Origin of the sequence: Acidicapsa dinghuensis (genome assembly GCF_025685685.1) — a bacterium.
Lineage (GTDB): Bacteria > Acidobacteriota > Terriglobia > Terriglobales > Acidobacteriaceae > Acidicapsa > Acidicapsa dinghuensis.
Map to the genome: position 1 here is coordinate 979,166 of NZ_JAGSYH010000002.1, position 57,671 is coordinate 1,036,836.

The following is a 57,671-nucleotide window of genomic DNA, read 5'->3' on the forward strand; positions in this document are numbered from 1 at the left end:
GCTTGGGATCGCCGCGATGCTGAATCTCCACCGCCATCTCATATTCCCGGGTCGCCCGTTCACGATCACCCACAGCTCGATATGCCTGTCCCAACGCATTATGAGTCACATAATTATTAGGGTCCATCGACTCCGCGCGTGCAAGGTAATGCAGCGCCTGCACAGGCTGCCCCAATCTCACCAGCGCCTCGCCCAGCAAAATATAAGGGCCGGTCGAATTCGGCTCCAGCAATACAGCCCTGTCTAAGACCTGGCGCGCTTTTTCATAATCGCCGCTGCGAAAATACGCGTCGCCCAGCCGGTCATATACATCCCCATCCAGCGGATTCAGCTTTCTCTCCATCTCCAGTTGCTTCTCTGCTTCGGCTAGATCGGCCTTGGCCAGCGCAATCTCCCCCAGCAGCTCATGCGCTCGCGGCAGCCCACGATTGATCTCCACCGCCTTCTGCGCAAATTCCTGGGCCTGAGCAGCAAACTCCCTGCGTAAAAACAACCGCGCTGTCACTAGGTACGCCTCCGCCGAATCCGGCGCAAACCCAAACTGCGCCGCAAACGCCCGCCGCGCATCGTCGTAGCGCTTCGCATCCGTATAGCAAAGCCCCAGCACATACTTCGGTTCTGCGTTGGCCGCATTGCTGGCACTCTCCTCCGTCGCCTCCAGCAACGGAATCGCCTCCTCCGGCTTCCCCAGCCGGTATAGCGTGATTCCTCGCATCTCCCTCGCTTCATGGTCGCTGGCATTCTGTACCAGCGCTTTCGCAAAGGCTGCTTCAGCTTCGGTCAACTGATCTCTCTGATAAAAAATGATCCCCCGCAGCCGCTCCACTCCCGCAGGCTCCGGCTGCTGCTTTGCCAACGCATCCAACTCCGCCAAAGCCTGATCCAGCCGTCCTTTTCCTGCCAGAGCACTGGCTTCTTCAAACGTCGGAACTGGTTTTGCCGCAGAATCCTGCACACTCGGCGCCGGGCTCTGCGCCATCGCAGAACTCGCCGCGACAACTAGGCCCATCACTATTTCAAACTTCCGCATCCGTCACCAATACGAGTTTAGTCCCTACAAAAACAAGGGGGAGCCGAAGCTCCCCGCTTGCTGTTCGTTGTAGATTCAGGTTAGAAGGTAGCCTTCAGAGAAAGCTCCAGGTAACGCGGTCCAGGCCCAGGCGCCTCTCCGTTGATAGTGCCTGGAGACTGAATGTTCGTCTGCGGATTTCCTGGGTTGATATGGTTGAACGCGTTGTAGGCATCGGCACGTGCCTTCAGATCCACCCTCTCCCAGACGGCAAAGGTCTTCTGCACCGAAATATCGGTGTTCCAGAAGCTTGGCCCCCAGTAAGTGTTGCGGCCGTTGTTGCCAATGTTATCAACTCCCGGATCGGAGAAAATTCCTCCGCCGATCGTTTGCGCCGGGAAGAAAATTCGCGTCTGCGTGGCTGCATCAAAAGATGTCAAGGACGTCTTCATTCGCGCACCACTCGTATTCGGATAGCACGGCGCTGACCCAGGGATTTCACCGTTGCAGTTGAAGGACAACGTCATCGGCAATCCGCTGGAGATATTCACTGTGCTGGAGACTTCATATCCACCCAGCATCAGATCTTCCGCTTTGTTGGCCCCTCCCATGTATTTCTTGCCGTGGCCAACCGGAACCTGCCAGCTGCCGTAAGCCGTAAACGCGTTTTGCCGCACATTGCTGTCGCGACCATACGCCACGCGCTTGCTCCACGTCGCATACCCCGATGATTCATCGAACGCGCTGGCCCATTGATAGTTGGCCGTCAAATCCAACCCCTTCCAATGCTGCTCCTGCAATACCACCTGCAGTGCATTGAAGTTGGTGTTCTGATCGTCACCATCAAACTGGATTTGCTGCGTCCACAAGCACGGACCACCGCATGCCGCTAACGCGCCGCCGTAATACCGCTGTAGAAGGTTCTGGTTGGATGTGTTGCCGTTTGCGTCGGGCAGGCTGCCGCTCGATGCCGACGGATCATAACGGATCGACTGTCCAGTAATGCTCGATAGCGTCTGACCATAAGCCGTCGTCGATCCAGGCAATACAATTGCAGCTTCGTTCGTGTTGGTGCTGTTGCCATCACCGTCGCTAAGTGTGTTTGTTCCTTTATTGCCCACGTACGTCATTGTCAGCGAAAGGGTCGGAGTCAGCGCACGCTGGAAGCTTACATTCCACGCATCGAGCGTCGGGAAACGAAGTGGGTTCTGACGGCCCTTCGATTCAACCTCTGATCCAGGGTTCGGTAGAAGCCCATTCGAAGGAACCGACGGGAATGAGTACGGAACCGGGCCACCGGTACTTGCAACTGTCGTGGATTTCGAGAAGTTGGCTCCCCCGACACAACCTGGATTGTCCGCATCGGAGCCAAGGCAGAAGGCAACACCGGTATTAGAGTTAGCCGCATTCGAAAGACTCTGGTCGGCAAGAACCGGCAGGTTCTGTGTCGCCGTATGGCCGAAGATCGATCCGAAGACTCCGATATCGAAGCTGCGGCCATATCCTGCACGCACAACGGTTTTTTCATTGAGCTGATAGGCAATACCGACGCGCGGTTCGAACTGGTGCGACATCCGAGCGCTCCAACCCATGTTGGTTCCGATGCCGCCCACACCGGCTACATGGAGATAACCATCGCTCATGTTTAGCAGAGCGCCCTGGTTGGCTCCGTTGACGCTCTCCGGGAAGTAGTACTCCCAGCGAACACCCAGGTTCAGCGTCAGTTTCTGCGTCGCGCGCCAGGTGTCCTGCCCATAGAAGAACGTCCTCTTCTGGAACTCCTTGGCATTGGTCGAGGTCGATACATACCGGTTAAAGGTTGCAACATCGCCCAACGCCATACTCGCGAAGGGAAGGCCATCCGCTCCGTTGTTCGATGTAGGGCCGGCCGTGATGTTGTACTGTCCGGACCGGTTTACATCGGATGGTACGCGCAGGTTACGTCCATACCGAAGGTCGGCGCCAACCTTGATCTCATGGTTGCCGAGCGTCTTCGTCCAGTTGTTAACGATCTGGAACTGATCCTCGCGCTCAATCAGAGGGCAGTTGCAACGGCTGATATTCAATCCATCGCCCCACAGAGGTTGCGTACCTCCGCCAGCCATCGTCGAGATATTGAACGACGGCAGGCCATCTGTTGTCACTACTCCAGTATTTACGCCAGTTAGTCCAAGTGCATTGCCTGATTGCGCATCTTGGTCGTTCTTCGCGTCGGCGATGTTGTAGCGCAAATAGCCAAGGCGAAGATCGGTGATGAGCTTGGGATTAATGATGTAATCCGTGCCCACCGCGACGCTGTCATCCGCGCTGCTCGAATTTCCGCCGTAGCCACCGATGCCAAATCCGCGGCCGCCCATACCTGCGTACATCTGGCCGCCGCTCAGCGTGTTCGTCCAGCGCGTGAACCGGACAAACGCATTCTGTTTCTGACTGATCGTATCGTCGACACGCACAGCCCACATATCGCTGTTGAAGCCGCCGCCGCCGGTGGCCTTGTAGTTCCCATCCAGACCGCCGAGGCTGCCGCCCGATTCTGCGTTGATATATGGCAGCAGCGTCGTCAGGATGTTCTTCCATTCCTGCGAAACCATCGCATCAGGAATAATGTTTCCCGCAAAGGGCTGGGATTCAAGTTTACCGGTTGCAGGGTTGATCTGCTGCGGGGCAAAGTTGTTGTAAATCTGACCCTGCCCAGTCGGTAGATTGGCAAGATACTCACTGAAGTCGCATCCACTGCCGCTGAGACAGCTTGTAGCCACAAGCTTGGAAGGCAGAGTATCGACGTTCGATGTTCCGCCCCTCTGCCTCTGCCCCTCATAGCTGCCAAAGAAGAAGAGCCGGTCCCGGATCACGCGACCACCGATCGATCCGCCAAACTTGTTCTTGATACCCCCAGGAACTGCACTCGGAGAGCCCTGTGAAAATGGTTCACGCGCCAGAAACGCATTCGACGTACGGAAGTCGTAAGCGCTGCCGTGAAGCGTGTTCGAACCCGATTTCGTCTGCACCGCCATAACGGCCGATACAGCTTTGCCCAGTTCGGCGTCGAAGTTCTGCGTGGTGATTTTGGTCTCGGTAATCGAGTCCATCGACGGATTCACGACCACGATACCCAGAATCGGGTCTTGGTTATCCGTGCCGTCCAGTTCGTACGCCACACCGCCAAACGCCTGGCCGTCAATCTGAATCTGCCTTGATGCCTGCGGGTTTTCATCCGCCGCATGCGACCATCCGAGAAGTTGCGCACCCGGAAGCAGAAGCTGCAGGTTTGTAAAGTTCTGATCGCCCACTGGCAGATCGGAAACTTCCTGCTGATCGAATACTGTCGCCACATCGGCGCGGTCGGTTTTCAGTTCGGGAACTGCATCTGCGCTGACTTCGACCGTCTGCCCCGTCGCGCCTGCCACCTTCAGCGGCACATCCACGCGCGGCGAGGTATCCGCCTGTACCGTGATGCCTTTGCTGACGTAGCTATCGAAGCCTTTGGCCTCGACTTTAAGGTCGTATACGTCGGGGATAAGGTGAGAAACCGTGTAGTCGCCGGTCTCATTCGAAACCACCGTGACGACGGTGCCCTTAGTCTCGTCCGTAACCGTAACCGTTGCGCCTGGTACTACCGCCCCAGTCGTATCTGTCACCGTGCCGAAAATCGATCCGTAAACCGATTGCGCGCGCGCGGGTGCAAGTGAGAGCAAACATCCGATGGCGAGGAGTGCCATCCAGGATGCTGCCCGCAAGTGTCTAGTCATGCGGTCTCCTGAAATCTTTCAATCCGTTTGTTGGACAAACCGTTCCTCAGCCCGAAAAACGTTCGTCATTTCCCTCCATCCCCGTGGCTGCTTTCCTTGCAATCATTTGCAAAACAGTCGTCTCCGAGGGGTTACAGGAAACTTCAAAAACACTTGCCGGCCTGAAGAAACGTCTCGGCGGGTCCCACACATGCTGGCCCGCTCTTACTCGCCATTGTTCTCTTCTATTCACAACGGCCAGTCCGAAGCGACCGCTCTGGTCATGGCAGCTCCCCTGCTTTCCAGATACGGACAAAAGAGACACTTCGGAACACCGACGAACTTTAGAGGAAACAACACACGCCTGTCAACGGATCAGCTCAGAATTTTCGAGCCCGCACCACGAAATACGACATAACAAAAGATGAAATCGTTTTCATCGAGCTGTCACCGTCTACGCTCGTTTCGACTCTTTTTATACCCACCTAAATCATTCATTAGCCGCAACTTAATTTGTAAGTAAAACTTTTCACAAACCGCGCGCATCTCCATAGCCGAATTAATCTCTCCCGCGAATAAACATCCAATAGAGTCATGTCCAAATGAATTGTCATATAAATGACATTGCATTTATATGGACAGAGATATCGCACTTTCCTGGCCCGCATTGCTGACTTTTTTCCTTCCAGCTCAATTCCTCTGTCCAGTTGCGGACAACGAAATTCTCCGCAGTAAATGCCTTTACCTGCAGCTCAACAAAAACGTTTAAGTAGCGAAATTCTCTCTTTTCAGATATCGGAAATGAACCAGGGAAAGCCCAAAATCAGACTGGCTCTCGATCCCTTGAGTCGGCAGCGCATCCACCCTTGGTATGACATTTGTCCTAGCCGGGTGTCTTGCGACGACCCACGAAACGCCGGCACGTAACTGTTGAGGATCGTTACCGCGTTCCTGCTCGCGCCTCACAGGTTCCCCGGTCTGACCGTATCTCCCGGTCCAGCTTGTGCGCTGCCGCATCATCGGGAGAAAACACAAAAATACGCGCCAGCGTCGCCAACGCCGCCTCTTTGTCGCCCGTAGCGCATTCCATCACCGCAAGATTATGTCCTGCGCCCAGCTCTACTGGATTCTCCTCAAACGCCTGCCGCCATAGCCGCACCGCATCCGAATAATCCTTCGCCCGCGCCCGAATCAACGCCAGATCTCCCGCCGCCACAGCATCATGCGGATCGGCAGCCAGAGCCATGCCATATTCCTTCTCTGCACGGGCAAGATCGTCGCTCACCTGATCCAGTAGTCCAAGGCTCTCATGCAATGGCGCGTCCGCTTTCTCCGCCAGATCTGCTTCCGAAGCCCGCAACAGCTCCAGCGCACGCTCGCCTGCAGCCCGGTCGCCGCGCAGCGCTCGCTGTGCATACGCCAGGCCAAGATCGCGCTCCGAACTCGCTTGAGCCACGCCAGGCTCGGTCCCAATAGCTTCCAGCGTCTCCTTCGTCGCTACGGCAGACTGCCCACCCTTCTGCGCAATACGCGGAATACTGTGGTCCGTCACCTGTTCATGCGCGATATCCTCCGCCCGCACTCTCGGCATATGGCACGCCGTGCAATCCCGGTTCTCTGCATGATGCGTCGCCGCAAATCCGGTCTTTGCCTCTGCTCCTTCCGCCTTCACTGCCTCAGGATCATGGCACTGCAAACACTTCCGCCGGTAATATTCCGCGCGTTCCTCAGCGCTCATCACCGACACCGACCCATGTGGATCATGGCAGCTTGTACACGTCAGCCTGTCTCCCTCCCCGCGTTTGCATCCGCTCTTCAGCAGAGCTTCCCACTGGCTCGTCGCACGCTCATCTCCTGTCTTCCCACCCTCCACCACAAAGTAGCTGGCATAGTCGAAGATGCTTTCCCCCGGCTTGAACTGCTCCCAACGCTTCCCCTTGTGCTCAATCGCCACATCACCCTCAAGATGACAGTTCAGGCAGATCGAGTCCCGCTCCAGTGGTTTCAGTGTTTTTAAATCCAACATCCGCATCTTGCCACCCGAAGCCACATGCTCCGCGGCATCCCCGTGGCAGGCCGTACAGGTAATCCCGCCATGGAGAAACGGCGCCGCGGCATATTTGTTTCGCGCCTCCGGCAGCGACGACTGTGCCCCCGAACTATGACATCGCAAGCATCCCGGATCCACCGGCATCGTCAACGGCATTTCCGTCGCATGTAAATAGTTCGGAGCCATGTCCCAGATACGCTTCTTCGCATACCAGTTCACCGGAATCTCAAACCAGTACCCATCCTGTTCAAAGAGATACGTGCGCCCGCGCCGCCCTGAGCCGAGAAAATAACGGAGCTCACGCTGTCCTTTCAGCGGCCAATCAGCGGAATTGGCGTTCTCACCTCGCCCCGCATCCACATCCCGCTCAAAACTCAGAAATACGCGGCCATCTGTCTTTTCCAACCTGAACGTCACGCCGGATTCGGCATGCGTAAACTCCCCCGGTAAAAATCCAGCCGCCGCCGGCCCACTAGCATTCGCCATCGGCGTCTTGCGATAGCGCTCATAGATCGCCTGATGACACCGGGCACACTCTGCATTTGGATCAGGCTCATCACTCCCTTGCGTCCATGCAGCCGTACCGGGGCGCGCAAAAACGACCCCAGATCTGGTCGCACCCCCGCACCAGACCAGCAAACCGGCTCCCATACCCAAGGAAACCGCCGCCAACACCCGCCAAAACCGGCTCAGACCCTACACCCCACCAGCTCTCGCTGCCGTTCTTGCCGTACCGTTCAGGCAGACGAAACTTCGTGGGCGTAAGTTGAACCCGCAATCACTTTTCTTTGAATCGCGCCATAACCACGCGGAATGTGTTTACCCAAACCACTGTCGAAAACAGCTACGATTTACCTGCCTGCGCAGCGTAATCGACAGTCTTCAGAACCTTCCCGCCCTCCTGGATCACATACAGCTTGTTCACATCCAGGTTCTTCAGCGTATCCACCGCGCCCGACGGCCAGCGAATCTCCACCTGATCCACCTTCGCCGCCTGGTCCAGCCCAAAGTGCAACCGCAGATCGTTCTGCGAGTAATAACTCCCGCCCGACCGCACTTCATCGATCTGCACCATCGGCTTCGCGGCTTTCGGATCGACCTGCGCAGTCACCATCACCCGCGCGCCAATCCCCGTCCTATTGCTCTTCGTCCCCACCGTCCGGATCTTGATCCAGTTCCGCTTCTTCGTAACATCGTCCGTGCGGTCACAGCGCAGCAACTGCGGCCCGCTGTTGATGCAGTTCACCACCACATCCACATCGCCGTCATTGTCATAATCCCCAAACGCACATCCTCGCGCCGGAGCCGCATCCGTGATTCCCGGTCCGCCCAGCTTCGTAACTTCCTCAAACTGCCCATTTCTTAAGTTGCGATACAGATACTTGTGCTCCGCATACGGCGCATCCACTTGCTTCCCATCCACCTCTGGATACACATGGCCGTTGCAAATCAAAATATCCAGCCATCCATCGTTATCCATATCCAGAAATCCCACGCCCCAGCCCAGAAAGCGCGTATTAACGCCCAATCCGGCTAAGTACGTGTGATCGTCAAACGTCCCATCGCCGAGATTTAGATACAGCGAATCCGTATCTCCGGCAAAGTTGGTCTTCACAATATCCAGCAGTCCGTCGCGATTGAAATCGCCAATCGCCACGCCCATTCCCGCTTGCGGCTTGCCATCCGGAGAGTAAGCAATCCCCGCCTCGATCGCTACATCCTTAAACGTGCCGTCCTTCTGGTTCTGGTAATAAGTCGCCGCCGTCGAGTCATTCGCCACATAGATATCCGGCCAGCCGTCGTTATCCATATCTCCCACAGCGACAGACAACGCATAAGTCCCGATCGTATCCCAGATACCTGCCTTCTGGCTTACATCCGTAAACGTCCCATCGCCGTTATTGCGGTACAGTATGTTCTTCCCACCCAGCAGCCCCGGTGGTCCACACGCAACCGTAATTCCCTTGTAAGCGCAACCGGCATCCTGCGGCAGCGGAGCTGTTTTGATATCGAAATCAATGTAGTTCCCGACAAACAAATCCAGATGCCCGTCCTTGTCATAATCCAGAAACGCGCATCCCGAGTTCCACCGCACTTTCGACTGCAACAGCCCCGCCTCCTTCGTCACCTCAGTAAATGTGCCGTTGCCATTGTTGCGAAACAACGCATTCTGCCCGTAGTAACTGACGAATAAGTCATTCCACCCATCGTTGTTATAGTCGCCTACGCAGCAGCCCTGTCCCCATCCCGACCTTCCCAGCCCCGACTTAGCGGTAACATCCGTAAACGTTCCGTCCCGATTGTTCTTGAATAAGTGACAGATAGACTCCTGGCCCTTCGGAAATCCCTCCAGCCGCCATCCATTCACCAGAAAGATATCCACCCAGTCATCCTGGTCATAGTCGAAGAACGCGACCCCGCAGCCAGTCGTCTCCAGCAGATATTTGTTCGTGTGCTCCCCGCCATAGATCGTCTTTACATTGAGCCCCGACTGTTTCGCCATATCGGTAAACTCAACCCCAAGCGGCGTCCCCGCAATCGGCGAAGTCAGCTTCACCCCACGCGCCTGCACCTCATACGTAGGCCGCGACATCTCACCGGGTTTTGCCGGCTTCTGGCCCTGCCCGTCCTGCCCTAACAAAGGCCGCGCCAGACTGAGCACATCCTCAAGCGAAAGCACCAGCGCCGTCCGCGACAGCGACTTCAACACCCCTCTACGCGTCCACGTCACAACCTGATCCCGTCCCCTGTTCTCTGACCCCTGATCTCTGTCTGCTGGTCCCTACAAAACCTTCGCCGCATCTTTCGCAAAATACGTCACAATAAAGTCCGCCCCAGCCCGCCGAATCCCAATCAGCGGCTCCATCATCGCCCGCTGTGGCTCGAGCCATCCCCGCTGAAACGCGGCCTGCAGCATCGAATACTCGCCCGAAACCTGATACGCCCCCATCGGCACATCAAACCGGTCCCGCGCCGCCCGAATCACGTCCAGATACGGCATCGCCGGCTTCATCAGGATCATGTCCGCACCCTCACCCAGATCCAGCTCAATCTCCCGCATCGCCTCGCGCACATTCGCGCCATCCATCTGATAGCTGCGCCTGTCCCCAAATTGGGGAGCAGAATCCGCCGCCTCGCGAAACGGTCCATAAAACGCCGAGGCAAACTTCGACGCATAGCTCAGAATCGGCACCTGCTCCAGCCCATCCGCATCCAGCTCATCGCGAATCGCCTCCACACGCCCATCCATCATGTCGCTCGGAGCCACCACATCTGCTCCCGCCCGCGCCAGGCTCACCGCCGTCTTCGCCAGCAGTGCAAGTGAAGAGTCGTTCTCGATCTCATATTCCTCACCCGACTTCCGCACTACCCCACAATGCCCATGACTCGTGTACTCGCACAGGCACACATCCGCCATTAGCACCAGCTTCTTCGCCGCAGCCGTCGCCTTCATCGCCCGCAGCGCCTGCTGCATAATCCCGTTCTCGTCCCACGCACCGGTGGCCTCTTCGTCCTTCGACTCCGGCAGCCCAAAAAGCAAAAGGCCGCCCAGACCAAGCTGCGCAGCCTCTTCCGCTTCCTTCAGCGCCTCATCGACACTCAGGTTAAACACCCCCGGCATCGACCCAATCTCTTTCCGAACACCCTCACCCGGACAAATAAATAGCGGATAAATCAACTGCCCCGGCTCCAGCCGCGTCTCCCGCACCAGCGACCGCAGCGGCTCCGTACGCCGCATCCGGCGCATACGAATCAAAGGAAAATCCATATCCTCGATTCTAGTCCCACCTCACCCGCAACCCATACAAGCCCGGTCCTCAGCAGAACAGCAGTCCACTGTTCACCGCCCACTGTCAGCAAAGAAACTGATCTCTGACCCCTGGTCCGTCCGGCAACCGCTGGCTGGTCCCTGGTCCCTATTCCCTGGTCCCTGCCTTTTCACCCCGCCATCGCTTGATACCCCACCGCATTTTCCCCTTTCAGCAGCACCACCAGCGTCCAGATGCCAATCGCCGTTCCCAGCGGCGGATGAATCAACGAAAGACACGCCGCCACAATCGCCGCATATCGGGCCCAGCTATACTTCTGCAGCAGCCCCCACCCCGCAGCAGCCGCCAGGGCCGTTCTGCCAAGAACAGCAAACCAGCCAAACTTCAAAAAGAACAGCGGAAAAAACGGCCCATGCCAGTGATGCGGACCCCACACCTCATGCCCTTCCAGAGCGTGTCGCGCAATCGTCAATCCCACCGCGCCCGTCAGGAGAATCAGCCCCGCATATACCAGCCACGCCACTCCCAGCGCATCTACCCGCCGTTCCACCACAGCCAGCGGAGCCATGGGCGCAACATATATCGGCGCTACCATGCCGCTTGCCCTGCCACATCGCGGACAGTACGCCTGTCCCGCCACCAAAGCCTGGCTACAACCCGTGCAATACATACGCGCCTCCGGCATCCACTTCGAATGCCAAACCGCTCTGCCTCACGGATACGCAACCCGCTGGCGGCATGTTCCTCTCTTTCGACCGAAATCCACCCGGTCCACATCTACGTTGACCCAATCAACCTAGCCGCCAACATGCTATGAAATACGGAACTATCATTGGCGAATCCCTATGAGAGAAACAATCTTCAAGTAAGTGATTACGTTCGACATCGAACACAAAAAGGGCACTTGTACAATTCTCGATAAGTTACTTTCCTATCATTAGTAACTCACTGAACAAAAATGACCTAAATCACTTATTCAGAATGCTACGATCCCCCCATGCGCGCCTCTGCCCTGGTGGCTGGCCTGAGCTGCGCGTCCATCATCTGCAGCACACTTTGCGGGTGCTTCTGGCGAAAACCTTCGTCCGCCGAAGCATCTTCGCTTCCTAACTCTGTTGCGGTGGACCGTGCATTGCGCCTTTGCGCTTTAAGCGAAGGAGATCAGCCATTCCACCTCATCCTCGCCATTTCCCCTCCCGCTGGCGCCACATCTCCAGCGGACGCACCGGCGCGTACCGATCCCATCCAGGCCCGCATGCAGGCCACCATCGAAATCTTCTGGCTCAACGCCATCACCTATCGAACGGAAATCCGATCCCCCGGCTTTCGCCAGACCCGCATCGTCAACGGCAATGTCGTGGAAGAGCACAATTCCGGCGATTACTACCCTCGCTGGATACAGGACTTCCTCGCAGGCATCCTCAATCCTGTCCCCGAAGCCACACGCCTGCGCCGCGTTCCCGGCGAAGTCCCTATCGGCCTCAGTTCCGAGGCCTGTATCTCCACCTCAACCAGCGACGCGTCACCTGACACCGCTCAACTCTGCTTCCGCAACGCCGAGCCCCGCATCGCGGGCATCACCGATATCCACCGCTCCCTCTGGTTCGACGATTACGCCCCCTTCGGCAGTCAGCAGATCCCGCACACCATCGTCGATAACCTCCAGCCCAACCTCCTCGTGCGCGGTCACATCGTTCGGCTTGAACCTCTTGCCCACTCCTTCTACCGGCTCCTCAAAGCCACACGCTTCACCTCGTCTCAGGAGCAGCTCGCGACCTCCACCGTTTCAACAGCAACCGCGCAAACATTGTTGCAACTCCCGACCGCGCTTTATGCACGCCGCTACATCGTCTACATAGGTCGGCCGACCTCGCAGACTCCTTCACCTGACTTAACCGAGGCCGCTTCAGCCGAAACAGCCTCCTCCGAAAATCACCCCACCTTGGAACAAACTCCCATCTATATCCGCACCGACCGCGCCGGACGCGTTCGCGAAGCCTACCGCAGCCCTTCCGACCACTACGGCGCCGAACAAGCCGCACTCGTCCGCGCCTTCACACTCCACTTCAAACCGCTCATCGTCGATGGTGCCCCTCGCCAGATGGAAGCCCTTGTCTATCTGCCTGCAGACAGCGAAATCGACAGCGAGATCAATGCCCGCTGGCCGCAATCCCGCCCGGCACAGCGATGGTCTTCCATCGCTCGAAGCAATCCGGGATCTGCCGATTCCACTCGCCCCAGTCATGCCCACCCGGCTTCACCTGAAACACAAACGCAAACCCCCGCCGCCGCAACCGCCCCGCAAATCGCCGCACCGGATCAAGCAACGGTTCCCGCTCCCCCGCCCCCAGATAAACAAAACCAGTAGCCTCAGGCCGCACCGAATCCACCAGCGCAAACACATCCCGCTCTCGCCGCTGCTCCGACCCCATTGGCCCCAAAATCTCGCGAAAGTTCCACCACTGCCAGAACCGCCGCCAGCTGAACCCGCGTTCCGGCGCATCCACCGGCGGGCTCATCGCCCCTACAAACCCATACTCCTCCGGATGGCTCAGCCCCACCTTAAGAGCCGCATACCCACCCATCGAAACCCCTATCACCGCTCGTCCAGCACGATCCCTTCGCGCCGGAAACCGCTCCGCCACATCCTTCACTAAATCCTTCGTCAGATAATCCTCATACCGGTCCTTCGGCCGCCCCACCGCATTCAGAAAATACGAAGCACCACCCTCTGGCATCACCAGAATCGCCCCGAGTGCTGCATACCGCGCCACATCTGACTCATTCGACCAGTCCCGAAATCCACCGCCATTCCCATGCAGCAAATACACCACCGGCAGCGGCTCAGCATTATGCCCGTCCGCCACGCTCTGCGGCAAAAACACCCGGTACGACATCTCCCTCCCCAGCGCGGCCGAGCGGAACGACACATCTAGCAACTTCACATCAGGCGATAATCTCGGGTGGTCCTGAACCGACAACTCTGCGTGGCGGCATCCGATGCACAAAAGAGAGAAAGCACCCGCAATCAGAATTGAAGTTCCAACCGCAGGACGTCCGAATACCGACGCAGGTCGAGAACAGTCACTGCTTCGAATCATCTGAATTACTCGCCCGCATACGCGCGTTGCGCCGCTTGGTCAGTCCCGAGTACACGAGCCAAACGCCTAGCGCCGCGATGAGGACATAGGAGACTTCCATGCCCATTCGTTGCGTTGCATTGTCTGGCTTCAGATATTCGGGGACATTCGGGTCGGGAAAGAACTGCACCCTCACCACATCGAGAATTAACAACACTCCGACGATCAGCCTCCACCAAATCGGCCCCATCGCAGAACGCTTCTTCAATGCCTCATCGTCACTCATGACCCATCCAGTTCACTTCAGCTTGAGAATCTGCAATAGATCCTATCCTCTCTGTCGCAATTCAAAGTTCTCCAGCATTCACGATCCGTTTGAATTCTGGTTCGGTTGGCATTAGCCACTACCATAGACAAGGAATGTCCACAGATATCCAATCCAACGATGTCCCCACAGGCCTGCTCGATCCCACCCCATCTCCCGTCCCCCACCTCGACGCAGTCTCCTTGGAGTGGCCGCAGCTCCTCGCCCTCATCACAACTTACGCCTCATCCCAGGTCGGCCGCGACGGCATCCTCACCCTCCTGCCCTCCACCGATCCCGCATGGATCGCTCATCAGCATCAGCTGGTCCACGAGCTCCGCACCCTCCTCGACTCCGGCATCACCCTCAGCCTGGGCAGCCTCTTCGACCCCACCGAACTAGCCGACAAGTCCCAAATCCCCGGCGCAGCTCTCGAACTCGAAGAATTCCAATCCATCGCCCGCCTTGCCCACGCCATCGCCTCCTGGCAATCCATCATCCAAAACGGAGCGCCCCAGGTTTCCGGTCAATCAGAAATACGGGTGCCCCCGGTCTCGATACTGAGACCGGGGAGGGATGCTTCGGAAACCACAAAATCCCCAGTTTCCGGACTCCTCGATCTCTCATTACCCCTCCACCAATCCCTAAAGCCCCTCGCCGAATCCATCCAGCGCAAGTTCCTCCCCGACGGCACCCTCGCCGACGACGCCAGCCCCGAGCTAGCCCGCATTCGCCACGCCCAGCAGCGCCAGCAGCAGGCCATCGCCGCCTCACTTCGCGCCGCCCTCCGCCGTCTCTCCTCCGACGGCCAGACACAGGACGAGCTCATCACCATCCGCGGCGACCGTTTCGTCATCCCCGTCAAAGCCGAGCAGAAACGCCGCGTCTCCGGAGTCGTCCACGGAGCCAGCTCCTCCGGCCAGACCGTCTACGTCGAGCCCCTCGAAACCATCGAAGAGAACAACGAACTAGTCCGCCTCCTAGAAGAAGAACAAGCCGAGATCCACCGCATCTTCGTCGCCCTCACCCGCCTGGTCGCCACGCACGCCCCGCAACTCATCGCCGGAGCCCGCATCCTCGCCGTCCTCGACACCCTGCAGGCCCGCGCCCGCTTCGCCCGCGAGTTCAACTGCACCCAGCCAACTTTTCCGGATCAGGCCAAACAAGCCAACGCTGATAGCAATCAGAACATCGCGAACCAAGGTGGCGAGGCCACGGCGGAGGGAGCCGGGGGCTTCAGCCCCCGGAAAACCAGCCCCAGGGCAGAAGGGGCTTTAGCCCCGGGCCTTCCTCAGCCAACCCTCAAGCTCGAATCCGCCCGTCACCCTTTGCTCGAAAAACGCCTCAAAGCCTCCAGCGGTGAAATCATCCCCTTCACCATCGAACTAGGCCATCCAGCGCGCCAGCTCATCATCAGCGGACCCAACGCCGGCGGCAAAACCGTCACCCTCAAAACCGCCGCCCTCTGCGCTGTCATGGCCCAGGCCGGAATCCCCGTCCCCGCCGCCAGCGCGACCCAGCCCATCTTCACCGCATTCTTAGCCGATATCGGCGACGCCCAATCCATCGAACAAGCCCTCTCCACCTTCTCCGCTCACATCGTCAACCTCAACCGCATCTCACACCTCGTCACCCCATCCTCGCTCATCCTCCTCGACGAACTAGGTTCTTCCACCGACCCCGACGAAGGCAGCGCCCTCGCCGTAGCCGTCGCTGACTTCTTTCGCACCGCAGGCGCTTGGTCCCTGATCAGCACCCACCACACCAGCCTCAAGGTCTACGCGGCCAACACTCCCGGCGTATTGAACGCCGCCGCTGGAGTCGACCCCGACACCCTTGCCCCCACCTACCACCTCCAGCTCGGCATCCCCGGAGCCAGCGCCGGCATCGCCACCGCAGCCCGTCTCGGCCTCAACACCGCCATCATCACCGAAGCCCGCCAGCGCCTCAGCACCCAGCAAGCCGACATCGGCCGCTTCCTCGCCAATCTCCACAACCAGCTCACCGAGCTCGAATCCGAACGCAAAGCCGCCCGCGCCGAACAATACGCCCTCAACCAGGAGCGCGCCCGCCTCACCCGCGAAGGCGACATCGAAACCAAACGCCGCACCAAAGAGCTGGAGCAGAAGCTCGGCTCGCTCCTCAAAGACTTCGAATTTCAGATGCGCCAGACCGTCTCCGCCATTGAAGACAAAGGCGCACAGCTCAAGCTCTCCAAAGAGTCCGAGCGCCGCATCGCTCGCCTCCGCCGCGACTTCGAAGAGCAGTTCAACTCCACCGTCGTCGCCCATCGCAGCGGAGCCGGCTCCGGGGCCCCCACGGACAGGTCTTCGTCCGTGGGGTGGAAGGACGACCCCAACGCCCAGCCGCATCTCGTCCGCAACATTGCCGTCGGCGATCAGGTTCGCATCAAGTCCATGAACCGCATCGGCAACATCACCCGCGAGCTCGAAAAAGACCTCTTCGAAGTAGCCCTCGGCACCCTCAAAATGCGCGTCCGCCGCGACGACATCGCCGCCGTCTCGCCCACAGACAAACCAGCCACCAAAGAAACACCACTGGCCGCAGTAGCAAAACAAAAAGGCGTCCGCGTCTCCATCACCAGCAGCGCCAGCGACAACATGAAGACCGAGATCAACCTCATCGGCCACACCGTAGACGAAGCCACCAACGAGCTCGAAAAGTATTTAGACCAGGCATTCTTAGCCGGCCTACCAAGAGTGCGAGTCATCCACGGCACCGGCATGGGCATCCTGCGCCGCGCCCTCCGCGACTACCTGCGCACCCACCCCCACGTAGCCGGCATCACCGAACCCAGCCAACTAGAAGGCGGCGCCGGCGCCACCGTAGTAGACCTCCGCCAATAACGCAAAGATCTTCACGCGAAGCCTTGTCATCCTGAACGCAGTGAAGGATCTGCTTTTGCTCTTGCTTTTCTGGTCTGTCATCCCCGAAGGGGATCTGCTTTTAGTCCACCTCAACCACAAATCGGGAGTGCCCCATTCATTCAGCGTTATTTGCTGAATGAGTGGGTAACGACCACCGCCCGCATCACCAATATCCCATTTTGTAATTGCCTTTATTTCTGTCATCCTCAAAGGAGATCTATTTCTCCTTCAAAATTCTTGAAGAACTACGCACAGAGAATGAAACACTAGCGCATGGACAATCTCCCAACTCCACCGAGCCCAGACCATCGATGGACCGTCCAAGGCCCAAACATTCTTTCATCGGATAATTTGGGGCGCATCCAACAAGCACTCTCCGAAGATTGGATTGTGGGCGCTCACTTCTACTACTGCGCAGGTCGCGGTGGGGAGCCAATTGCGTTTGACAACTTCGACGCAATGAAGTCACTTATAACCGCGTCCAGACCGGGTGATCTCTTCATCCTCTGGTCTATTGCAGAATTGCGTAGAAAGGGCCTTCTCCTGGCCGATTGTCGCCGCCAGCAGTTAGAAACGTCGAACGATTCATTGCTTTCAACGGCCGATCTCGCCCGTATCAGGACATACCTCGTCGAATCAAATCTCAACGAAATTCTCTGCATAGTATCCGGAGAAAACAGCCAGTTAAAGGTGTTTTGGTCTGACTTGGATTCATCGGATTGGGAACCATTCCTCGACGCGTGCAGACACGCGGCAGTCCTTGGCGGTGCTCTCTGCGTGCTGCCATTCACGAAACTGGACAGTCCCGAGTTTTATCTCGTCAACGCCAAGCGTCCCAACGAAAATGGGGAAACGCCCCTAGGCGGAGCCTACTAGTTCGAACCTTGGCAGTTTAGATTTCGAGAAACATCGAGCTGGCTTGATCACCTCTTCTCTCCTTGACAACTAAGGCAATGGAGCCACGCTCTCTCTTTACCCTCGCTGCCTAGGGTAGACATCTCGGGCAAAGCGACGTCACTGCTTCAGATCGGCAGGCGGGCAACCCGCTTCTGGTGGGCCTATAGCAAAACCAGAGCCGACGTATCCCGAAGCCACGACTCGAACTCGACGCGACCTACAGACCGTGGCCAGCAATCACAGGAGCTGGAAAGGACACAATAACTCTGGCTTCACTCTACTTGTGCAGTTCTACAGAGACGATCTGACCGTCGATGGTCTTGTCTGAGCTTTCAGCGTAGGTGACTTTAGCGGTGAATCCGTTTAAGTCGCGACAAGGATTCATCTCTTTCTTCGGCTCGAAACCCAGGGCCGAGAGGTCGAGGTTGAAGTAGTCGCTGGAATAAAGGGAGACCGCCGTGGGCTTGCCTGCGATCTGGACCTGAAGCTCCAGATAGGAAGGCGAGTCGCAATGAACATTGCGGATAGATCCCAGAACGGTGTGCCTCGGTCCTTTCGCTGGTTCGACGGGATGCTTCGGCGGATTTTCTATAGGAATGACCTTGACGCTTGTGCCAGTGTCGGCAACTGTGGGGAGGTTGGACTGGGACACGAAGGTAGCGCCGGAGGCGCGTGCTTTACGCATGGAGGCAATGAGTTTCACGCGGTCCTCGATCATCGCGGCCTGATCGGGAGTCTTGGCCAGAGTCCGGGCAAACTGCAGGGTCTGATCGGCCCGATCGAGTTGGTCGCGCATCATGTACAGGTTGGCGGCATTGAGGCGAAAGTAGAGATTCGTGCGGTCTAGCTGCACAGCCTGTTGGTCGAGGGCCTGGGCCTCATCGAGACGATCGTGTTTTCTGGCGTACCACGCAGCCAGTTCGTCGTAGGCCGGCGCAAACCTGGGGTTGAGCTGGATGCAGGTACGGAGGCTGCTTTCAACCTGCTGGCCGACGGATATATCGGAGCTCGACATCGAGAGAGTGGCGAACTGATAGTAGACCAGAAAGTCCTGCGAGTGGAGTTGGACGGCCTCTGCGTACCACTTGCGCGCGGCTTCGTGGTCTCCGGCAGTCAGCGTCAGGTAACCCATGGTCTCGTGGGGCTCGGGGAGTTTGGGGTCGGCGGCCATGATGGATGTGGCCAGTGCCCGCGCCTCGTCGCCGCGGCCCGCATATGCCAGAACATCGGCGCGGCGGCCATCGAACTCGGCTTGGGTCATGGTGCGGACCTTGTAACTGGCCGAGTCGATAGGCGCGGCAGCGCTGTTCAAAATAAATTCCTTGTATTGGGCTCCGCGAATGTAATACGCAAGCTGTTTTAGCAGCTCGTTTAGGTCGCCGAAGGCTTCCTGGGCTGCGACGACCGGATCTTCATGCTGGCTTACGCGGGTCATGTAGTCGCCGATACGATCCTTGCCGCTCTGATGGCCGGTTACCTCCAGGTAGTGGGTGAGTGCCCAGGATTCCGCGTAGAAGACTGAGCCCTTTTCTTCCTGGTGGTAATAGGGTGAATTGTGATCGACGCGAAAGAGCGTGGCAAGGGGAATCAACGATGCCTCGCGCAGATAAAGGATGTCGGCGGCGCTGGGCTCGCCGAGTAGGACTTGCTTGTCATGGAACTCGGTGTTTTGGAAGAACTCCGCAATACCTTCGTTCAGCCAGAGCGGCATCGAGTCCCCGGCATCGCGGAACTGGAGGTGTGTGTACTCGTGATAAACGGTCGCGTAGGGATGATCTTCAGACTCTGCGTCTAGACGGAGCAGGACATAGTTTCGCTCGTTGGTGTTAAGGAAGTATCCGGCCAGATTGAGCTGGCCCTTGGCAATGTATTCCTTAGGCTCAAAGGTCTGGAACTCTTTCTTGTTGCGCAGGGCAATGATGATGACAGGAGTATCCGGATCGACCTTGGCCCTGGGAAAAAGAGTTTGAAACATCCAGCGCATGCGCTCGAAGTTGTCGAGAAGATGACGGCCCTGCTTCTCGCCTGCGGCGGTGATTAAGGTAAAGTGCGGGCTGGCGACCTCAATCGGTGGTTGATCGGCATGGGCGGGCAGACTGCCGAATAGGACGGCAAGCAGACACAGGAACAAAAATGGCGCACGCATGGCTGTTGCGATGATTGCATTGGTTCGGGGCGCGGTCAATCCAACGAAAGTCACGGGAAGTTTCCTGCACGAGATGGAGATTTCGACACCTCACGAACTCATGGACGCAAATAGTTCTTCCCTTGACAACTAGGGTAAAGAAGCCCTACTCTTTCCCTACCCTCGCCGTCTAGGGTAGACATCTAGAGCAAAGACCAGGCACATGGCAAAAAACGATCTCCAGGGCGCGCTCGATCTCCTGATCCTCAAAACCCTCTCGCAGCTCGGTTCCATGCATGGCTACGGAGTAGCCATGCACATCCGCCAGGTCTCCGGCGACCTGCTCATCGTCGAAGACGGCTCGCTCTACCCCGCCCTGCATCGCATGGAACAAAACAGTTGGGTCCGGGTCACATGGGCCGTCACCGAATACGGACGCAAAGCAAAGTACTACGCGCTAACGGCAGCAGGCAAAAAACAACTAGCCGAGCGTGAAAAGAACTGGCAGGACGTAGCCAAAGGCGTGCAGGCAATCCTGCGCTTCGCCTAGATTTTTATGTTGTCTTTCGCGCTCCCGGCTTTTCATATCTCGTCGAGCGCATCTCCCGTGAGCTCTGAATTGCATGAGGTGAATAGATGGCCTTGTTTCGGAGACTTGCAGGTCTTTTCAGCCGCTCCCGCGTAGAGCGCGAGATCGAGCTCGAACTGCGCGAGCACATGCAGATGCGCATCGACGACAGCGTAGCGCAAGGCATGAGCCGCAAAGAAGCAGAGCGCACTGCGCGTCTCGAATTCGGCAACCCCGCAGCAATGCGTGAGCGAGTCTCCGCTGAAGACGCAGCATTAGGCCTCGACGGCATCCTGCGCGACGTGCGCTACGCACTGCGCGGCTTCGCAAAAAGCCCCGGCTTTGTTTTCGTAGCCATCGCAACACTTGCACTGGGCATTGGCGCCAACACGGCGGTCTTTGAGCTGCTGGATGCAGTGCGATTGCGCAGCTTGCCGATCGCGCGCCCGGATGAACTCGCAGAGCTGCGCATCGTTGGCGGAAACCACGGAATTGGCATCAACGAGGACAATTACTCGACGTTCACGACCCCGATGTGGCAGGAGATCCGGCGGCATCACGATCCCTTTTCAAGCGTCTTTGCCTGGCATACCGAAGAGCCGATGGTCGGCAAACTGAGCGAAACGCGGCACGTGCACGGATTGGAAGTAAGCGGCGAGTTCTTCTCTGTGCTCGGCATCCGGCCGTGGCAGGGGCGCCTGCTCGGGATCCAGGATGAGGGTTCGTGCGAGCTCTCGAAGATCGTTGTCAGTTATCCGTTCTGGAAATCGGAGATGGGCGGCGCACCCATCACGCCTGAAAGCACGCTGATGGTCAACGGCAAGACGGTGCAGGTGCTGGGCGTGACGCCACCCTCGTTCTTCGGCATGATTGTCGGCCAGCAGTTTGCCGTCGCGTATCCGACGTGCACGCCCTCGAATCCGCGGCGGGAGTACTTCAAGTACTCGGTTATGGGACGGCTCAAGCCCGGGTGGAACATTGCGCAGGCCACAGGCTATCTAGCCTCGTTGAGTCCCGGGCTCTTCGCAAGCGTGGCCCCTACGGATTACGACGCCGCGACGATCCAGTTATTCAAGTCATTCAAGCTGGAGGCGGCCCCGGCAGGTGCAGGAATAAGCCCGCTGCGCGAGCACTATGATTCCTCGCTCAATCTGCTGCTGGCTATCACTGGGTTGGTGCTGCTGATTGCATGCGCCAACCTGGCCAATCTGATGCTGGCTAGGGCCAGTGTGCGCCAGCGCGAGGTTGCGGTCCGCATCGCGCTGGGCGCAACGCGAGGAAGACTGGTGCGGCAGATGCTCATCGAAAGTGGGCTTCTGGCATTGATCGGAGCAGGCTCGGGCATCGTGCTGGCACAGCCGTTGAGCCGGTTGCTGGTGCATTCGCTCGGCACCAGCCAGTCGCCGATTCAGCTTAACGTTGCGATGGACTGGCGCGTGCTGTTGTTTGCCGCTGCCGTTGCGGCGATCACCTGCATGGTCTTCGGCACGTTTCCTGCGCTCCGCAGTGCGGGCGTCGATCCCATTACGGCGATTCGTTCCGGAGAGCGCGGCGTCTATGGCAGCCGGGAGCGATTCTCTGTGCAGCGGACGATGGTCGTGGTGCAGATCGCGATCTCTATGGTGCTGTTGGTCGGCGCATTGCTCTTCGTGCGCAGCTACCGCAATTTGATGACGCTCGATCCTGGAATGCGTGTGAAAGGCATCACCATTGCCTATTTCGATTGGGACAGCCTGCACATCAAACCCGAAGACCAGGAGGACTTCAAGCGCCAACTGGTGGCCGAAGTGAAGAGTCTGCCCGGAGTGGAGAATGCGGCGGTGACATCGAATACTCCACTCACAGGACCAACCTGGAGCCACGAAGTGCATGTGGATGGCAACGAAGGTTCGATCAGGTTCACATACGTGAGTCCAAGCTACCTTGCCACCATGAACATTCCGCTGTTGACGGGGCGCAACTTCACTGACCAGGACACCAACCATGCGCCGTTAGCGGTCATCGTGAACCAGATGTTTATTCGCAGATTTCTTAAAGGACAGCCGTTGGGAAAGATGGTGCGCGTAATGCCGGAGCCGCAGTATCCGGAACGCGTGATGCAGGTGATAGGAACAATTCCGGATACGAAGTACAACGACCTACGCATCGCAATGGAGCCAATGGCTTTTGTGCCAGTTGCACAGACTCCAGTCACAGCCGATGGACCATGGGCTGCAGTAATGATCGCAGCAACAAATGGTCCTACTGTAATCAATGAGGTGCGCCAGAGGTTTGCGGCGAAATATCCGCAGATGATTCTGCAGTTCGATAACTATGAGCAGGATGTACAGGACACGCTGGTGGGCGACCGCATGATGGCCATGCTTTCAGGATTCTTCGGAGTGCTGGCAGCGATACTGGTGATCGTCGGCCTTTATGGAGTGCTCTCCTATCTGCTCGCGCAGCGCCGCAACGAAATCGGAATACGCATCGCCCTTGGCGCGCGTCGTGGGCAGGTAATCGGGCTCGTCATGCGCGACACCGCGAAGATGCTTGCGCTCGGTGTAGCCGCCGGCGTCGTGTTCGCCCTGCTCGCAGGCCACGCAGCGAGTGCGATGCTCTTCGGGCTGAAAGCCTGGGATCCACTGACTCTGGGCTTCGCTGTGTTGCTGCTGGCAGCAGTAGCCATCGGCGCAAGCTGGTTCCCGGCCTCACGCGCGTCGAGGCTCGATCCAGCAAAAGCCTTGCGGACGGAGTGACAGATGGGATATTCGGCGGGGAGTGCCCGACGCAACGGATGGCACGATCTTATTTCCGAAATGGGTACACACGAAAGTTCGCCTGGTACGAGGTGAGTGATGGCAATGTTTCGCCGCGTGGCGGCACTTTTCCGGCGTAGCCACATGGATCGCGAGATTGAAAGCGAGCTTCGCGAACACATGCAGATGCGCATCGACGACGACGTAGCGCAAGGCATGAGCCGCAAAGAAGCAGAGCGTGCTGCGCGTCTCGAATTCGGCAATCCCACAGCAATGCGCGAGCGCGTCTCGGCTGAAGACACCACTCTCGGCCTCGACAGCATCGTGCGCGATGTACGCTACGCATTGCGCGGCTTCGCAAAAAGCCCTGGCTTTGTTCTGGTGGCCATCGCAACGCTGGCGCTCGGCATCGGCGCCAACACTGCGGTCTTTGAGCTGCTCGACGCGGTACGGCTGCGCAGTCTGCCGGTCGCTCGGCCAGATGAGCTCGCAGAGCTGCGTATTGTTGGTGGCCCTAGTTTCGGCCTCACCGAACGCTACTACGCAAACTTCACCGTCCCCATGTGGCAGGAGATACAACGGCATCACGATCCGTTCGCCGGAGTCTTTGCCTGGCAGTCCGATGGGTTGACGCTAGGCAAAAACCGCGAGGGCCGGCATGTCTCCAGCCTCGAGGTAAGCGGCGATTTCTTCAACGTATTAGGCATCACTCCCTGGCAGGGAAGGCTCATCGGCCCGCAGGATGAGGCTTCGTGCAAAGCCTGGAAAGCGGTGGTCAGCTACAACTTCTGGCAGTCAGACATGGGCGGAGCGCCGATCACGCCGGAGACTACGCTGGCCGTAGAAGGCGAAACGGTCAGAGTGCTGGGCGTAACACCTCCGGGCTTCTTCGGCATGATTGTTGGAGACAGATTCGACATTGCTTACCCGATGTGTCCCGGCCCGAACCCGCGGCGCGATATGTTTATGTATTCCGTGATGGGACGGCTGAAGCCAGGATGGGACCTTGCGAGGGCTTCCGGATATCTCGCATCGTTAAGCCACGGCCTCTTCGAGAGCACAGCGCCAACGGGTTATAGTGCGAAGCAAACTGAACACTACAAGTCGTTTCGCCTTGAGGCGGTCCCCGCAGGCTCTGGGATCAGTGCTCTCCGCGAACGGTACGATGCGTCGCTCAGGCTGCTGCTGGCCATCACAGGGCTCGTTCTGTTGATCGCATGTGCAAATCTGGCAAACCTGATGCTCGCGCGGGCAAGCGTCCGACAACGGGAGATTGCCATCCGCATGGCGCTGGGCGCATCGCGAGGCCGGCTCGTCAGGCAGATGCTTATCGAGAGCGGACTGCTGGCAGGGATCGGAGCTGGTCTGGGTGTGGCCGTGGCCCAGCCGCTGGCGCGGTTGCTGGTGTTATCGCTGAATACAAGCCAATATGTAATTCAGTTGAATGTCCAACCGGACTGGCGCGTGCTACTGTTTGCTGCGGGCGTGGCAGCGCTAACATGCGTGATCTTTGGAACAGCCCCCGCATTGCGAAGCGCCGGAGCCGATCCCATCGCGGCCATTCGTGCCGGCGAGCGGGGAGTAGTTGGCAATCGCGAGCGGTTCAGCTTGCAGCGACTGATGGTAGTCACTCAAATCGCAGTGTCAATGGTCCTGCTCGTCGGAGCTCTCCTGTTTGTGCGCAGCTATCGCAACCTCGTCACGTTGAACACCGGTGTGCGGGAAACCGGCATGAGCATTGGCTATTTTGGCTTTGAACGCATGAAGATCGCGCCCGAAAACCAGGCAGCGTTCAAGCGGCAGCTCATCGAAGAAATCCGCAATGCTCCCGGTGTGGAGAACGCCGCAGGAACAACACATATCCTCATGCTCGGCGGAAGCTGGACCCATGGAGTGCATACAGACACCGCGGAGGGATCGAGCAAATTCACATACGTGAGTCCCACCTTCTTCAAAACATCCGGCATTCCGCTGCTGACGGGGCGCAGCTTCACTGACATGGACACCAACAACACGCCTTACGTCCTCATCGTGAACCAGACCTTCATCAAGAAATTTCTTGGCCGTGGCCCGGCGATAGGCGTAAATGTACGCGTCATCCCGGAGCCGGACTATCCCGCGCGCACCTATGAGATCGTAGGCACCATCCCGGATACAAAGTATGACGATGATCTGCGCCATGAGACACCTCCCATGGCCTTCGTACCATTGGCGCAGCTGCCCCCGGCAGCAGAGCGATCGTGGGTTGCAGTCATGATCGCAACCAGTGATACCGCAGCCGCAACCAATGTCGTGCGCCAAAGGATTGCAGCAAAGTACCCGGAAATGTCGATGCAATTCGAAGATTTTCAGCAGGACCTGCGCGACAACCTCGTCGGCGACCGCATGATGGCCATGCTTTCGGGATTCTTCGGAGTGCTGGCGGCAATATTGGTGATCGTCGGCCTCTATGGAGTGCTCTCCTATCTGCTTGCGCAGCGCCGCAACGAAATCGGAATTCGCATCGCATTGGGAGCGCGTCGCGGGCAGGTAATCGGGCTCGTCATGCGCGACACCGCGAAGATGCTGGCCCTTGGTGTGGCCATCGGAGCGCTGCTCGCGATCCTCGCCGGACGCGGAGCAAGCGCAATGCTCTTTGGGCTCAAAGCCTGGGACCCGCTGACTCTGGGCTTCGCAGTGTTGCTCCTGACCGCCGTGGCTGTCGGAGCGAGCCTGCTCCCAGCCTCTCGCGCCGCTCGGCTGGACCCGGCAAAAGCATTACGAACCGAGTAAAGCAGTCAACCGAATCTCCGCGCTCCCATCCTCCGGTAGGATGGTTCCAACATGGCTTCTCCCGCGAACCTCAACCTCGCCCAGCTGGTAACCGAATCCCGCAACCCGGCAACCAACCATCTCGATGAGCTCCCCACCCTCGAGATGCTGCAGTTGATCAACAGCGAAGACGCCAAAGTCGCCGAAGCGGTTCGCCTCGAGCTTCCCTCCATCGCCCGGGCCGTCGATGAAATCTCCGCGCGCTTCCGGCAACGTGGCCGCCTCTTCTACATTGGCGCTGGCACCAGCGGCCGCCTCGGCGTCCTCGACGCCAGTGAGTGCCCGCCAACCTTCTCCGTCTCCGCGGACCTCGTGCAGGGCCTCATCGCCGGCGGCGACCGTGCTCTCCGCCTCTCCAGTGAACACTCCGAGGACTCGCCCGAAGATGGCGCCCGCGACCTCGAGCAAGCGGGCTTTGCCCACGGCCAGCGCCACGACATCGTCGTAGGCATCGCCGCCAGTGGACGCACCCCTTACGTCCTCGGCGCCCTCGCCTGGGCAAAGTCACAGAGCTGCCTGACCGTCGGCCTGAGCTGCGTCCCAAACTCCGCGCTGGCCCTCGCCGCCAACATCGCCATCACGCCCGTCACCGGCCCCGAGGTCATCACTGGATCCACCCGCATGAAAGCCGGTACCGCCACCAAGCTGGTGCTGAATATGCTCTCCACCGGAGTCATGGTGCGCACCGGTGCCACCTACGGCAACCTCATGGTCAACGTGCGCCCCACCAACGCCAAGCTCGTGGATCGCGCCCAGCGCATCATCGTCGAAGCCGCTGGCTGCAAGCCAGAGCAAGCAGCCAACCTGCTCCGCGAAAGCGGCAACGACGTAAAGACCGCCATCGTCATGGCCCGCCTCAACCTCTCGCGCACCGATGCTGAGTCTGCCCTCTACCGCGCCAACGGCAGCCTCACCCACGTCCTGAACCCCGAGCGATTTCCGCAGCAGGAGCCATAGCACCAGCGCGCGAATCTTAAAGCCAACCTAAGGCCGATCGCTCTTCGCCCGCACCACGCCACCAGCACAATTGATATACGCCGCAGCCGCAGCCAGCCGCACCGGCAGCTTTGCGTCATCAAACAGCGGCTCAATCCGCTTTCCATCCTGCGCCCGGTGATAGCTCCCCACCACCCTCAACGCAGCGGCCCGCACCCCCGGGTCCTTGTCATCCAGTGCCGAGAGCATCTGATCGCGAACGTCCGCCGTCCGGTCCTCCGCCAGCAGCTCAATCGACTTCACCCGCGCCGAGTCCGACCCATTCTTGCGCGCATACTCAATCGCCGTCACCGAAAAACCAAACGGCCCCAGCACCAGCCCCGCGCCTGTCGTCACGCCCAGCTTCGTCAGCGCCGAAGGGCTATGCAGCGTGCGCGAAATATCGTGCTTCGCTCCCTTTACCAGCGTCGGATTCGCCTTCCTGTCCCCCGCCGCAATATCTTCCAGAAGATCCTCGCCGCTCCTGTCCTTGAACTGCGTCCACAGCGTCGTCGCCGCGGCATACATCACCTGCGGCTCCGCGTCATCCAGCAGCTCCTTCACCGGCTCTACAAGCGTCCGCGACTTCGCCTTCCCCGCCGCCAGCACCGCTGCCGTCCGCACGTCCAGGTTCGTGTCCTTCATCGCCGCGGCAATCAGTCCGTTCGCTTTCGCATTCGCACCTAAGCTGCTCAAGGCATCCAGCGCCTGCGTCTGATTCTCAAAATGCTTCGTGTCCTGCACGTTGTCCGTCAGTATCCGCCAGCTCCACTGCACCATCTCCGCTGGCGACATATCCGCAGCACGAGGCGAGCCTGTCTCCTTCTTCTCATCCTGGCCCTGGCTCCCGGCCGACGACGAAGAAGCGCTGTCCTGCGCCACCGCAATACTGGCCCAAAACGTGATAGCGAGTAGCGGCAAAACACCACAAACCGCAACCCGCCGAACAGAGGAAATCCGAAGCAGTCTCATCTGGGCATTCTATGGCCTGCGCGTCTAACAGCCATCCCAATTCTGAAACCGCATCGCCAGCACCAGTCCGTCTCGTCCGAAAGCTCGGCCCGGCAATGCTCTACCAGACCCCAGGAATCAATGCCTTTGTTCTTTCCTGATATGCCGGATAAACGTCTGGGAAAAGCTCCATCATGTAGCCTTCTTCGCGATGGATGCGCCAGAGGAACATGACGATCACGAAAAGCAATGCCACCATCCACAGTGGCCCATACACCAGTCCCGCGCCGAGCAGCGCTACCAGTAATCCCGTGTAAATTGGGTGGCGAACGATGTTGTACGGCCCGGATGTAATCAGCTCATGCCCAACTTTCATACTCGGCTGCCCGCTCCAGTTGCGGCCCAGATGCACCCGCGCCCAGATGGCAAACCCAAGACCCAGCACCGTGAGCACCACGCCCGCGATCCGTGCTCCGTCGCTATAGAAAAACGGCAATCCATAAGCAAAACGCCAGAACGGTCGAAACACCGGCAGCGTGTACAAGAGATACACAATCAAGATCAGCAACAGACGCGCTCTCGCCCATCGCCCAAAACCGCCTTTTCCCGGCACATTCTGCTTCGCTCCAAACGCCGAAATGGCCCAATACAACAGGAAAGCGATCCAGCAAATCGAAACAATACGTCTAAGCAGGTCAAATGACTGGTGATCCACGCCTCTTCATCCTCGAAGCAATTTTCGTCAACGAGCTATGTAGGAAAAACGAAATCAGCGCCGCGAAAGTTCCCCGGCACTCAGAAGATACAAGCTCTCCGAGCATTGCCGAAAATTAACCTGCCTTCGGGATTTTCTTTTCGCGTTTCTTCGCCCGTCCGATACATCACGCCCCCGGCGCAGGCACCACCCCAAGCTGAATCATCAGCCCCATCGTGTCCATGATGATCCGCGTCTCCTTGATTTTGGCCTGCCCGTCCCGCCCCTCCACCAGCCTGTCAATTACCATGCCCCACACGCGCACAGATCGCCCCGTCGCCGGAATTCCAAGAAACTCGCCCCGATGCGTCCCCGTCCATTCAAACCGGCTCGCAACCTTGTCGCCCTCCGAAATCTGTTCCTCAATGGCAAAGACAAGATCCGGAAAGCCCGTGCGAAACGCGCGCAGAATATCCTTCAATCCCTCCAACCCCGGACCCTGCCCCGGCAACGGCACCTGCTCCACCACATCTTCCCAGGCAAACTCGCCTGCGCGGTCAATCTCTCCCTGAGTAATCACCTCGTCCGCAAAACGGCGCACAATTGCTGCGTTATCCAGCCCCATCCGATTCTCCTTTTTGAATTGCAAACGGAATTATACCGGCCACTTATCTCCACCCCCTCACAGGCCGATGAAACGATCCATTTCCTATCGTCACTTTTTCTTTGTCAGCAAGAGCAGCACACAGCTCTTTGCAAGGAGGGTCCATGCGATTTCCCCTACCCTTCGTCCCCGCCACCAGCTATAAGGGCGGCAATGGATTCGGCGCCAGCCGCGACAGCGTGCGAAAAGGGCTGAAACACGCAGCCAATGATCTCGCCGCCGACCCCGGAACCCCAGTGCTCGCCATGGATGACGGCGTGGTCCTGCAGGATCCTTACCTCTTCTTCTTCAATACCTATGCGCTCGAAGTGCGCCATCCGCAATTCATCGCCCGCTACTGCGAGATTGACCGGAAGGCCGAGGTAAAGGCTGGCGACAAGGTCAGTGCCGGACAAGTCATAGCCTACGTCGGCGATCAGCCCGGTCAGGACATGCTTCATCTCGAGTTCTTTCGCGGAAACAAGGTCGGCGACCTCAGCACTCCCAAGGGAACGCATCCGCCCTTCGATCGCCGCGACGATGTCTTCGATGGAGCAACCATCCTCGACCTGGCCACTCACTCAGACCTCAAGGCTGAAGATGACTGGCTCGTCGTAACTGAACCAGACGGCCGCAAATTCCTCAAGACCATGCAGCTCAAAGATATTTAGGACATCTGAGTTGAGCAGCCTGGAGCGAGGCTGGTCTAAACAGGCCGTCGCCACAGCTTAAGATTTCAGCTCCGCGATCCACCGCCAGACAGCAACGTGAGGGCTTTCCCCTTATGAGCCGCGACATGCTCCGTCTTGTCGCTTTTGATCTCATATTGGGGATCGCTCTGCGACGCATGGTGCACATGCCCCTTATAGTCAAAGTCCCGGGTATGGATGGCAATAATCGTTCCCGACACCCGGCCCGCCTCGGAGTTCCAGCTAACGTGATCGCCAATCCTGAACGCTTTCGCCATCTCGCAATCCTCTCGCCGTTAGAGCAAAGTCACAGCACCAAACCGTTCAGATCGTCTTTAATCGATCTCGACGTTCACAGCTTCCGCAAGCTTCTTCGGCGCCACCATCACATAACTGTGCGCGATCAGCTCCGCAACTTCATCCCAGTCCACTGCGCCAACATCCAGCCGCAGCCCAACCCATCCTCGCGGCCCGACATACGCGGGCATATAGAATCGCGCCTGGTCTGCTGCAATAAGCGCCGCATTATCCCCCGGCAATACTTTGCTCACCAGGCCGACAATGCCATCTCCATGATGATTGTCCAGAAAATACGCGAAGACCTTTTTGCGGACGAGGAAAGAGACATGATGCCCCGAAACCTCGCATGTAGCCTCCGGCAGCCCCAGACAAATCGCGCTGATCTTAGCAAGCCTGTCATCTCCGTTCACTGCCTTCTCATCTCGCTTCATGCAAGCGTCACAGCCGCAACTTCGTAGTCCCTTACTACTGGAATAGTGAAGCGCAAAATCTGTTCGTCTATGTGAAACGGCACTGTTTGTTCCGCCATCAGCAGATCGATGGATTTCACTCGCGCGCCCGCTGGTAGTTGCATCGTCACGTGCTGCGCGCCCAGCGGTGTCACCGATTGCATCCATCCGTGATACGAGTTGGGGTTGTTGTAATTCAGCAGATGCACCGCATACCCAGGCTCCGTCTCCCAACAAAACATCTCTGCCAGCCCATCGCCATCGACCTGTACTTCACTCTCGTCATGCAGCACCCAGTGAATCGCGTTGTGCGCCAGACGCAATAGGTCGCCATGCCCCGTCGCCCAGTAGGTGCGCTCAATGTCACCCGCAAACCACGCTGTGCGGCTCTTGCCCGATTCACGCAAAACCACGGCAGGCTCGGTGGTATGCGACACCGGCGGATACGCCAACTCCGGCGGATAGCGCACAAACCCCGGCACCACCGTAAGCAGGGGATTGTCGATTGCCTTGAGCGGCATGCGGTTCTTCGCACCCGGCAGCCAGTTGGTATCGTGAAAGCCTCTCAGCAAAGCATGCGGATTCGCCGCTGCCGGCGCTTCAATCCGCGCATAGTACGGATTGCCGTTCGTGCCCACGGCATCGGCTGCTTTGCTAATGCCCATCAGCTCCGCAAGTCCAAACTCCGCGCGTGGCTTTAGATTTTCGTCATAGAGGCTCGTCTCAAAGCTCGCCATCAGCGATCCGCCGGCCTTTGCATACGCACTCAGCTGTTCGCACTGTCGGTCGCTCAACATCGCCACATTAGGCAGCAGCAGCGCACGATATTTGCCGATGCGCTCCAATTCAAGCCTGTCCTCGTGAACGAAGTCAAAAGCAAACCGCCCGCGCAGCAAAATGTCGTACAGTCCCTGCGTCGTCTCATACATATATCCGCGCGAACGTTCCGTCGTAGGCCCCGGATATAGCAACTGCGTCGCCTGTCCGAAGAGCACGCCCAGGTTGGCAATCGAGCGCCAAGTCCTGAAATGCGCATCATGCCGCGCGGTCCACTGAAAGTACTCAGCGCCTGTCTTCTGCCATCGGCGGTCCTCGCCAAATCCCGTCTCCGCACCGACGAAATGCAGATACGGCTTCATCCCGCTTGCGACGGTCTGGCTGAGCCACATCCTGATCTCATCGGCATTCTTGCTCAGGTTGCGCCAGCCCGGATTACCCGTTGAATAAGCCGCCGTCACATTGGCAGCAACTTTGCCATCGAGCACCGCGTTGCACACGCGCCCCTGCAGGCTGCATCCCCACACTGCGGGTTCTTCATACGTGCGTCCCTGATTGTCCGCCTGAAACCACGCCAGCGTCTTGCCCAGCCGATCGAGATTCGGTCCGCCACGCACATTCCCACCCGAGTTGGCGAAGAAGAAGCTGTCTGCCTTCTTCTCTTTCGCAATCACGTCGTATCGCTGCCACAGATCCAGCACGCGGTCGGTAAACACACGCCAGTACGCCGGTGTCCCCGAGTCCGGCAATTTGCTGCAGATCGCGCAATGACAATTCGGCAAGCTGCCCAGCGGCGGCCATCCGTTGGCATAGAAACAATCCACATCATAGAGCGAGTTAATCTCGCGCATGATCGCCGGAATATAGTCATCCATGTAGCTTGAGAACATGCAGGTCTTGAAGAGTTGCGGCTCTTCGCCGCTGTGCTGCACCGTACCATCCGCATGCCGCATCGCCCATTCGGGATGGGCCTCCAGCGCGTCGCCCCAGTTGAGATCGGGGCTCATGCGCGCCACCACATGCATGCCTCGCTTCTTGGCCGCAGCCACGCATTCACCAAAGAAATCGCGTCCATGCAGAAACTTGCCATGCTTGTGAAACGGAACTTTCGACGGGTAATAGGCAAGGATGCCCGTAACGCTGATGAAGACGATGTCGGCCTTTGCCTCGCTCCAGTAGTTCGCCCACTCCTCAACGTTCATCACGGCAGGGTCGTGCTCCGTCATGTTGGTCTGCCCGACACGCCGCACACTGTATTGCCACGGTAATGATGAACGGGCCTCTACCGGCATACGCGCCGGCAGAGGCACCGTCATAGTGTCTTCGGTTGAGCGGGCAGCATTCTTCGCGGCATTCGCCTCCGCGGCTCCCTCCCGCTCATGCAGCAGCGGCAGAGCTCCCACTCCTGTTGTAAGTCCTGTCTTGAGAAAATCGCGTCGATTCAGCACACGGATCCCTTCGCACTCGATCTCGCAAGCAGTGTACTCGCCTGCACACACTGCATGAGCGGGAAGCCTGCGCTTTTGACGAAGGACGCTGCATGTGATTCCACATGCAGTAAACAATGACCTAGGCGTTGCGTTTTAACGGACTCTTATCAAATGCCTTTTACCTCGCCGCCATCCATGCGCACCGACGTTCCGGTCATCCACTTCGCCGCGGGAGAAACCATGAAACCCAGAAGCTCAGCTATCTCTTCCGGCTGTCCATAGCGGCTGATGCCGGCCTCCTCCGGAAACTTCGCCATTGCCTCTTCAACACTCATATTGTGCGCCGGAGCCCACTTCTCTAGGAATGAGCGTCGACGGCCGGTCATCACAGCTCCCGGAATGACGCTGTTCACTTGCACGCCATCTTTGATGCCTTGTTCTGCGAATGCCTTTGCCATGGCTATGATCGCGGCGTTGGTCGCCGCAACGGCAGCAAATGCAGGCTTGGGATCCAAAGCTGCACTCCCTGACATGAAGACAACTGAACCCCTGGCTTGCTTAAGCGCATCCCAGGCGCGAATCGTGAGCCGGCGTGCGCCATGGAGCTTCAATTCCATGCCTGTCCGCCACTGTTCATCTGTCATCTCAAACAGGTCGATCTGGGGCACGGCGCCAGCGATATTCAGCAGCGCATCGATCCGGCCAAACCGATCGAGAGCCGCTTTGATCACGGCTTCTGACGCTTCTATCTGGCTTAGATCAACCGCAACGGATAACGGCTCTGCTCCGGCCTGCCTCACCGAGTCTGCAACCTGTTCAAGCGCCTCGCCGTTTCGCGCAGCAAGCACAATGGCGGAGAAGTCGCGAGCCAGACGCAAAGCCGTCGAACGCCCAATGCCCTGGCTCGCTCCCGTAACGATAGCAACTGAAGCCTTCATGATCTTTCTCCTTTCACCGATGTAAGCGCTCAACCTGTCTTGGAAGCGAGCCTATTAGACACCGATAAAAATGTCAACGTAGGTGTTACAGTTTTCTTGCGATATTTTTGTTGGAGAGGAACTATGAGGCCTGCTTCCAAGGAGTCGAATGAATGGGTGGATGGGTTTCTTTTTGTTGGCAATCGATTGATCCTGGATTTCCTGAACACAAAACCTGTACTGGCGGATGGTCCTGCAGAGTTGCTTCCAGATGCGCATGCGCTGGAACGATGGCTGATTGCCGCAGGTCTGCTGGCGTCCCCCAGAGCAAAAAATCTACCTCGAAGCTGGCGCGGCTCGGCTGCTGCGGCCGCTTTTCTCAGAGACCTGACCGCATTCCGGGAGAATCTGAGAGAGGCCGTTCTGTGTATCGAGAGCGGCTCGGTGCCCGCGGATGCTTTCCTCGCCGAAATAAACGCATTGCTGGTTTCTCATCCCCTGCAGACCACATTGCGTAAACGAAGTGGAAGCGTGGTGAGAGAAGTTAATTTCGAACCTCAAAAGCCGTCAGACTTCTGGGCTCCGATCGTCGATGCCGCGGCAGATCTTCTTTCGGAGACGGAAACCTCGCGGATTCGCAAGTGCGAATCCTGTGTGCTGCATTTCTTCGATACCAGCAAGAAGGGTTCACGTCGATGGTGCAGTATGAATATCTGCGGCAATAAGATCAAAGTCGCCGCTTATCAACAGAGAAAACGAGATCAGCAGGCGATTCAAGAACCGTAGTAACGCGTCATACGACGAGAGCCTTGCCGCCCGGCTGTAGAACATGACCGTCACATCTCAGGGCCGCGACAAACCCGGCATTATGGTCTTCAACCGCGAATGAGTTCGTCGCGCTTGTATCTTTACAGCTCCGCTTAAACGATCGGAAGCCGTGCCGCGTCCCAGGCTGCCAGCCCGCCCGCCATCTCCACCAGCTCCTCGACTCCATGCCGCTGCAAAATGCTGCTCGCAATGGAAGATCGGTAGCCGCCCGCACAGTGCACCGCAATACGCCGCCCCTGTGGAATCTCAGCAATCCGCTCTGGCAGGCGATTTAGTGGAATATTTACGCTGCCCGCAATATGTTTCATAGCCCATTCCTGCGCGCTTCTCACATCCAGCAGCACCGGCGCATCCTGGCTTTGCATCTCCTCGGCGATCATCGACGCGCTCGCCTGCTCGGTGCTACGCATCCATTCCGGCTTCGATGCGAGCGCTGTCATGCCTCCGGCGAGATAGCCGCGTACATAGTCAAAGCCGATGCGCCCCAGCCGGAGTGCTGCTTCCTGTTCCCGTCCCGGCTCGGCAATGATCACGATAGGCTTGGCGCGGTCCAGCAGGGTACCGGCCCACGTGGCATATTGGCCACCCAACCCAATGTTGATACTGCCCGCGAGATGCCCTTTTGCAAACTCCGCGGCATCGCGCACATCGAGTATCTGCGCGCCTTCCTTACCGAGCCGCACTACTTCTTCAAGCGCCACCGGTTGCAGCACCTTTTCAAGGTTGCTGTCGAGCGTTACGCGCTCCTGCGTATTCAAAATCGCATCGTAAGTGAAGTACTGCGGAGCATCCGGCTGATCCGCCGTCACCAGCCGAGTAAATTCCTCTTTCGACATCGGCTTCAGCGCATAATTCAGCCGCCGCTGATCGCCCAGCGAAGAGACTGTGTCGGAAGAAAGCTGCTTGCCGCACAACGAGCCGGCTCCATGCGCGGGATAAACCAGCGTCTCATCCGGCAATGGCAAAAGCTTTTCGTGCAAAGAGTCATAAAGGTAAGCGCCGAGATCGTTGGCGCTCCATCCCAGCGAAGCCCGCAGATCCGGCCGCCCCACATCGCCGATAAACAGCGTGTCGCCTGTCAGCACTGCGTACGGATCCGTCGCGCTTTTGCTGAGGTCAAACACCAGAATCGAAATGGACTCAATCGTGTGTCCCGGCGTCTCCAGCACCCGCAGCCGCATCCCCAGAAAATCCAGCACATCGCCATCTGCCATCGGCACAAAAGCATACTCCGCCTTGGCGCGGCTGCCGAGATGAATTGTCGCTCCGCAGCGATCACGCAGCTCCAGATGCCCGGCAATAAAATCCGCGTGAAAGTGCGTCAAAAAAACACGGCGGATCTGGAGCCCCATTCGCTCCGCGTCCGCCATGTACTGTTCGATATCCCGTTGCGGATCGACAATCACCGCAGTCGAGCTTGCCTCATCTCCCAACAGATATGAAGCATGAGCCAGGCATCCCAGATAGTACTGTTTCAGAATCATCGAGCTATCCTTGAACCATCTATCTGATGTTATGCTCTGGTGTCCGGTTATTTCGGCTGAGCTGCCGTTCGCAGATACGGCTTCACTGTCTTGTATCCGGGAAAGAGCTGGTCCGCTTCTTCGTTTGAGATCGCGCCGGTAAGGATGATGTCGTCGCCCTGCTTCCAGTTGGCCGGCGTCGCCACGCGGTGTTTGACCGTCAGTTGTATCGAGTCCAGCACGCGCACAATTTCGTCGAAGTTCCGCCCCGTGGTCATCGGGTAGGTCAGCATCAGCTTGATCTTCTTGTCCGGCCCAATCACGAACACCGAGCGCACCGTGGCATTCGTAGCAGGCGTGCGGCCTTCGCAGGTTCCAGCCTCGTCGGCGGGCAGCATATTGTAGAGCTTTGCCACCGCCAGATCCGTGTCGCCGATCATTGGGTAGTTCACCCGCGCGCCCTGCGTCTCTTCAATATCCACAGCCCACTTGCTGTGGTTTTCCACCGGATCGACAGACAGCCCGATCAGCTTTGCGTTGCGCTTGGTAAACTCCGGCTCGATCTTTGCCATATATCCAAGCTCCGTGGTGCATACCGGAGTGAAGTCCTTGGGATGCGAAAAAAGTACCGCCCACTGATCCCCAATCCACTCGTGAAAGCTGATGGGGCCCTGGGTCGTCTGTGCTGTAAAGTCTGGTGCAGTGTCGTTAATGCGAAGCGACATTCGTTCTCCTCTGTATCGCGCTCGGCGATGAGCTGTGAAATTTATGCTGCGGGGGAAATACCTAAAAATAACCGAAGCCATTATCGGCGACAGGGCTTACGTCCTCTGTGAGAAAAGTTACAGAGGCAGGATGAAAAGTCATCTTGCCTGGTTCGTTCAGCGGGACCGGTTCTATACCTCGACAAATCGCCGCAGCGCCCCCGCATCCAGAATCTCGATCTGTTCTCGTCCCAGCTTCACCCATCCCTGATCGGCAAAGCTCTTGAGCAGGCGGCTGACAATCTCGCGCAAGCTACCCAGTTCGTCTGCCAGTGCCTGATGCGTGGTTCGAATCGGAGTCGACTTGGCAACCAGCGCAGCCGCAAGCCTCTGATCGAGCTTTTGAAAGGCCACGGCCGATACCAGCTCCATCATTTCCGTCAGGCGATGTGAAAATCCCTTTAATATGTGATCGCGGAAGGGTTCAAGGCTTGAGAACATCTGCCGGAAGGCCTGCGGTGAGAGGACGACCAGCTCCACGTCCTCCTGCACCACGCACCGAGCGCGATATGTCGAGTTGTCCAGCAGGCAGCCTGTAGTCAAAATGCATGAGTCGCCAGGCAGCACCTGGTATAGGTGCAGTTCCCGCCCGCTTGGAGAAGCCTTGATGACGCGCACGCTTCCTGCAAGCATGAGCGCAAAGCCGCGGCAAGGCTCATGCTCGTCAAACATGACGGTTCCTGTGGGAAGTTTGAGAAAAGCCGCGCTGGATAGCAAGGTATCCAGTTTGTCGGCTGATAAAGCAGTGAGCATGGGATAGTGCTGCAAAATCCGGCTTCGGATCGCAAAATGACTCATCTCGGAAGTCTTTCTTTGCCGAGCAGCGCTGAAACGAGCAACTTCGGCGGTAACTGGGATACTGACTCTAGTATCGCGCAGTTTCCCGCCGAAACGCTCTTCTCACCACCGAATCACTGCCGACCTCACTTCGGCCCATAGGACAGCTTCGGATACCAGTCCGTCCCGCGCCCTTCCGGCGTCAGATCCAGCATCAGCCACAACGGATCGAGATCCGGCGCGCCGCGCGGATCCTGCCCTGGATCGCACATCTCACCATTCATCTCATTTGTGTAGAAGTGGTAGATCTTCCCAGCGCGCCGTGTGAAAATGCTGATCCCCGCCATATCCGCATCCTGAGCGCTTACGTAGGTCCGCGTGTAGTTGCCCGTGCCATCCGAAACAAACGGCAGATTTGCAAAGCCGCGCTGCTTCTTGTATTCCAGCAGCCGCTCCATCGGGGAGCGCGCCGTTACTACGATGGCAATGCGATCACGCAGATTCAGGCCAACACCGTTCCACGCGCTTAGAAACGAAGTACACACCGGGCACGGCGCCTTGCGCTGTGGCCCAAACATCATGCTGTAAACCATCAGCGTCTGCTTATCCCCAAAGAGACTCGAAAAACGCACAGGACCGCTCTCGCCAGTCAATTCGAAATCTTCAACAATTTCGCCACCCGGCGGCAACGCTCGCCGCTGTTCCGCGACACGCTCAATAAGCCGTCGCAGTTCCAGTTCCTGCACCAGAAGGCGGTTGCGCGCGCTGCGGTAGTCCTCGCTCTCGTTTGGATAATGCGCTCTGTTTCTCGCCGCCAGCTGTTCAGCGGGAACCAGCTTCTGATCACTCATAACCACCTCCGGAGCAAACCATGTTCTTTCAGATGCCAATTTACATGCAGCCGCATGCCCGCTGCAGCTTTGACGGATTCATGCGGTTATGCGATGCGGCGCGTTCGCAGCGCCATCCATCGCACGGCTACGAAGAGCAGGGAAGCAGCAAATACTATTTCCGCGGCCATGCGCAGATGTGCCGCGACGGGCATCGCCACGCTCGCTCCAGCCCACACCGCCAGATACGCTGCGATGCACATCGGACACTTGGGCAGCAACACGAGCAGCACTCCTGAGCTCACACAACTCCCAGCAGAGCGCCACAACCCGCGCGGCGGCTTCAGCTTCGTATCGCAGCAGTGCATCCTTCACCTCCATCTTTTACCTCCATGACGACTCTACTTATCCAGCAGAGTGCCGGGTGCCCCCGGTCTCGATTTTGAGACCGGGGAAGCGCAGCATCCCATCCCCACAAACGCGAACCCGCTTCAGTGCCCGCAACACGAAGCAGCCGGCTTTGCCGTCTCATAGCGGTCGTGGTGTTTCACCCACGCCATCGGCCACGGCAGGCCATCCTCGTTGCGTCCCTTGGGAGCCACGTCAAGCATCGTGTAGACACCAAGCAGCCCTTCGAGCCCGCGCGCGTACGTCGAATACGTGTGGTACACCGTGCCATCCTCGTCTTTGAAAAACGCGCTCATTCCCGGTCCTTCTTCTGACGGATGTCCCTGTGTGCCGAAGTTGTACCAATGGCTCTTGAGGTCGCCTGCTGGCAGAGAAACGGCAAAGTCGGTATTGAACTCCGTGCCGCTGGAAGAAACCCACTCCGCCTTCCACCCCATGCGCTTTTTGAATGCAGCAATCTGATCCATCGGCGCCCGCGAAACCATCGCAAACGCCACATCTCTCGCCGCCAGATGCACCACGTTCGCATCCATCGTGTCCGCCGCCATCGAGCACGAGGGACAACCCTGCTCCCACTCAGGACCGAGCATGAAGTGATAGATCAGGAGCTGGTCTTTGTCGCCAAATAGCTCACCGAGCGTAACCTTCCCATCCGGCCCGTGGAATACATAGTTCTTTTCGACTCGCACCCATGGCAGTTGCAGCCGCTCCTGCGCCAGCGCATCGTGCCGGTGAGTCAGATCCTTCTCCTTGGCCAGCAGCGCAAGCCGCGCATCCAGCCACTCTTGCCGTGAAACTACACTATGTGCCGTCATCCACTCACCCTCTCGTTTCCTGAGTTATGTCCTGTAGTCAACAGGCCTGTTTTTTCTTGTGAGCCTGTTACTTCGTGACCGCCCGCGTGCGAATCCGCTCCAGCATGCTGCCCCATCCCTGCTCAACACCGGGCCACTGCTCGGCGATCTTCGGATCGAAAGAGATATACGCCATCGCGCGATGCATAAACTGCAGCACCGTTAAACCGTTCTCTTCCTTAAGCCGGTACTGCACATTCGAAACCGCAGGGTACGACATGAAAAGTGGTCCATGAATCTCCAGCAGCGTGGGAGCCTTGATTGCCTGGACCGAACCCCACCAATGCCCCATGTTGTTGCCAAGATCGCGATACCATCGTCCACCCGGCCATGGCTCAAGCTTCAGGTTCATGTTGGCTCCTGCCTGACCCGGCAGGCTGGCCATCTCTTCAAGCACCGTCTCAAAAACAATATCGATCGGTGCTGCAATCTCCTCATTCTTCGCAAACTCCAGCGTGTGCACTACCTGCTCTGCAACCGTTACCGCCATCACACTCTCCTCTCTGTTACTTGTCGCCGCGTGTCCCGTTTTCGTCAGATTGGTTTTCACGCGCAATCCTGTCCATGGCCTTTTGCTCAGCACGTTGCTTGATCCGGCTGATCTGGCCTGTCCAGAGCTTCTCGTACGTCTTTGCCCATTCATAAATCGGCTTCAAGCGTTCTGCCTCCAGCCGGTACATTCGCTGCTGGCCGCGCTTCACCACTGTCACTACGCCCACTTCGCGAAGCACCCCAAGGTGCTTCGAGACGGCAGGCTGGGCCAGGTTCACGCGCACCACCACATCGTTCACCGCCCACTCGCGTCCATCGCTCAGCAGGCCAATGATCTCTCTGCGCCGCGGCTCCGCTACCGCATTGAAAACATCCGTTGTCGTTGCCGCTCTTGCCATAAGCAACAATGTATGTCGATATCGGAATATATGTCAAGACGAACTTGGAAATATTTTTGCCGCAGCGGAATGCGCACATTTTCCAGAGCCCCGCCATGATCATCTGTTATCGAAATTGCATTTCGAGAAAACTCACTCGCTTGACTCTTTTCGATGACGGCCGTCATCGTATATCTGTATGCGCTATCCCGCCGAACACAAGGCCGAAACCCACGCCAGTATCGTTGCCGCCGCATCACGCATCTTCCGTGAGCGCGGCGCTGAGGCCAACGGCATCGGCTCCGTCATGAAAGAGCTTGGCCTCACCAAAGGCGGCTTCTACCGCCATTTCAAGAGCCGCGATCAGCTCTACGCCGAGGCAGTCATCCAGGCTTTCGTCCAGATGGGCGACGCCATGGTCGCCGCTGCCGAGGCTGCACCGCCCGGCAGACAGTTGCAAGCCCTCATCGAGCGCTACCTCAGCGTCGAACATCTCAAATCCCCCGGCGCAGGCTGCGTCATCGCTACCCTCGGCTCCGATATCGCGCGCCAGTCTCCGGCCCTGCGCAAACAGATCGCCCGCTCCATGCAGGCCTATCGCGAACGGCTGCTTCCGTACATGCCGGGCAGCACCATGGAAGAAAAAACCGCGGCGTATGCAATTCTTTATCCCTCCATGGTCGGCGTCATGGTCGCGGCTCGCTCCGTAGTCGATAAAGCCTATCAGGAACAGATGCTCGCCCGGGCGCGCGAGCACTTCGTTCGCGCATGGTCCGCACCAGAATAAAATTTTTTGCACCTATTAGATTACGACTATGCTCTCATAGCCAAGGCAGTCCACGGGCCTCCAAAAACTTTACTCAGGAGCTTATCCATGAACATTGCCACCAACAGCCTGCGCAGCCTGCTTCTGGCCATAACACTCACCCTCTCAGGAGTAATCGCCATGACCACCCCAGCATCGGCTCAGACCCAGCCCACCGCACCCACCGTCACCGGCGTCCTCGTCTTCATCACCGCCAAATCCGGCGTCAACCGCGAACAGATCATGGCCGTCCTTCCCGCTGAGATTCGCGCCACCACGCAGCTTTATCTCGATGGCAAAATCCGCGAATGGTACTCACGCGGTGATGGACGCGGCGTCATTATCCTCGTCGATACCAAAGACGTTGCCGAGGCCCACTCCCTCATCGACAGCCTTCCACTCTCCAAAACCGGCTTCATGGATCACGAATACATCCCCGTCGGCCCGCTCATGCCGCTTCGCCTTCTTTTGAATACTCCGTCCGCCACCGACCACGCCCATTAGGGCGCCGCACAGGAGACAACACGTATGTCCACCAACACAGCACTCGCCATCTACGGCGTCATCACCGGCCTGCTGGTGATTTCGGCTACCCTCTGGGCTCTCTGGCTCGGGCTCAAACGCGCCCAGGTCAACGCATCCACCCGCCTCCAGTCGTGGAGCACAACAGCCGCGATTCTTGTCATCTGGTATCTGGCATTTACGATTCTCGGCGCGCGCGGCTTTTTCGCGACGCCCAGCAAGCCCACGATTCCAGTGCTTCCGATCGCAGTCTTGCTGGGCGTTAGCCTCGGCATCTGGTACGCGCTGCGCAACACAACCCGTAAAGCAGTCGCGGCGCTCCCTGCAGCCGCTCTCATTGCGGTGCAGATGTATCGCGTCAACGGCCTGATCTTTCTTCTCTACACCGTGCGCGGCCAGCTTCCCGTTCTCTTCGGCCTCACCGCGGGCATCGGAGATATATCCGTCGGTCTGCTCGCCATCGTCTCCGCACGGCTGCTTGTAACCGGCCATCCGTCCGCGCGGCGAGTCGCGTACCTGTGGAACGCACTCGGCATCCTCGACCTCACCACAGCGCTGACCATCGGATTTCTATCCTCGCCCAGCCCGCTGCAACGCTTCGCCTTCGATCACCCGAATACACTGATCAGCACCTGGCCGCTGGTGATGATTCCAATCTTCGTCGTTCCGCTCTCACTTGTCCTTCACATCCTCAGCCTCTGGCAGCTTCGTCAGCAACATGCCACCACAACCGAACACCTCAGCACACCAGCCCCTGCAGTTTCACATATGCATTGAAACGTTCTTAACAACGCAGCGTGGAACGGCCTCCAGGCCGGCCACGCTGCATCATCGCACTGGAATCTCCACCGAAAAAATGGCCCCGCGCGGCGCGCGCGGCTTCAGCGTGATCGTGCCGCCATGCGCCTCCACGGCCCACTTCGCAATCGCAAGCCCAAGCCCCGCGCCACCCACATCCCGCGTGCGTCCTTCATCGACACGGTAGAAGCGATCAAAGACACGCTCACGTTTATCTTCCGGAATCCCCGGCCCTTCGTCCTCAATCGCAACGGCCACAGACTCGGCAGTGCCTTCCGTATCTTTGTGGTCGCGCAACGTCACGCGAATCGTGCTCTCAGGCGGCGAATACTTCACTGCATTGTCGAGCAGGTTGATGACAGCCATGCGCAGAAATCCGCGATCCGCCGAGATCTCCAGCTCACTCTCACCTGTGACCAAAATATTCTGCTTCTTGTCCTCGGCCAGCACACTCACCACCGTCACCGACTCCTGCACCAGCTCCGCAAACACAAAAGTTGTGCGGTGCAGGTCCACCTCACCCGAGTCTGCCTGCGCAATCGTCAGCAGAGTATCGATCATCCCCGTAAGCCGCGCCACCTCCTCAAGCATGCTGCCGATGATGTCGCGATACCGCTCCGCACTGTGCTCCTCCTGCAATCCCACCTCGCCCACGCTACGTATCGAGGCCAGCGGTGTCCGCAGCTCGTGCGATACATCGGACGTAAAGTGCTGCAGCTTTTCAAAGGATTCACCAAGCCGCGCCAGCAATCCATTCAACACTCGCGCCATGTGCCCGAACTCATCATCGGGATTCTCCACGACTATGCGCTCATTCAACCTGCGCGCAGTGATTTGTTCGGTGCGTCGCGCCATCTCTTCCAGAGGATTGAGCGCCTTGCCTGCCACGCGATATCCCGCAAATGCCGCGGCTATAAGCGCTATCGGCATCGCCAGTATCAGTAGTCCCAAAAACTCCAGAAGCCTCGTCCGTAGCGGCTCGGTGCTGTAGGCCAGGCGAATCAGCAGCGGCTTTCCGTCGAGAATGTGAATATGGCTGATCGCCAGCACCGGCGTGCCATCCTCAAGCCGCCACCGTCGCGGCGCATAGCCGACATTGCCTTCCTGCTGAGCAATCGCGCCTCCCAGGCTCATCGCACCCAATCGCTCATTGCGAAGCAGCACATCTCCTTGCGGGCTCAGCACCTCCATGTAGCGGTCCAGCAGCAACCTTGACTGCGGATGGCTGTGATAATCCTCACGCAGATGAAGCCGGCCATCGGGCGTAAAGTACAACAGCCCTTCTACCGTTTCCAGATCTTCAATCTCCGCGTGATGAAGCTGATCGTTGAGCTGCCAGTACTGCAACCCGCATGCCCCGCAGATATAAATCGCCAGCACAATGCCGAAGATGCCGGCATACCACAGCGTCAGCCGGCCGCGAATATATCTCGGCCTCAACCGCACTCCTTCTCCTCCGCCTTGCGCAGCACAAAACCCAGGCCTCGCACCGTGTGCAGCAGCTTCACCGGAAATGGATCATCGAGCTTCTTGCGAATCCGCGCAATGTGTACGTCGATCACATTATCCAGCGACGTATAACGCACCGTCGTCTTCCATACATCGCGCGCCACCATCTCGCGCGAAACCACCGTTCCGCCATGCAGCAGCAGATATTCCAGCAGATCAAACTCGCGCCCCGTCAGCTCAATCGCTACATTCCCACGCGTCGCCATGCGGCCGCTTACATCCATGCGCAGATCCGCCAATTGCAGCACTGACGCCGTTGTAGGCTTCGCTCTACGCTGCAACGCCCGTATGCGCGCTAGCAGTTCTGGAAACGCAAATGGCTTGATGAGGTAATCATCCGCGCCTGCGTCAAGCCCGCGTACGCGATCATCCACTGATCCACGAGACGTCAGCACCAGCACCGGCATTCGGTATCCGCTGCGTCGCATCTCGCGCATCGTCTCCAACCCACCTTGCTGCGGCAACATAATATCCAGCAGCACCAGGTCAAACGCGGCCTCGCGCATCCGCCGCATGCCCGCTTCCCCCGAGTGCGTCACGATCGCCTCATATCCATTGCCCCGCAACCCTTCCGCGATCGCTTCGGCGAGCTTACGCTCATCCTCAATGATCAGGATCCGCAGTACTTCTTCGGGCCAGTCGTCTGATGCACTCATCCTTCAAACTTTAATCCAGTCTGCGAACCGCTGGCATTCCTGAACCAAGAGATAAGGCAAACTTCAGAATTGCTTAAGGCAGCTCCGTGGTCAGATCAGAAGGTCAGATCACGGAGGAACCATCATGATCAGCAACCGCATCATGGTTAAAGCATTCGCCGCTGGCTTTGGATCGCTGCTCTTCAGCGTGGCTGGCATTCAGTCCCAGGCCGTCGCGGCGTCCGCTGCCGCAATTCCAGCTTCGACAGCAATTCCAGTGCGCTTTGAACATTCGATTGACACGAAACACGCGAAGACGGGCGACGCCATCACAGCAAAAACCATGCAGGAAATCGTTCTTCCCGGCGGTCAAAGCATCGCCAGGGGCAGCCTGTTGACAGGGCACATCGTCTCCTCCGAAGCATTCCGTTTCGATACCACTCCCTACGCACATCAACAGTCCTCGACGCTTTCAATCCATTTCGACAAGCTCGAAACCGGCGGCACAGCCATCCCCGTCAATCTCTCCGTACGCGCCATCGCCAATGCACTCGACTCGAAAGACGCGACCTACGCGCACGGCATCGACGAGACCGATCACCTTGGAACCATCACCCTCATCGGCGGCCTCAGCTATTCACCGCTCGACAAGACCATCCTCTCGGAAGACGGGGACGCCATCGCCTACAACCGCAAACATGGACTCTTCGCGCGGCTCATTCCATCCGGCTCGTGCAGCGGAACCGAGACCGAGCAGTCCGTGAGTATCTTCTCGCCCGATGCCTGCGGTGTTTACGGTTTCGCGGACGACTACATGCCTCAAACCGGCAGCGACGGCAGCGGCACCTTTACGCTGGCCACCCGCGGTCACTCGCTGAAGCTATACGCGGGCAGCACCGCGCTGCTGCAGGTCAACGAGACAAAGTAGCACTACAGCCGAGCCGATTCAGGCTGCTCCATCAAACCGTTATGATTCGGCTCGGAAAGACTGCGTAAAGATCGTCACCAAATCCAAAGCCATAGGCCAGACAGTTCCCATCGTCACCAGCCATCCCAGCCGCGACCACACCGGTCCCATCGCCTCTGCATACACCACCAGACACAGAGCCGCATTTGCCAGATAAGCTGTTTCGATGCCCGCGATGCAGAGCTGCATTGGCGCAATGGAGCGACGCTTGACCCACAGCATCGCCGTGCACACCAGCGCAATGCCCAGCCCCAACCCAAGCACCACCAGCCTCTGCCACTCGCTTGTACCAGCAAGATGTCGCAGAAACGGCAGCTCCACCAGCACCGTTCCCACCAGCGAAAGCCCAATCACCACCCACAACACTCTTCGCCCCACCCGCGTAGGCAATTGCTTTGCAGACAGCGCTCGCAGCCGCAGCCAGAGCATGGGAAACGCCAGAAAGAGCGGCACGCCCACCAGCACATGCCACCAGTTGCCCTGATTCCCCGGCACATGCAGCGTCACCGCATCCAGCGCCGATGTGTCGCGCGCAAACGGCACAAAGACCGTCACTGCAGCCACCAGCCAAACCAACAGCATCAGCGCGTTCCACCACCCAACCCCGCGCCATTCACGCAACTCATCCGCCTTCATATCCGACCCTACGCAGAACCTCCAGCGAAAGTTCAAAGATTAATTTGGCTTCGGACCGGCAACTGCATTTGATTGCTCTTATTGAGACTTCGGCGAGGATGTGGAAACCAGATATGACGATCATCCCGCCACTGAGTCAAAGACAATATCGAATCAGTCGGATGTTACATTGAACCCCATGAAGTCTTTGCCTCATGCTTTGTTCGCATTGGTCTTGGCAGCATGCGGCTGCGGGCAATGGGTTGGCCCTCCACCTCCTGAAGAGTACGCAAAGTCCCAAAAGGCTCTGGCATCGAAGGGCGACACAGAAGCCGCCTGGAATCTCGCCAATTGCTATCTGCACGGCAACGGAGTTCCGCTGGATTTCGCCCTCGCCGAGCATTGGTTTGAGATTGGCGCTAATACACCAGACAAGAAAACTCACGTCGCTCAGATGTATGCAAGCGGCAAGGGCTTCCCGAAGGATATCGAGGCCGCAGCGAAATGGTTCATTGCCGCAGGCCGCCCTTTCGACTTCTTCGAGCTCGCCGAACTTTACAAAGCTGAGGCAGAAGCCGATCACTCGATGGCGGCCAAATACTATTCAAAGGCTACGACCATCTACCTCGACCTTATCCGCAAGCATCAGACCGAAGTAAAACGCTCTGAGATGGAGCTGGGCAACTTCGTCATCGACGGTATCTACAGCGCTGGCGACACGCCCGCCGCTAGGGCTCAGGATCTTGAATGGGCGCGCATGATTGCACAAGAGCTCCTGGGCCAAAAGGAGTACCAGATCTCTGTTGAATATGACATCGGTGAAGAGGATCTCCCTGAAGATCAAACGATGCGGCTGTATTACCTCAAACGCGCTGCCGCCTACGACGTTGATCTTGCCCTGCACTACTACATCGAGGCTCTCAACGAGGGAAAGACCAAAGATTTTTCGGGATACGACTACATTGCCTGGGAGAGAATCGCGCAAGGCGAAGGCGGCGGCGAAAGCCGATTACTAAAGGCTTTCATCGAAAATATGAGTGCGCTTCAGCTCGACAGTGTGCAAACAGCTTACGATAACCTCATTGCTACCCGTGAACAATGCGGCGCGTACTACACTGCCGACGATCCACTTCGCAATGTGACCCCAGCCGTCCTCGCAGCCATGGATCAGGACGATCCCGACGTTAAACTCCGCGAAGCTTTCAATCTTGAGAAAGCCGCTGCAACAAACGAACACACATATCAGCGAGCCCTTGCACTCTATCGCGATGTTCGAAACACTCGCGGCCGTGCCCCGCGATTCATCCTGGACAAGTACGCTCTCTTCGGACGTAACGGCGTTCCTCAGAACCGCATGGTCGCCGAATACTGGCTTCGCGAAGCCATTCGCAGCGGTTCCGAACCTGCGCAGGATCTGCTTAGTTCCATCGGCCGGCGACCATCACACAATCCTTCGTCTGAGTCTCACTGACAGATGTATTTGAGTGGTCGTACGGTCAATAAGTCCCAGCAGACCACTTCACCATTTCAGCCATCTATTCTGAGACTCACACGGAGTGACTTCGCTTATGTCTGAAACCCTCATCCCCATCCAGCCGTCTTTCGCCGAACACCTCGCCAGCGAGTGGATCGACTCCTGGAACACCCACGACCTCGAACGCATCCTCACTCACTACAGTGACGACATCACCCTGATCTCTCCAGTAGCCCTCAAGCTAACCGGCGACAGCGCCGTTCGCGGCAAATCCGCCCTGCGCGCCTATTTCGCGAAAGGCCTGGACGCCTACCCCGATCTTCGCTTCGACCTCATCGAGACTCTCTTCGGTGTCGAAACCATCGTCCTCTTCTACCGCAACAACGTGCGCGGCAACAAAACAGCAGAAGTACTACGCCTTAACGCCGAAGGCAAGATCACCCACGTCTGGGCCAACTACGACAAGTAGACATCTCTCTGCAAAGCGTCGCGACTGCTCTCACACTCACACTTCACACTCGTCGTTCTCAAAACATCCTGAAGTTCACATACACCTGAATCCGCACCGCCACAGGCCTGCCGTTCTTCTTTGCAGGCTTGAACTTATATCGCGCCACGGCATCCAGCGCCTTTTCATCCAGTCCCATGCCCAGATGCCGCAGCACCTGCAGATTGCGCGGATTGCCCTGCGCATCCACAATCAGCCCAACCACGCAGATGCCCTCATACTTGTTGCGCCGCGCTTCGTCTGAGAACTCTGCTTCAGGAGCAACCACCAGTGTCGGCGCGGAGACGTCGCCACCCGGCGAATAAACATCCCCTCCAATACCGCCATCCTTCCCAGGCCCGTAACCTGGACCATCCCCGGGACCATCTCCGCCATAGATGCCAGTACCAATACCCGCGCGCTTGCCCGGACCATTCGAGTCCAGCGTCACATTCACCGAGCGCTGCACGCCCACCGTCATCAGCGCCGGATTCTCCGGCAGCTTCACCTCCGGCGGCGCGGCTATTGCATTCTCAATCGCCAGCAGCGGCTTCGTGATCGACGGAATCACAGGTGGTATCAACGGCGCACGCTCGAATTTCGGCGGATTGCCCTCTCGCGGCGCGATCAGGTCATGCGCTCCGCCACCCCCACCGCCGCTCATCGCGCCCTGTGTCAGCAAAGGCGCATAGATCGCCTGATCCTGTGTCTCTATCGAATCGAGAGAACGCCCATATGGATGAACGAAAGCATGCGGCCTGATCCCGTTCAGCAGCAAAAGCGCAATCAGGCCTCCATTCACCAGCGTCGCGGTGCCAACAGCCCATGGGCTCGTGCGCTTCTCAACGCAAAGATCTTCGAGCGTGCCAAATCCTCGATAGCCCGCACTGCATGCATTGTTGGACGATTGCCGTAGCATAGCGACACCTCTCTTGCAGGGCTCATACATGAGCCTCATTGAACAACTGCATGATTCGTGATCTGACTTATGCTCGAGCGTTGACAACGCATAGACGCGGTGGGGATGCGGCCGTTATCCGCAAATTTACGCAAAAGATGAGCCTATCGTGGTCCCGACTTTTCGCAGCCTTTATATCGCTGACGAACTATGCTTTTCTCGCCGAAATCATGCAATAGGTCATCGGTCCCAGTGGAGCACTGACCAGCGGCAGCAATACCGGAGCCAACACATTATTCCAGCGTGCCCGCGTCATCTTTCTCTCTCCAAAGACCACATCTGTGAGCAGAAACTTCATCGTTACCCACGGCACGTGCGCGACCGACGACGCCACACGCATCTGCAAATGTTCAACGCGGATGTCAGTAAATCCCAATGCTTCCATCCTTTCGGTGAACACATCAAGCTGCGCCAGCTCGCGGATTACCCAGCACTCGCAAAGTCTGCGGTAGATTCTGCGCTGCCATTCATTGGCAAATCGCCTGTGCCCCAAAAACCCATCGGCGACTACCAACCGTCCATTTGGCCGCAGCAGTCGGTGCGCCTCGGCTAACAGCAGATGCTTGTCCGCACCCGTAGCATGACAGCTGCTTTCAAGTGCATAAACGGCGTCATAGCTTTCATCTGGCAATGCACAATCTTCGTAGTTTCCTTGCATCACGCGAATACGATCACCACATCCAGCGAGGGCGTTTAATTCCTCCGCCTGCGTTACCTGCCATGGAACGCGCGTGAGCCCGTGCAATACTGCCTGCGGCAGCCTCCGCGAAAAGCTACGCAGCGTTGCACCAAGTCCACACCCCAGATCGAGGATCTCAGGCGTTGAATTTGCATCCACATCAAGTCGCGCCAACACCTCAACATTCATCTGTTCAAGCATCGCCTCGCGTGCGAACGGATTCATGCCCACACGATAGAACCCAAAGTGCATGTTGAATTCGTTGCTCCACGCCGCGTAATCAGGCCCCGCTTCGCTGTAATACTCTTCCAGGCCAATCTCAGGTTTGACCGGGGCCGGTAGCTCTACGGCGCGTCCGCATACGGCAAGATTGCGAGACTCCTCTACCTGCGTTGCAATCATCGCTCCCCCTTCGCCTTACGCTGCTTTGGAAGCCACTGCGTGATACCTGCTCCTACACTCATCAGGTTGCGCAACGTAGATGTGGGCAGCCCCTTTATTTGCTCGTACCATCCGTGTGTTTCCTTGAGGAACGCGAGCATATCTCCGACGCGCGACGTCATGAGCGTGTCTTTCTCCTTGCGCGCTTCAATAGCCAGCCGGTCCAGTGCAGCGATTGTCGGCTCAATCTCGCGCCCTACACGCTGTTGCACGACCGTCAAAAATAATTCCCATACGTCATGCGACGTCGAAAAGAAATCCCTTCGATCTCCCATCCTCTGCGTGGCCTGCACCAGTTCCCAGTTCTGCAACTCCTTCAGGCTTGTGCTCACATTCGATCGCGCCACCGATAATGCATCTGCAATCTCCTCCGCGGTCATCGGCTCGGCCGCCAGGTACAGCAGCGCATGCACCTGCGCCACGGTGCGGTTTACACCCCACCGGCTCCCCATTTCTCCCCAGTGCAGCACAAATTCACGGCCAACCTTCGACAGCGCCATACCATCCTCCTCTACTTTCTGTAATTTCAGTATAAACAGAAATTACAGAAATAACAGTATAGAATTTCCTGGCAGCACCGCGATCTGACGAAAAATGCTTGCGCGCCTCCCGCAGCGCACTTTATAGTTCGCTTCTGGAAATTTCATTGAATAAAATTTACGTTTCTACTGCTGAAACAGTCGCATAGGAGCAGATCCTTGACCATTCCCAGGCTGAACGATCGCATGCTGGACCGACGCAATTTTCTCAAGCTCGCCGGAGCCACTGGGCTCGCCGCCTCAGTACCCTCCATCGCCCGCGGCTTCGATAGCCAGACCTACCAGCCAATCTGGGAATCAGTCGATAGCCGCCCCGTGCCCGCATGGTTTACGCACGACAAATTCGGCATCTTCATTCACTGGGGCGTCTACTCCGTCCCCGCTTATGCGCCTGTCATTCCGGGCCAGCTCGCCTACGCCGAGTGGTACTGGCACCAGATGACCGAGGGCCGCGACAACCCCAAAGCTGGCGCGCTTGAAAAGGGCACATGGGAGTTTCACAAGAAGTGGTATGGCGCCGATTTTCCCTATCAGGATTTCGCCCCGCACTTTCGCGCCGAGCTCTACGATCCCGATCAGTGGGCCGACATCCTCTCCGCTTCCGGCGCGCGCTACGTAGCGCTGACCTCGAAGCATCATGAAGGCTTCACGCTGTGGCCGAGCAAAGAAGCGACAGCAACGTGGGGACGCCCATGGAACGCAGTCGAGATCGGCCCCAAGCGCGACCTCTTTGGCGAGCTCATGGATGCAGGCCGTAAGAAGAATCTGCGCATGGGCTGCTACTACTCGCTCTACGAGTGGTACAACCCGATGTGGCTCTATGACAAACAGCGCTATGTCCGCGAACACATGTTCCCGCAATTCAAAGAACTCGTCACGCGCTATCAGCCCGCCATCATCTTCAGCGACGGCGAATGGGAAATGCCTTCCTCCGACTGGCACACCGCGGAGCTGATGGCATGGCTGTTCAACGAGTCTCCGGTGAAAGACGAAGTCGTCATCAACGACCGCTGGGGCAAGGAGACTCGTCACAAGCACGGCGGCTACTGGACCACCGAATACACCTCAGGCATGAGCGGCTCGGAGCATCCATGGGAAGAGAATCGCGGCATGGGCGTGAGCTACGGCCTCAATCGCGCTGAAAAGCTCTCCGGCCATCACACCGGCAAAGAGCTCGTCCTGATGCTCTCCGACATCGTGAGCCGCGGCGGCAATCTGCTGCTCGATATCGGGCCCGCTGCGGATGGGACGATCCCATTGCTGATGGAAGAGCGGCTAAGAGAAATCGGAAGCTGGCTGCAAATCAACGGTGACGCCATCTACGGTACAAAGATGTCGAAGACTACGCGGCAGTGGGGCACAGGCCAGGTTCCATCGACGCATTACAACGATGAGTTCAGTGGCACCTACGATGTAGCCAAGCTGGCCTCGCAACCCAAAACTGGCGAAGCTCCGCTCGAAGCGCTCTTCACCGCAAAGGACAACACTCTCTACGCCATCCTGCCCAACTGGCCCGGCTCTTCCTTCCACCTCAAAGACACCCCAGGTATAAAAGCAGCACACCTGCTCGGCTACTCAGAGCCGCTCAAGTTCAAGACCACCGGAGACGGCGCAACCGTAACACTGCCTATACTGCCGGACAACCTGCTTGCGCAGTCCGTGTGGACGCTCCAGTTCACGTTGTAAAACCGCTGCTTGGCAATCGTTTCGATCCCGTCAACCTCGGGATCGAAGCGTCGCAGTACTCGTCTGCAAAAAGATCCTTTTCTCGGAAACGTGCACCGAATGAGCCTCGATCGCTACTACCGCCCAGAGCTGGACGCCTTGCGTTTCCTCGCCTTTCTCAGCGTCTTTACAGTTCACCGCATGGATCACCTGCCTATCGATCCGGCTCAGCACTTCTGGCTCTACAACATCTGCCTGCTTGGTAACTTTGGCGTTCCCGTCTTCTTTCTGCTCAGCGCATTTCTTATCACTGAGTTGCTGATGCGCGAGGAGGATCGCCTCGGAACGATTCATATCCGCTCGTTCTACATGCGCCGCATCCTGAGAATCTGGCCGCTGTACTTCGCCGTCTTCTATGGTCTCGTTCTCCTCATGCATTTCATTCCCCACACTGGTCCTCCTGACCCTCTTTCGTGGCTGGCCTTCACATTGTTCGCGGGCAACTGGTACATCTGCCTTCACGGCTGGATTCCCGCTTTCCCCGTAAACCCGATGTGGAGCATCTCTGTCGAAGAGCAGTTCTATATCGCCATTCCACTGATTGCCCTATACGGTCGCCGCATAGGCCTGAAGATCATCTCATTCACGCTGATGGCTGTTTCCTATGCAATGGTGACCTGGTACGCCTCGAAGGGATTTCACGGCTTCAGCAGTCAGTGGACAAACAGTTTTGTCGAGTTCCAGTTCTTCTCTGCTGGAACGCTGCTCTCGCTGGCCCTCAAAGGCCGCACGCCTCGATGGAGCATCGCCGGTCGCATACTCGGCATTTTCGCAGGCATTACCTGCCTCTTTGTTGCGTCCGTGTATCTCGGCGTGCAGGCCGATACCCCCAGCTCCACGGTGCTACTGGCGCCTTTGGGATGGGCGCTTGTACTCGCCGGAACAATCCTGTTCTTTCTCAGCCTGCTTGGAACGCCCCGCCGTTATCTGCCTGAACCGATTGTTTATCTCGGACGCATCTCCTATGGCCTCTATCTCTTTCATGAGCTGATATACACCCTCACCTTTCATACGTGGAGAGCGCAGCTCCAGCACTTCAGCTCATTTCTCCATCTCTCCGAATGGTACGGAGGAGTAGGAACCTTCATTGCCTTCTGCGCGACTGTACTTTTAGCCCATCTCTCCTACCGGTTCTATGAGCGTCCCTTCCTCCGGCTTAAGCGTCGATTCACCTTCGTTCCGTCGCGAGACTAGGCCACCCGGTCAATCAGCGGTGTTCAATAAGCCGTTGACGTTCTTTTTGCATCGGAGCTATGATGCGGCCCCTATGGAACTGACAGGCACCATCGGCTCTCTGATTGGCAAAAAAGGCGGACAGGTGTGGTCGCTCGATCCAGCAGCATCTGTCTACGACGCCATCACCATGATGGCGGAAAAAGAGGTGGGCGCTCTACCCATCCTCGACGGGCGAAACCTGCTTGGCATCGTTTCCGAAAGGGACTACGCCCGTAAGGTCATCCTCATGGGCAGATCATCGAAAGACACCACTGTCACCGATATCATGAGCTCCCCGGTTGTTAGCGTTAGCCCCTCGCAGACCATCGAGGAATGCATGCGCATCATCACCGAGAAGCGCATTCGTCATTTGCCGGTGATGGAAAGCGGCAGGATCGTCGGCATGGTCTCAATCGGCGATCTCGTGAAATGGGTCATCACCGCGCAGCAGGAGACCATCCGGCACCTGGAAAGCTACATCGCCGGCACTCCTGCATATTAAGTGGGCTATTAAGCCGCTTCGTATTCAGTCACCTGACCACCAACCACCCAGCCTGCGACGGGTGTGAGCTTGTGCTGCGCATCAAATCCCCGCGAACCACGCATATCCAGCCTCGGCCGTAGCCGAGCCCCGTCCTCTGCCGAATTTCTTCATGGAGTCGGTGACAGTAATACTGGTGAGGTACTTCACGCTCTTGTAGCCAAGCTGCCGCGGAATCCGCAACCGCAGCGGGCCGCCAAAGCCCACCGGCAGATCGCCGTCATTCATGCCCCAGGTCAGCAGTGTCTGCGAATGCCATGCGTCGGCCATATCCACACTCTCCCACCAGTTCGGCTGGATGGAGCGATACACCACATACTGCGCCTGCGGCAGCACACCCACCTCCTGCAACACCATCGAGAGTGGCGTGCCGATCCACTCCGCGATATACGACCAGCCCTCTTCGCAGGCCACTTCCGTAATCTGGCTGCGCGTCCCCATCGCCTTTACATCCGCCAGCGACAGCATCATCGGCCGCGCCACCATCCCGTCAATCTTCAGCGTCCAGTCGCGGAAACCAAGAGCCTGATGCGCCAGAAACTCCTTGCCCAGCGGCGCAACCTCATTCATAAACGGTGTCTTCGAAATCATCCCACGCGAGAACTCCATCGCCTGCGAGTGACGCATCAGCAGCCGCTGCGCCGCGTAGGTCAGCGCCTCACCCGGCCCGTAGCGGCCTCGCGCATCAGGAGGAATCAGCCCGTACCGCCGCGCCACCCGGTCCGCAACAGCAAGGCCAGACAAGCCGGCAACCGCCGCTGCACCACCCATCATCAGCTTGCGCCGCGATATCCCGCTCATACTCCCTTTCCCTTGCGGCTGCCAATCGTCATAGCACGCATTCTCCCCCAGAACCCAGACACCGACACCATCACCACATGCACCACAACAAACAGCACCAGCACCCACGTGAGAAAGAAGTGCAGCGTACGCGCCGTCTGCCGTCCGCCAAGCAGAATCACCGTCAACGGAAACGCCCCCGCAAATGACGGCGACATCGCAAGCCCGGTCCAGATCATCAGCGGAAACACGACAAATACAACGCCAAGATAAGCCGTCCGCTGCATTACGTTATACGATCGCGTCTCATTCGCGTCCGGCTTCTCGCGCCGCAGATACTTCGTAATTCCGCCCCAGTATGCGCCCCAGTTGCGGTCTTTCTTCTCCGGCACAAGATCGCGTCTGAAGTGCCCGTCCCATAGGCCTGCGATTGCATATACAAGACCGGTTAGCACCGCCCCCCATGCCGCTTCAAAGTGAAGATACCGGCTCCATCCATTTTGGTCCGGCATCACATAGCCGTAGCCCGTCGGCACCGTATCGCGCGAAGAAGGAATCGGTATCGTGAAGAGTGGCTTCACATTCACATTGCCCTCTTCACCCAGATAAAACCGCGGATGCGACACCACAATTTCAAGCCCAGTAGTCAGCAACGCCACGAACGCCACCACCGTTAGCCAGTGCGTCACCCGCACTACCAGAGTGTGGCGCGGAGCCGTCGTTGTCGTCTCAGTTACTGTTGCTGGCACGAGCGGAGCATAGCACAACCCCTGTTCGAAACGCGGAAAATAGCGCCTCGGGTCGCGTTCGGTGTAATCGGACTCACAGCCAATCCTGACCCGTCAGCGTTTCCACTCCATCAAAGCCCTAATTGATAGACAACATTTACCGTCGTCTCCACTTCCACCGGTGCACCATTCAACATATAGGGCCTGTACTGCCACTGCGACACGGCGATCATCGCCGCGGCAATCAACGACGCAGAGGGCCCATCGATCGGGCTCAAGTCGTGCACGCGCCCATCTTCCCCTATGACCGCACGCAATCTCACTGTTCCCTGCACGCGCGCACTTTTCGCATCCTGCGGATACACTGGCTTGATTTCTCTAACGAGTAACCCTGTGGCTAGTCCGCTGCTCACTGGCACGCGGTTCGGCGTTGTATTCGGCTTAGCGTCCTTGGTTGGAGTCAGCTCTTCCGCTGTGGCGCTGATTGCGTTGACTGAATCCACCGACGCCTTCAGGTAGATCCTCTTGCCCTCATAGATATCGATCTCCTGAGCAAGATACATTCCTTGAATGCGAGCGATCTTGTTATAAGCCACCGATGTCGCGCCGAAAGCAAAATAGGCTCGCAACATCGGATAGGCGGGGTCAAAACAGTATGTCGGAAACAGCCCCATCGGAATAACTTGTGACTGGTCATGTAAAAACGTGTTTCTGATCACCGTCACACAGGGCAGCTTTACCTTACCGAATGCCTCCTCTGTCTTTTGCAATCGAACCTTCTCCGGATCGAGTTCAGCTGTGCTCGGCAGCGGCGATACCAAATCCGACGACAATTTTCGCTCAAACACTGTGATGTGACCTCCTTCGTGGAGGTAATGATACTTACCCGCAACATGCCATTCCGAAAAACTCATATCCCCGCGCTTCCAGGTACTTCTATACGTATCGGGTGAGGCCCACCAGTAGTCGTAACTCCCAGGCGAGATCAGCTTACCTTTGTCATCGTAGAGCTGATAACTTACTTTCACATGCCAGGGCTTTAGCTTCGGCGAATAAAGAAGCCCGGCGGCAGCCATGATCTCTGCAGGATCTTGAGGCAATGTCGACTGATTCGAAGACTGAGCCTGCGCCAGGCAATTTGACGACAGCAAAGTCAGAAGCACTGTTACCAATACTCTATGCATAGTTTCCGTCAGATTAACACGCAACGTGAATCTCCAGGAATTACGCAAGTGCTACAAAAGAGCGTGTGACGTAACAAGCCTGTGCTTCAACTTTGCATTACGGAACGTTCCTGCATTCCACGCAAAGCATTACAATCCCCACAAGCCCTGAGCGATGACGCGACCGGCCGCCAGAGATTCCGCTATTTCGAAGAGCGTGACCATTGCGTTCCTCATCCGATCTCAAAAAACGTTCGCAGTCTGACCGGATACGCCACACCAGCGGACCACTCCCCGAAGGCAGCATCAATGTCTGGAAGAACATCCCACGCTCCACCATCATTGTCTTCCTCGCTGCGGTCTTCTTTGTCTTCACCTGCATCGGGTTCGCCGGCGACATTACCGGCATGGGCCGCGAGCCTATCCCCAGATTCGTCGGCAGCGTGCTGACCTCCGGCATCTTCGCCATCTTCTACGCCATCGCAGGCACAACGCTCCGCCGCA

General features: G+C 57.8%; 51 protein-coding genes (2 of these 51 running past the window's edge). 18 read left to right on the plus strand and 33 right to left on the minus strand.

Translation table 11 applies throughout. The features are described 5' to 3' along the window. The 8 genes from OHL22_RS07735 to OHL22_RS07770 form a co-directional block, all read right to left on the minus strand. Positions 1–1,009 carry the 5' portion of a tetratricopeptide repeat protein gene (locus OHL22_RS07735; RefSeq protein WP_263335068.1) on the minus strand. The gene continues 17 nt to the left of window position 1, outside the view, so the window shows 1,009 of its 1,026 coding nt (coding positions 1–1,009); it begins with the start codon at positions 1,007–1,009; its stop codon lies off the left edge, out of view. Between the two features lie 101 nt (positions 1,010–1,110). After that, complete coding sequence (locus OHL22_RS07740; protein ID WP_263335070.1) at positions 1,111–4,758, minus strand: carboxypeptidase regulatory-like domain-containing protein; 3,648 nt, start codon at positions 4,756–4,758, stop codon at positions 1,111–1,113. A 919-nt stretch (positions 4,759–5,677) separates the two neighbouring features. Further along, entirely contained in the window at positions 5,678–7,459 is a 1,782-nt protein-coding gene (locus OHL22_RS07745; protein ID WP_263335071.1) for a multiheme c-type cytochrome, read from the minus strand. Between the two features lie 172 nt (positions 7,460–7,631). Further along, positions 7,632–9,518 (minus strand): CRTAC1 family protein, encoded by a 1,887-nt coding sequence (locus OHL22_RS07750; RefSeq protein WP_263335072.1) that lies wholly within the window; start codon positions 9,516–9,518, stop codon positions 7,632–7,634. A 51-nt stretch (positions 9,519–9,569) separates the two neighbouring features. Further along, positions 9,570–10,556, minus strand: coding sequence for a porphobilinogen synthase (gene hemB / locus OHL22_RS07755; protein ID WP_263335073.1), 987 nt, complete (start codon positions 10,554–10,556; stop codon positions 9,570–9,572). Between the two features lie 170 nt (positions 10,557–10,726). Further along, entirely contained in the window at positions 10,727–11,152 is a 426-nt protein-coding gene (locus OHL22_RS07760; RefSeq protein ID WP_263335077.1) for a hypothetical protein, read from the minus strand. Positions 11,153–12,707: 1,555 nt separating this feature from the next. Further along, complete coding sequence (locus OHL22_RS07765; protein WP_263335079.1) at positions 12,708–13,502, minus strand: alpha/beta hydrolase; 795 nt, start codon at positions 13,500–13,502, stop codon at positions 12,708–12,710. 139 nt (positions 13,503–13,641) lie between these two features. Then, complete coding sequence (locus OHL22_RS07770) at positions 13,642–13,923, minus strand: hypothetical protein (RefSeq protein ID WP_263335081.1); 282 nt, start codon at positions 13,921–13,923, stop codon at positions 13,642–13,644. A gap of 134 nt (positions 13,924–14,057) precedes the next feature. Between OHL22_RS07770 and OHL22_RS07775 the strand changes: the two genes are divergently transcribed. Both OHL22_RS07775 and OHL22_RS07780 read left to right on the plus strand, forming a co-directional pair. Beyond that, positions 14,058–16,808: an endonuclease MutS2 gene (locus OHL22_RS07775; protein WP_263335082.1), complete on the plus strand. Its 2,751-nt coding sequence runs from the start codon at positions 14,058–14,060 to the stop codon at positions 16,806–16,808. Between the two features lie 294 nt (positions 16,809–17,102). Then, complete coding sequence (locus tag OHL22_RS07780) at positions 17,103–17,705, plus strand: hypothetical protein (RefSeq protein WP_263335084.1); 603 nt, start codon at positions 17,103–17,105, stop codon at positions 17,703–17,705. A gap of 298 nt (positions 17,706–18,003) precedes the next feature. Here OHL22_RS07780 and OHL22_RS07785 read toward each other — a convergent pair whose 3' ends face one another. Continuing rightward, positions 18,004–19,926, minus strand: coding sequence for a DUF1570 domain-containing protein (locus tag OHL22_RS07785; protein ID WP_263335086.1), 1,923 nt, complete (start codon positions 19,924–19,926; stop codon positions 18,004–18,006). Between the two features lie 148 nt (positions 19,927–20,074). Between OHL22_RS07785 and OHL22_RS07790 the strand changes: the two genes are divergently transcribed. From OHL22_RS07790 to murQ, 4 genes are all read left to right on the plus strand, one after another. Next, positions 20,075–20,401, plus strand: a complete 327-nt coding sequence (locus OHL22_RS07790) for a PadR family transcriptional regulator (RefSeq protein ID WP_263335089.1) — start codon at positions 20,075–20,077, stop codon at positions 20,399–20,401. Positions 20,402–20,487: 86 nt separating this feature from the next. Next, positions 20,488–23,157: an ABC transporter permease gene (locus tag OHL22_RS07795; protein WP_263335091.1), complete on the plus strand. Its 2,670-nt coding sequence runs from the start codon at positions 20,488–20,490 to the stop codon at positions 23,155–23,157. A gap of 99 nt (positions 23,158–23,256) precedes the next feature. Next, positions 23,257–25,929 (plus strand): ABC transporter permease, encoded by a 2,673-nt coding sequence (locus OHL22_RS07800; RefSeq protein WP_263335094.1) that lies wholly within the window; start codon positions 23,257–23,259, stop codon positions 25,927–25,929. Between the two features lie 51 nt (positions 25,930–25,980). Further along, positions 25,981–26,925, plus strand: coding sequence for an N-acetylmuramic acid 6-phosphate etherase (murQ, locus tag OHL22_RS07805; protein ID WP_263335096.1), 945 nt, complete (start codon positions 25,981–25,983; stop codon positions 26,923–26,925). A gap of 27 nt (positions 26,926–26,952) precedes the next feature. On the opposite strand, the gene OHL22_RS07810 is transcribed toward murQ, so the two are convergent. The 3 genes from OHL22_RS07810 to OHL22_RS07820 all read right to left on the minus strand — a co-directional run bounded on the left by OHL22_RS07810 (position 26,953) and on the right by OHL22_RS07820 (position 29,213). Further along, positions 26,953–27,915 (minus strand): HEAT repeat domain-containing protein, encoded by a 963-nt coding sequence (locus OHL22_RS07810; RefSeq protein ID WP_263335099.1) that lies wholly within the window; start codon positions 27,913–27,915, stop codon positions 26,953–26,955. A gap of 100 nt (positions 27,916–28,015) precedes the next feature. Continuing rightward, a complete protein-coding gene (locus tag OHL22_RS07815; RefSeq protein ID WP_263335101.1) occupies positions 28,016–28,609 on the minus strand; it encodes a methyltransferase family protein in 594 nt (197 codons plus the stop codon). Between the two features lie 166 nt (positions 28,610–28,775). Further along, positions 28,776–29,213 (minus strand): ester cyclase, encoded by a 438-nt coding sequence (locus OHL22_RS07820; RefSeq protein WP_263335103.1) that lies wholly within the window; start codon positions 29,211–29,213, stop codon positions 28,776–28,778. A 143-nt stretch (positions 29,214–29,356) separates the two neighbouring features. Between OHL22_RS07820 and OHL22_RS07825 the strand changes: the two genes are divergently transcribed. Then, entirely contained in the window at positions 29,357–29,902 is a 546-nt protein-coding gene (locus tag OHL22_RS07825; RefSeq protein ID WP_263335105.1) for a M23 family metallopeptidase, read from the plus strand. 65 nt (positions 29,903–29,967) lie between these two features. On the opposite strand, the gene OHL22_RS07830 is transcribed toward OHL22_RS07825, so the two are convergent. From OHL22_RS07830 to OHL22_RS07845, 4 genes are all read right to left on the minus strand, one after another. Beyond that, positions 29,968–30,198: a hypervirulence associated TUDOR domain-containing protein gene (locus tag OHL22_RS07830; RefSeq protein ID WP_263335107.1), complete on the minus strand. Its 231-nt coding sequence runs from the start codon at positions 30,196–30,198 to the stop codon at positions 29,968–29,970. A gap of 57 nt (positions 30,199–30,255) precedes the next feature. Continuing rightward, the gene (locus tag OHL22_RS07835; RefSeq protein WP_263335111.1) at positions 30,256–30,651 is read right to left on the minus strand and encodes an MmcQ/YjbR family DNA-binding protein; all 396 of its coding nucleotides are present in this window, start codon (positions 30,649–30,651) and stop codon (positions 30,256–30,258) included. Further along, positions 30,648–32,894 carry an alpha-amylase family protein gene (locus OHL22_RS07840; RefSeq protein WP_263335114.1) on the minus strand — a complete coding sequence of 749 codons (2,247 nt, stop codon included), beginning with the start codon at positions 32,892–32,894 and terminating at the stop codon, positions 30,648–30,650. The genes OHL22_RS07835 and OHL22_RS07840 overlap by 4 nt, the downstream gene beginning before the upstream one ends. Positions 32,895–33,043: 149 nt before the next feature. Further along, positions 33,044–33,814: an SDR family oxidoreductase gene (locus tag OHL22_RS07845; protein WP_263335116.1), complete on the minus strand. Its 771-nt coding sequence runs from the start codon at positions 33,812–33,814 to the stop codon at positions 33,044–33,046. A 123-nt stretch (positions 33,815–33,937) separates the two neighbouring features. Between OHL22_RS07845 and OHL22_RS07850 the strand changes: the two genes are divergently transcribed. Beyond that, a complete protein-coding gene (locus OHL22_RS07850; RefSeq protein ID WP_263335118.1) occupies positions 33,938–34,579 on the plus strand; it encodes a CGNR zinc finger domain-containing protein in 642 nt (213 codons plus the stop codon). A 134-nt stretch (positions 34,580–34,713) separates the two neighbouring features. Here the strand turns inward: OHL22_RS07850 and OHL22_RS07855 are convergent, their stop codons facing one another. The 8 genes from OHL22_RS07855 to OHL22_RS07890 all read right to left on the minus strand — a co-directional run bounded on the left by OHL22_RS07855 (position 34,714) and on the right by OHL22_RS07890 (position 40,607). Further along, positions 34,714–36,105, minus strand: coding sequence for an MBL fold metallo-hydrolase (locus OHL22_RS07855; protein ID WP_263335121.1), 1,392 nt, complete (start codon positions 36,103–36,105; stop codon positions 34,714–34,716). 47 nt (positions 36,106–36,152) lie between these two features. Next, the gene (locus OHL22_RS07860) at positions 36,153–36,809 is read right to left on the minus strand and encodes a peroxiredoxin (protein WP_263335124.1); all 657 of its coding nucleotides are present in this window, start codon (positions 36,807–36,809) and stop codon (positions 36,153–36,155) included. Between the two features lie 171 nt (positions 36,810–36,980). After that, complete coding sequence (locus tag OHL22_RS07865) at positions 36,981–37,646, minus strand: Crp/Fnr family transcriptional regulator (protein ID WP_263335127.1); 666 nt, start codon at positions 37,644–37,646, stop codon at positions 36,981–36,983. A 125-nt stretch (positions 37,647–37,771) separates the two neighbouring features. Then, complete coding sequence (locus OHL22_RS07870) at positions 37,772–38,476, minus strand: DUF899 family protein (protein WP_263335130.1); 705 nt, start codon at positions 38,474–38,476, stop codon at positions 37,772–37,774. A gap of 86 nt (positions 38,477–38,562) precedes the next feature. Then, complete coding sequence (locus OHL22_RS07875) at positions 38,563–38,823, minus strand: hypothetical protein (RefSeq protein WP_263335134.1); 261 nt, start codon at positions 38,821–38,823, stop codon at positions 38,563–38,565. Between the two features lie 123 nt (positions 38,824–38,946). Then, on the minus strand, positions 38,947–39,678 hold the full coding sequence (locus tag OHL22_RS07880; RefSeq protein WP_263335136.1) for a DUF899 domain-containing protein: 732 nt from the start codon (positions 39,676–39,678) through the stop codon (positions 38,947–38,949). Between the two features lie 67 nt (positions 39,679–39,745). Then, entirely contained in the window at positions 39,746–40,207 is a 462-nt protein-coding gene (locus OHL22_RS07885) for an SRPBCC family protein (protein ID WP_263335138.1), read from the minus strand. A gap of 16 nt (positions 40,208–40,223) precedes the next feature. After that, positions 40,224–40,607 (minus strand): ArsR/SmtB family transcription factor, encoded by a 384-nt coding sequence (locus OHL22_RS07890; RefSeq protein ID WP_263335141.1) that lies wholly within the window; start codon positions 40,605–40,607, stop codon positions 40,224–40,226. A gap of 178 nt (positions 40,608–40,785) precedes the next feature. Here OHL22_RS07890 and OHL22_RS07895 point away from each other — a divergent pair, with 178 nt between their 5' ends. The 3 genes from OHL22_RS07895 to OHL22_RS07905 all read left to right on the plus strand — a co-directional run bounded on the left by OHL22_RS07895 (position 40,786) and on the right by OHL22_RS07905 (position 42,690). Then, a complete protein-coding gene (locus tag OHL22_RS07895; protein ID WP_263335144.1) occupies positions 40,786–41,373 on the plus strand; it encodes a TetR/AcrR family transcriptional regulator in 588 nt (195 codons plus the stop codon). A gap of 87 nt (positions 41,374–41,460) precedes the next feature. Continuing rightward, positions 41,461–41,895, plus strand: coding sequence for a hypothetical protein (locus OHL22_RS07900; protein ID WP_263335147.1), 435 nt, complete (start codon positions 41,461–41,463; stop codon positions 41,893–41,895). A 24-nt stretch (positions 41,896–41,919) separates the two neighbouring features. After that, on the plus strand, positions 41,920–42,690 hold the full coding sequence (locus OHL22_RS07905; RefSeq protein WP_263335150.1) for a hypothetical protein: 771 nt from the start codon (positions 41,920–41,922) through the stop codon (positions 42,688–42,690). A gap of 51 nt (positions 42,691–42,741) precedes the next feature. Here OHL22_RS07905 and OHL22_RS07910 read toward each other — a convergent pair whose 3' ends face one another. Beyond that, positions 42,742–44,151: a sensor histidine kinase gene (locus OHL22_RS07910; RefSeq protein WP_263335154.1), complete on the minus strand. Its 1,410-nt coding sequence runs from the start codon at positions 44,149–44,151 to the stop codon at positions 42,742–42,744. After that, positions 44,148–44,876 (minus strand): response regulator, encoded by a 729-nt coding sequence (locus OHL22_RS07915; protein ID WP_263335157.1) that lies wholly within the window; start codon positions 44,874–44,876, stop codon positions 44,148–44,150. Before OHL22_RS07915 ends, OHL22_RS07910 begins: the two co-directional genes overlap by 4 nt. A gap of 124 nt (positions 44,877–45,000) precedes the next feature. On the opposite strand from OHL22_RS07915, the gene OHL22_RS07920 reads away from it, so the two are divergent. Continuing rightward, positions 45,001–45,783, plus strand: coding sequence for a hypothetical protein (locus OHL22_RS07920; protein ID WP_263335160.1), 783 nt, complete (start codon positions 45,001–45,003; stop codon positions 45,781–45,783). 39 nt (positions 45,784–45,822) lie between these two features. Here the strand turns inward: OHL22_RS07920 and OHL22_RS07925 are convergent, their stop codons facing one another. Next, the gene (locus OHL22_RS07925) at positions 45,823–46,458 is read right to left on the minus strand and encodes a hypothetical protein (protein WP_263335162.1); all 636 of its coding nucleotides are present in this window, start codon (positions 46,456–46,458) and stop codon (positions 45,823–45,825) included. Positions 46,459–46,636: 178 nt separating this feature from the next. On the opposite strand from OHL22_RS07925, the gene OHL22_RS07930 reads away from it, so the two are divergent. Then, positions 46,637–47,908, plus strand: coding sequence for a tetratricopeptide repeat protein (locus OHL22_RS07930; protein ID WP_263335164.1), 1,272 nt, complete (start codon positions 46,637–46,639; stop codon positions 47,906–47,908). Positions 47,909–48,005: 97 nt separating this feature from the next. Next, positions 48,006–48,380, plus strand: a complete 375-nt coding sequence (locus tag OHL22_RS07935; RefSeq protein ID WP_263335166.1) for a nuclear transport factor 2 family protein — start codon at positions 48,006–48,008, stop codon at positions 48,378–48,380. 58 nt (positions 48,381–48,438) lie between these two features. Here the strand turns inward: OHL22_RS07935 and OHL22_RS07940 are convergent, their stop codons facing one another. From OHL22_RS07940 to OHL22_RS07950, 3 genes are all read right to left on the minus strand, one after another. Next, positions 48,439–49,317, minus strand: a complete 879-nt coding sequence (locus OHL22_RS07940) for an energy transducer TonB (RefSeq protein ID WP_263335169.1) — start codon at positions 49,315–49,317, stop codon at positions 48,439–48,441. Between the two features lie 187 nt (positions 49,318–49,504). Further along, on the minus strand, positions 49,505–50,437 hold the full coding sequence (locus OHL22_RS07945; RefSeq protein ID WP_263335172.1) for a class I SAM-dependent methyltransferase: 933 nt from the start codon (positions 50,435–50,437) through the stop codon (positions 49,505–49,507). Continuing rightward, complete coding sequence (locus OHL22_RS07950) at positions 50,434–50,976, minus strand: GbsR/MarR family transcriptional regulator (RefSeq protein WP_263335175.1); 543 nt, start codon at positions 50,974–50,976, stop codon at positions 50,434–50,436. Before OHL22_RS07950 ends, OHL22_RS07945 begins: the two co-directional genes overlap by 4 nt. A gap of 198 nt (positions 50,977–51,174) precedes the next feature. Here OHL22_RS07950 and OHL22_RS07955 point away from each other — a divergent pair, with 198 nt between their 5' ends. From OHL22_RS07955 to OHL22_RS07965, 3 genes are all read left to right on the plus strand, one after another. Beyond that, positions 51,175–52,701, plus strand: coding sequence for an alpha-L-fucosidase (locus OHL22_RS07955; protein WP_263335177.1), 1,527 nt, complete (start codon positions 51,175–51,177; stop codon positions 52,699–52,701). 99 nt (positions 52,702–52,800) lie between these two features. Then, positions 52,801–53,934 (plus strand): acyltransferase family protein, encoded by a 1,134-nt coding sequence (locus OHL22_RS07960; protein ID WP_263335180.1) that lies wholly within the window; start codon positions 52,801–52,803, stop codon positions 53,932–53,934. A gap of 73 nt (positions 53,935–54,007) precedes the next feature. Continuing rightward, the gene (locus OHL22_RS07965; protein WP_263335182.1) at positions 54,008–54,457 is read left to right on the plus strand and encodes a CBS domain-containing protein; all 450 of its coding nucleotides are present in this window, start codon (positions 54,008–54,010) and stop codon (positions 54,455–54,457) included. Positions 54,458–54,538: 81 nt separating this feature from the next. Here OHL22_RS07965 and OHL22_RS07970 read toward each other — a convergent pair whose 3' ends face one another. From OHL22_RS07970 to OHL22_RS07980, 3 genes are all read right to left on the minus strand, one after another. Continuing rightward, a complete protein-coding gene (locus OHL22_RS07970; RefSeq protein ID WP_263335183.1) occupies positions 54,539–55,297 on the minus strand; it encodes a molybdopterin-dependent oxidoreductase in 759 nt (252 codons plus the stop codon). Further along, a complete protein-coding gene (locus tag OHL22_RS07975; RefSeq protein WP_263335186.1) occupies positions 55,294–56,025 on the minus strand; it encodes a cytochrome b/b6 domain-containing protein in 732 nt (243 codons plus the stop codon). Before OHL22_RS07975 ends, OHL22_RS07970 begins: the two co-directional genes overlap by 4 nt. 110 nt (positions 56,026–56,135) lie before the next feature. Further along, positions 56,136–57,212: an energy transducer TonB gene (locus OHL22_RS07980; protein ID WP_263335189.1), complete on the minus strand. Its 1,077-nt coding sequence runs from the start codon at positions 57,210–57,212 to the stop codon at positions 56,136–56,138. 179 nt (positions 57,213–57,391) lie between these two features. On the opposite strand from OHL22_RS07980, the gene OHL22_RS07985 reads away from it, so the two are divergent. Further along, positions 57,392–57,671, plus strand: the 5' end (the start) of a protein-coding gene (locus OHL22_RS07985) for a PP2C family protein-serine/threonine phosphatase (RefSeq protein ID WP_263335192.1). It continues 923 nt past the right edge of the window; the window shows 280 of its 1,203 coding nt (coding positions 1–280); the start codon lies at positions 57,392–57,394; its stop codon lies off the right edge, out of view.

Bases quoted from the DNA above. Each gene is read 5' to 3' on its own strand.
- OHL22_RS07740 (WP_263335070.1), bottom strand. From the start codon at position 4,758: ATGACTAGACACTTGCGGGCAGCATCCTGGATGGCACTCCTCGCCATC.
- hemB (WP_263335073.1), bottom strand. From the start codon at position 10,556: ATGGATTTTCCTTTGATTCGTATGCGCCGGATGCGGCGTACGGAGCCG.
- OHL22_RS07760 (WP_263335077.1), bottom strand. From the start codon at position 11,152: ATGGTAGCGCCGATATATGTTGCGCCCATGGCTCCGCTGGCTGTGGTG.
- OHL22_RS07770 (WP_263335081.1), bottom strand. From the start codon at position 13,923: ATGAGTGACGATGAGGCATTGAAGAAGCGTTCTGCGATGGGGCCGATT.
- OHL22_RS07775 (WP_263335082.1), top strand. From the start codon at position 14,058: ATGTCCACAGATATCCAATCCAACGATGTCCCCACAGGCCTGCTCGAT.
- OHL22_RS07780 (WP_263335084.1), top strand. From the start codon at position 17,103: ATGGACAATCTCCCAACTCCACCGAGCCCAGACCATCGATGGACCGTC.
- OHL22_RS07790 (WP_263335089.1), top strand. From the start codon at position 20,075: ATGGCAAAAAACGATCTCCAGGGCGCGCTCGATCTCCTGATCCTCAAA.
- OHL22_RS07795 (WP_263335091.1), top strand. From the start codon at position 20,488: ATGGCCTTGTTTCGGAGACTTGCAGGTCTTTTCAGCCGCTCCCGCGTA.
- OHL22_RS07800 (WP_263335094.1), top strand. From the start codon at position 23,257: ATGGCAATGTTTCGCCGCGTGGCGGCACTTTTCCGGCGTAGCCACATG.
- murQ (WP_263335096.1), top strand. From the start codon at position 25,981: ATGGCTTCTCCCGCGAACCTCAACCTCGCCCAGCTGGTAACCGAATCC.
- OHL22_RS07810 (WP_263335099.1), bottom strand. From the start codon at position 27,915: ATGAGACTGCTTCGGATTTCCTCTGTTCGGCGGGTTGCGGTTTGTGGT.
- OHL22_RS07820 (WP_263335103.1), bottom strand. From the start codon at position 29,213: ATGGGGCTGGATAACGCAGCAATTGTGCGCCGTTTTGCGGACGAGGTG.
- OHL22_RS07825 (WP_263335105.1), top strand. From the start codon at position 29,357: ATGCGATTTCCCCTACCCTTCGTCCCCGCCACCAGCTATAAGGGCGGC.
- OHL22_RS07830 (WP_263335107.1), bottom strand. From the start codon at position 30,198: ATGGCGAAAGCGTTCAGGATTGGCGATCACGTTAGCTGGAACTCCGAG.
- OHL22_RS07835 (WP_263335111.1), bottom strand. From the start codon at position 30,651: ATGAAGCGAGATGAGAAGGCAGTGAACGGAGATGACAGGCTTGCTAAG.
- OHL22_RS07845 (WP_263335116.1), bottom strand. From the start codon at position 33,814: ATGAAGGCTTCAGTTGCTATCGTTACGGGAGCGAGCCAGGGCATTGGG.
- OHL22_RS07850 (WP_263335118.1), top strand. From the start codon at position 33,938: ATGAGGCCTGCTTCCAAGGAGTCGAATGAATGGGTGGATGGGTTTCTT.
- OHL22_RS07855 (WP_263335121.1), bottom strand. From the start codon at position 36,105: ATGATTCTGAAACAGTACTATCTGGGATGCCTGGCTCATGCTTCATAT.
- OHL22_RS07860 (WP_263335124.1), bottom strand. From the start codon at position 36,809: ATGTCGCTTCGCATTAACGACACTGCACCAGACTTTACAGCACAGACG.
- OHL22_RS07865 (WP_263335127.1), bottom strand. From the start codon at position 37,646: ATGAGTCATTTTGCGATCCGAAGCCGGATTTTGCAGCACTATCCCATG.
- OHL22_RS07870 (WP_263335130.1), bottom strand. From the start codon at position 38,476: ATGAGTGATCAGAAGCTGGTTCCCGCTGAACAGCTGGCGGCGAGAAAC.
- OHL22_RS07875 (WP_263335134.1), bottom strand. From the start codon at position 38,823: ATGCACTGCTGCGATACGAAGCTGAAGCCGCCGCGCGGGTTGTGGCGC.
- OHL22_RS07880 (WP_263335136.1), bottom strand. From the start codon at position 39,678: ATGACGGCACATAGTGTAGTTTCACGGCAAGAGTGGCTGGATGCGCGG.
- OHL22_RS07885 (WP_263335138.1), bottom strand. From the start codon at position 40,207: ATGGCGGTAACGGTTGCAGAGCAGGTAGTGCACACGCTGGAGTTTGCG.
- OHL22_RS07890 (WP_263335141.1), bottom strand. From the start codon at position 40,607: ATGGCAAGAGCGGCAACGACAACGGATGTTTTCAATGCGGTAGCGGAG.
- OHL22_RS07895 (WP_263335144.1), top strand. From the start codon at position 40,786: ATGCGCTATCCCGCCGAACACAAGGCCGAAACCCACGCCAGTATCGTT.
- OHL22_RS07900 (WP_263335147.1), top strand. From the start codon at position 41,461: ATGAACATTGCCACCAACAGCCTGCGCAGCCTGCTTCTGGCCATAACA.
- OHL22_RS07905 (WP_263335150.1), top strand. From the start codon at position 41,920: ATGTCCACCAACACAGCACTCGCCATCTACGGCGTCATCACCGGCCTG.
- OHL22_RS07915 (WP_263335157.1), bottom strand. From the start codon at position 44,876: ATGAGTGCATCAGACGACTGGCCCGAAGAAGTACTGCGGATCCTGATC.
- OHL22_RS07920 (WP_263335160.1), top strand. From the start codon at position 45,001: ATGATCAGCAACCGCATCATGGTTAAAGCATTCGCCGCTGGCTTTGGA.
- OHL22_RS07925 (WP_263335162.1), bottom strand. From the start codon at position 46,458: ATGAAGGCGGATGAGTTGCGTGAATGGCGCGGGGTTGGGTGGTGGAAC.
- OHL22_RS07930 (WP_263335164.1), top strand. From the start codon at position 46,637: ATGAAGTCTTTGCCTCATGCTTTGTTCGCATTGGTCTTGGCAGCATGC.
- OHL22_RS07935 (WP_263335166.1), top strand. From the start codon at position 48,006: ATGTCTGAAACCCTCATCCCCATCCAGCCGTCTTTCGCCGAACACCTC.
- OHL22_RS07940 (WP_263335169.1), bottom strand. From the start codon at position 49,317: ATGCTACGGCAATCGTCCAACAATGCATGCAGTGCGGGCTATCGAGGA.
- OHL22_RS07945 (WP_263335172.1), bottom strand. From the start codon at position 50,437: ATGATTGCAACGCAGGTAGAGGAGTCTCGCAATCTTGCCGTATGCGGA.
- OHL22_RS07950 (WP_263335175.1), bottom strand. From the start codon at position 50,976: ATGGCGCTGTCGAAGGTTGGCCGTGAATTTGTGCTGCACTGGGGAGAA.
- OHL22_RS07960 (WP_263335180.1), top strand. From the start codon at position 52,801: ATGAGCCTCGATCGCTACTACCGCCCAGAGCTGGACGCCTTGCGTTTC.
- OHL22_RS07965 (WP_263335182.1), top strand. From the start codon at position 54,008: ATGGAACTGACAGGCACCATCGGCTCTCTGATTGGCAAAAAAGGCGGA.
- OHL22_RS07970 (WP_263335183.1), bottom strand. From the start codon at position 55,297: ATGAGCGGGATATCGCGGCGCAAGCTGATGATGGGTGGTGCAGCGGCG.